The organism is Spongiactinospora sp. TRM90649 (assembly GCF_029382225.1).
Classification (GTDB): domain Bacteria; phylum Actinomycetota; class Actinomycetes; order Streptosporangiales; family Streptosporangiaceae; genus Spongiactinospora.
In genome coordinates, this window is record NZ_JARLTC010000052.1 from 1 (window position 1) to 45,595 (window position 45,595).

A 45,595-nucleotide genomic window follows, 5' to 3' on the forward strand; every position below is an offset into this window, starting at 1 on the left:
GAGGTCTCGCCTTCGGCCAGCGCCCGCAACCCGGCCTCGAAGTCCTCGGCGGTACGGCCGAAGACGACGGCGCGCGATTCCAGCGCGGCCCTGGTGGTGGCCAGCGAGAACGCGACGTCGGCGAGATCGGACTCGACGAGCGGCGCGAGCCGTGCGGCCTGAGCCCGGACGGCCTCCGCGGTCTTCCCTGAGATCACCCACGGGAGGGGAATGGATGCGGCCGGGAGGGGGGCCTCGGGCAGCGCCGTGGGGGTGGCGGTCGGGGTGGGTGGGGCTTCGAGGATGGTGTGGGCGTTGGTGCCGCTGATACCGAAGGAGGAGATGGCCGCGCGGCGGGGGTGGGTGGTCTCGGGCCAGGGGCGAGGGGTCGTGAGGAGGGCCACGGCGCCGGAGGACCAGTCCACGTGGGGGGTGGGGTTGTCGGCGTGGAGGGTCTTCGGGAGGGTGCCGTGGCGCATCGCCATGACCATCTTGATGATTCCGCCGACGCCCGCCGCCGCCTGGGTGTGGCCGATGTTGGACTTCAGGGACCCGAGCCACAGGGGCGAGTCCTCGTCGCGTTCCTGGCCGTAGGTGGCGAGGAGGGCCTGGGCCTCGATCGGGTCGCCGAGGGTCGTGCCGGTGCCGTGCGCCTCGAGCGCGTCCACGTCGCCGGGCTCAAGGCCCGCGTCGGCCAGTGCCTGGCGGATGACGCGCTGCTGGGAGCGGCCGTTGGGGGCGGTGAGGCCGTTGGACGCGCCGTCGGAGTTGACGGCCGAGCCGCGCACGACCGCGAGGACGCGGTGGCCCTGGCGGTGGGCGTCGGAGAGGCGTTCGACGGCCAGCATGCCGACGCCCTCGGACCAGCCGGTGCCGTCCGCCGCCGCGCCGAACGCCTTGCAGCGGCCGTCGGGGGAAAGGCCGCCCTGGCGGGTGAATTCGGCGAAGATCCCGGGGGTGGACATCACGGTCACGCCTCCGACGAGCGCCAGCGTGCACTCCCCGGCGCGCAGCGCCTGCGCGGCCAGGTGCAGGGCGACCAGTGACGACGAGCACGCCGTGTCCACGGTGACCGCCGGCCCTTCGAGCCCGAAGGTGTAGGAGATGCGGCCGGAGGCCATCCCGGCCGTGTTGCCGGTGAGGAGGTAGCCCTCGACCTCGTCGGTGGCCTCGTGCATGCGCGGGCCGTAGTCCTGGGACATCGCGCCGACGAACACCCCGGTACGGCTGCCGCGCAGCGTGGCCGGGTCGGCGCCGAGCCGTTCGACGACCTCCCAGGAGGTCTCCAGCAGCAGCCGCTGCTGCGGGTCCATGGCCAGCGCCTCGCGCGGCGAGATGCCGAACAGGCCCGCGTCGAAGTCGGCCGCGTCGTGCAGGAAGGCGCCCTTGCCGGTGAGTTCCCAGCCCCGGTCGGCGGGGAAGTCCAGGGGTGCCTCGCCGCCCTCGGCGACCAGGCGCCACAGGTCTTCCGGGGAGTTGACCCCGCCAGGGAACCGGCAGGCCATGGCGACGATGGCCAGCGGCTCGGCGGGGTCGGCCGTGGCGGGCGGCGCGCTGGAGAGGTCGTCGTCGTGCCCGAGGAGGAGGTCGCGCAGGTGGGCGGCGACGGCGGCCGGGGTGGGGTGGTCGAAGAGCACCGTGGTGGGCAGCTTCAGGCCGGTCGCCACGGCGAGCCGGTTGCGCAGCTCGACGGTGGTGAGCGAGTCGAAGCCGAGTTCCTTGAAGGTGCGGCGGGTGTCGATCGCGTCGGTCGAGCCGAACTCCAGGACCACGGCGATGTGCGCGAGCACCAGGTCGAGGGTGACGCGGCGCTGCTCGGTGTCGGACGCTCCGGCGAGGCGGGCGCGCAGCGGGGAGGCGTGTCCGGCGGGCTCCTCCGGCCGGTCCCGGCCGGCCTGCTCAAAAACGGCGGCGGGCGGCGGGGAACCGGGCTCGCGCCAGTGGCGGGTCCGCTGGAAGGCGTAGGTGGGGAGTTCCACGGTGGCGGCGGAGTCGCCGTAGACGGCGGCGACGTCGAGGGGAAGGCCGTTGGCGTGGAGCTCGGCGGCGTTGGTGAGGACTCGGGTGAGGCCGCCGTCGTCGCGGCGCAGGGAGCCGACGACGACCGCTCCCCCGGCTTCCAGCCCGGCGGCCTCGGCGACGGCGTCGCGGACGCCGACCGACAGCACGGGGTGCGGGCTGGACTCGACGAAGAACCGGAAGCCCTCGGCCACGAGCCTGCGGACGGCCGCCTCGAACTCGACCGTCTGGCGCAGGTTGCGGTACCAGTAGGCGGCGTCGAGGGTCGCGGTGTCGGTCCACTCGCCGGTGACGGTGGACAGGAAGGGGATGTCGCCGGTCCGGGGGGCGATGCCGGCGAGCAGGTCGAGCAGTTCGTCCTTGACGTGTTCGACGTGGGCGCAGTGCGACGCGTAGTCCACGGCGATGCGCTTGGCGCGGATCTCGCGTTCGGCGCAGAAGGTGAGGAACTCCTCCAGGGCGTCCACGTCTCCGGCGAGGGCCACGGAGGCGGGGCCGTTGACGGCGGCGACGGAGATCCGGCCGTCCCACGGGGCGAGCCATTCGCGGACGGCGGCGGCCGGGGCGGGCACGGAGACCATCCCGCCGCCGCGCCCGGCGATGGCGATGATGGCGCGGCTGCGCAGCGCGACCACGGCGGCGGCGTCGGAGAGGGACAGGCCGCCGGACACGCAGGCGGCGGCGATCTCGCCCTGGGAGTGGCCGACGACGGCGTCGGGGCGCACGCCGAGTGACCGCCACAGCGCGGCGAGGGAGACCATGACGGCGAACAGCGCGGGCTGCACGACGTCCACGCGGTCGAGGGAGGGGGCGCCGGGTTCGCCGCGCAGGACGTCGATGAGCGACCAGCCGGTGTGCGGGGCGAGGGCGTCGGCGCAGGCGTGCAGGCGTTCGGCGAAGACCTCGGAGGTGTCGAGGAGTTCGGCGGCCATGGCGGGCCACTGGGAGCCCTGGCCGGAGAAGATGAAGACGGTCCTGCCGTGTTCGTCGTCTCTGGCCAGGGCGACGCCTTCGACGACCCCGGCGGCGGGCAGGCCGTCGGCGACGGCGCGGAGCCCGGCGAGCAGGTCGTCGCGCTCCCCGGCCACGACCACGGCGCGGTGCTCATACGTGGTGCGGGTGGTGGCCAGTGAGCGGCCGACGTCGAGCGGGCGCAGCGCGGGCTCGCCCTCGATGGCCTCGCCGAGCCGTGCGGCCTGGGCGCGCAGCGCGGCGTCGGTCCGCCCGGACACGGTGACGGGAACGACGCGCCCGCCGTCGGTCGCGGGGCCGGTGGTGGCCGGAGCGACGGGCGGGCCGGAGATGACGACGTGGCAGTTGGTGCCGCCCATGCCGAAGGCGTTGACCCCGGCGATCCGGGCCCCGGGGGTGTCGGCGGGGAAGGGTGCCAGCGCGGTCTGGACCCGCAGGCGCAGTTCACCGAGGGGGATGTCAGGGTTGGGGGTCTCGTGGTTGAGCGTGGGGGGCAGTTCGCCGTGCTCGACGGCGAGCAGGGCCTTCAGCAGGCCGGCGGCCCCGGCCGCGCCCTCCAGGTGGCCGATGTTGGTCTTGACCGAGCCGACGGGGAGCGGGGCCTCCGGGGCGCGGGCGGCGCCGAGGACCGCGCCGAGCGCGGCGGCCTCGATTGGGTCGCCGACGCGGGTGCCGGTGCCGTGCAGCTCGACGTAGCCGACGGCGGCCGGGTCGAGGCCGGCGCGGCGGTAGGCGGCGTCGATCACGGCCCGCTGGGCCCGCTCGCTGGGGGCGGTGAGGCCCTCGCCGCCGCCGTCGTTGTTGACGGCGCTGCCCCGGATCACGCCGTGGACGCGGTCGCCGTCGGCGAGCGCGGCGGCGAGCGGCTTGAGCACGAGCATGACGCCGCCCTCGCCGCGGACGAATCCGTTGGCGCGGGCGTCGAAGGTGTAGCAGCGGCCGTCCGGGGACAGGCCGCCGAACCGGGCCAGGCCGAGGGTGCTCTCTGGGGTGAGGTTGAGGTTGACGCCGCCGACCAGGGCGAGCGTGGCCTCTTCTCGGCGCAGGCTCTCGCAGGCCAGGTGGACGGCGACCAGTGAGGAGGACTGGCCGGTGTCCACGGTCATGCTGGGCCCGCCGAGGCCGAGCGTGTAGGAGACGCGGTTGGCGATGATGCTGCGGTGCAGGCCGGTGACGGTGTGCGGGCCGACCCCGGCGACGCCGTCGCGGTGCTGGAGGGTGGCGTAGTCGTCCCACATCACGCCGACGAACACGCCGGTGCGGCTGCCGGACAGCGTGGCGGGCACGATGCCGCCCCGTTCCAGCGCCTCCCAGCTCAGTTCGAGGACCAGCCGCTGCTGCGGGTCCATCGCGGCGGCCTCTCTGGGGGAGATGCCGAAGAACGCCGGGTCGAACTCGTCCACCCGGGGCAGGAAGCCGCCCCGGGTGAGTCCCCCGGTCTCCTCGGCCCGCCAGCGGCCGGCCGGGACCTCGCCGACGGCGTCCACGCCGCCGCGCAGCAGTTCCCAGAACGCGGCCGGATCGGGCGCGCCGGGCAACCGGCAGGCGATCCCGACGACCGCGATGGCTTCGACATCAATGGCTTCGACATCAGTGGCGCAAGCAACGGACATGAATGCCTCAAACTCACTCGATATCGCGAGTCCATCCGTACCCGACCCGCCGCGAACGTACTGTTGACCCGCCTAGGGCTGCTGTGACCAGACCTTTTACGAGATTCCGAACCCGCCTCGAATCCCGAGGCTATGAGCCGGTGGGATCACCGGAGAACCCCAGCCAGATCCGTCTGGGGGCGCTTAGGGGTTCGCCGGGTGCGCCGTACGTGGTCCCCTTCTGGGGCTCGGCAGGGGTTGAGAGCCCTTTCCCGTACTGGCATTTTCGGCTTTGCGCGTGCGCTCTGTGACCGGCGCCGCCGAACCCGCTGACGAGGAGTCGACCATGGCTGTGATATCCCGCCCGCCGCCTCGGGTGAGAATAGCGGAATCCGCTCTTTCCAATGGTTGCCAATTCACCCGTCTTGCCGATTTCCACCATTGGCTCGCCGATGTGGCCGAGCGCACCAGAATGGATGTCGAACAGGTTCCGTTGGAGGCCATGGCGGGCTGGGCGCGCGATCCGGCGACCGGGAACATCGGTCACCACAGCGGCCGGTTCTTCACCGTGGAGGGAATCGACATCAGATACCCCGCCCATCCGGTGACGCAGTGGACCCAGCCGATCATCAACCAGGGCGAGGTGGGGATCCTCGGCATTCTGGTGAAGGAATTCGACGGGGTGCCGCACTGCCTGATGCAGGCGAAGAACGAGCCGGGGAATGTGAACGGGCTGCAGCTCTCGCCGACCGTGCAGGCGACGCGGAGCAACTACACGCGGGTTCACCAGGGGCGGCCGGTGCCGTATCTGGACTACTTCCGCGACGCCTTCGAGGACCCCTCGACGCGGGTGCTCGCCGACGTGCGCCAGTCGGAGCAGGGGGCGTGGTTCTACCGCAAGCGCAACCGGAACATGGTCGTCGAGGTGTTCGGCGACGTGGAGCTGATCGACGGGTACTGCTGGCTGACGCTCGGGCAGTTGCACGAGCTGCTGACCGTGCCGGACCTGGTGAACATGGACGCGCGCACGGTGCTCTCCTGCCTGCCGTTCTCGGGGCCGGAGGTGACGGGCACGCTGAACGCCGGCATGGGCGGGGCGTTCCGTGAGGCGCTGGTCAGGTCGTGCGATCCGGACGAGCAGGGCGTGCACGACTCGATGGAGATCCTGAGCTGGATCACCGAGATCCGCACCAGGACCGACGTCTTCACCGAGCAGATCCCGCTGGGCGCGCTGCGCCGCTGGCACTGGGCGGACGGCAGGATCTCGCACGACACCGGCGGGTTCTTCGACGTGGTCGGGGTGTCGGTGGAGGCGGCGGGCCGCGAGGTGGGCTCGTGGGCCCAGCCGATGATCCGGCCGGTCGGGATGGGCGTCATCGCGTTCCTGGTGAAGCGGATCGGCGGGGTGCTGCACGTGCTGACGCACACGCGCGCCGAGCCGGGGTACGCGGACGTGGTGGAGCTGGCCCCGACGGTGCAGTGCACCCCGGAGACCTACGACCTGCTGCCGCCCGAGGCCCGGCCGCGCTACCTGGACGAGGTGCTGAACGCCGATCCTTCGCGGATCAGGTTCGAGTCGGTGCTGTCGGAGGAGGGCGGCCGGTTCTTCCACGCGCGCAACCGGTACATGGTGGTGGAGACCGACCTCGAGGCCGAGGACCCGGAGTTCCGCTGGCTGACCGTGCACCAGCTCGAAGACCTGCTCCGGCACAGCTACTACGTGAACGTGCAGGCACGCAGCCTCAGTGCGTGCCTGCTCAGCCTGGTCGGTACGGCCGGCGTCACCGCTACAGCCGGGACAGAACTTCTCGCAACGCGTTGATCACCTGCTCCTGCCGCTCGGTGGACAGTGCCGGGTACATCGGCAGGGAGAAGATCTCGTCGGCCAGTTCCTCGGTGACGGGGAACTGGCCCCGGGTGTAGCCCAGATGGGCGAACCCCGTCATCGTGTGGACCGGCCACGGGTAGCTGATGTTCAGGTGGATGTCGTACGCCTTGAGGGCTTCGATGATCTCGTCCCTGCGGGGGTGACGGACGACGTAGACGTAGTAGACGTGCTCGTTGCCCTCGGTGACGGCAGGCAGCACCAGTTCGGTGTCGCCGAGCGCCTCGGCGTAGCGGTCGGCGACGGCGCGGCGGCCGGCGATGTAGGCGTCGAGGCGGGTGAGCTTGCGGCACAGGATCTCGGCGTGGACCTCGTCGAGCCGGCTGTTGTGGCCGGGCGTCTGGACCACGTAGTAGGTCTTCTCCATGCCGTAGTAGCGCAGCCGGCGCAGGTTGGCGGCGGTCTCGTCGTCGTCGGTGACGGTGGCGCCGCCGTCGCCGTACGCGCCGAGGACCTTGGTCGGGTAGAAGGAGAAGGCGGCGGCCTTGCCCATGGTGCCGGCGATGGTGCCGTGGTGGCGGGCGCCGTGCGCCTGGGCGCAGTCCTCGAAGATCGCCAGTCCGTGGCGGTCGGCGAGGGCGCGCAGCGGGGCCATCTCCACGCACTGGCCGTAGAGGTGGACGGGCAGCAGGCAGGCGGTCTTGTCGGTGATGGCGGCGGCGACATGGTCGGTGTCCATCAGGTAGTCGTCCTTGCGGACGTCCACGAAGACCGGGGTGGCGCCGACGGAGTCGATCGCCACGATGGTCGGCGCGGCGGTGTTCGACACGGTGATCACTTCGTCGCCGGGGCCGACGCCGAGCGCCTGCAGGCCGAGCACGATCGCGTTGGTGCCGTTGTCCACGCCGACGCAGTGCCGCAGCCCGTGGTAGGCGGCGAAGTCCTCCTCGAAGCCCTTGACGCTCCCACCGAGGACGAGCTGGCCGGAGGAGAAGACCTTCTCTACGGCGTCGAGAATGTCCTGTCGTTCATTCTGATATTCCGGCAGGTAATCCCAGACATAAGTGGTCATGGCCATCCTTTCCATGGATTCCCAGCACAACCGTATTAATCTCGATCACCTGGACACAACCCCTAACATCTGCACCGAGACCCCCGATTTAGCTGCGAATCCCTTGCCCCGAGACATGGCCGATACCTACCGTGTGCGATATATCCAGATTGGGGGTATGTGTCATTGAAAGGGATCATACTTGCGGGAGGAACGGGAACCAGGCTCCATCCGGCCACGCTCGCCGTTTCCAAACAGCTTCTTCCGGTGAACGACAAGCCGATGATCTATTATCCACTTTCGGTGTTGATGCTGGCTGGAGTACGCGATGTCCTGATCATTTCAACGGCTTTCGACCTACCGCACTTTCGGCGGCTCCTCGGTGACGGCGGGCATATCGGGTTACGGATCGACTACGCCGAGCAGAACGCCCCCAACGGCATCGCCGAGGCCTTCACCATCGGTGCGGACCACATCGGCGACGACTCCGTCGCGCTGATTCTGGGCGACAACATCTACCACGGCCACTCCTTCTCGGACGTGCTCGACGAGAACGCCAGAGACGTGCGCGGCTGCGTGCTGTTCGGGTACTCCGTGCGCGACCCCGAGCGGTACGGCATCGCCGAGGTGGACCCCTTCGGCCGGATCCTGTCCATCGAGGAGAAGCCCGCCCACCCGAAGTCCGACAAGGCCGTCACCGGCCTGTACTTCTACGACAACGACGTCATCGAGATCGCCAGGAACCTGCGGCCCTCCGCCCGGGGCGAACTGGAGATCACCGACGTGAACCGGATCTACCTGGAGCGCGGACAGGCGCGCCTGGTGGACCTCGGCCGGGGCTTCGCCTGGCTGGACACCGGCACCCCACAGTCGCTGCTCGCCGCCGGCCACTACGTGCACACCCTTGAGGAGCGCCAGGGCGTGCGGATCGCGTGCCTAGAGGAGATCGCACTGCGGATGGGGTTCATCGACGCCGACGCCTGCTACCGGCTCGGCGAGCTGATCTCCAACTCCGAGTACGGGCGCTACGTGATGAGCGTCGCCGCGTCCGAGCAGACCTTCGCAACGGCCCTCGAACGGGACTTCGAACGAGACGAGGTTGCACTTACATGACCGTCACGATTCCCACGCTCGATCATGCGGTCACCGGATACCGCACGGTGTCCGAGGCGATTCGCCGTGGTGCCGTGGAGCGGCCCCACCAGATCGCCTATGGATACCTGCGCGACGGTGAGGAACTGTCGGAGACGATCACGTACGCGGAGCTGGACGCCGCCGCGGAGGCCAGGGCCGCCGCGTTCGCCGCGATGGGGCTGTCCGGCGGCAGCGCCGTCCTGCTGTACCCGACCGGGCTGGAGTTCGTCCGCGCGCTGTACGGGTGCATGCGGGCGAGGGTCAGCGGCGCGCCCGCGCAGGTGCCGAGCCGCCGCAAGGGGCTGGAGCGGCTGCGGATCATCGCCGACGACGCCGGCGCCACCACCGTGCTCACCACGGAGGCGGTCCGGCAGGACCTGATCGACCGGTTCGGCGACCTGCGCGAACTGGACGGCCTGACCATCCTCACCACCGAGTCGCTGCCGTCCGGCGGCGAGTACGCCGGGCCGGACCCGACGCCGGACGACGTGGCCCTGCTCCAGTACACCTCAGGCTCGACCGGCAACCCCAAGGGCGTCATGGTCACCCACGCCAACTTCCTGGCGAACGTGGCCGAGACCGAGGACGCCTTCCCCACCGCCCCGGAGTCGCGCGTGGTCTCCTGGCTGCCGCTGTTCCACGACATGGGCCTGCTGCTCAGCATCGTCTTCCCGGTCGTCCAGCGCGTCCCGGCGTACCTGATGGCACCCGAGGCGTTCATCCGCCGCCCGGCCCGCTGGCTGGAGGCGGTGTCCAAGTACCGGGGCACCCACGCCGCCGCGCCCAGCTTCGCCTACGAGCTGTGCGTGCGGGCCGCCGCCGAGGGCAAGGTGGATCCGTCGCTGGACCTGTCGTCGTGGCGGATGGCGGCCAACGGCGCCGAGCCGGTGCGCTGGCACACCGTGCGCGGCTTCGTCGAGGCGTTCGCCCCGCTCGGCCTGCGGGCGACCACCATGTGCCCCGGCTACGGCCTGGCCGAGAACACCCTGAAGGCCACCGCGAGCACCGCAGGCGAGGTGCCGCACGCGCTGTGGGTGTCGGCCGACGCGCTGCTCGCCGGGCGCGTGGAGATCCTCGCCGAGGACGACCCCGCCGCCAAGCCGGTGGTGAGCTGCGGCGCCCCTTCGGCCGCGACGCGGGTCCGCATCGTGGACCCCGGCACGCTCACCCCCTGCGAGGAGGGGTTCGTCGGCGAGGTCTGGATCGACGGGCCGTGCGTCGCCGCGGGCTACCTGGGCCGCGCCGCCGAGACGGCGGAGACGTTCATGGCGCACATCACCGGCGAGCCGGCCGATGTCACCTACCTGCGCACCGGCGACCTGGGTTTCATGGTGAACGGCGAGCTGTTCGTGGCCGGCCGGCTGAAGGACATGATCATCCGCAAGGGCCGGAACTACTACCCGCAGGACATCGAGCTGTCCGCCGAGGGCTCTGCCGAGGGCCTGCGTCCCAACTGCGCGGCGGCCTTCTCCGTGGACAACGGCGAACGCGAGGAGCTCGTCGTGGTCGTCGAGGCCGACGGCCGCGCGCTGCGCGCCGGTGGCGCGCAGGCGCTCCGCGACCGCGTCCGGCACGCGATCTTCAACGACCACCGGCTGAAGACCGACGAGGTCGTGCTCGTCCGCCGGGGCGTGCTGCCCAAGACGACCAGCGGCAAGGTGCAGCGACGCGCCTGCCGCAAGAACTACCTGGACGGCGAGCTGAAAGCCGTCCAGGTATGAGCACCGCCATGAGCACGGCGATGAGAACCCCCGTGCGAACCGGATACCCGGAAGGGAGTCAGACGATGCTAGTGACCGACCTCGACGTGATCATCGCGCTCACCCGGATCATCAGTGAGGTCACCGGAATCCCGATAGACGAGATAGACCCCGACAAGACCTTCGCCGAGGACCTCGACATCGACTCGCTGTCGATGGTCGAGATCGCCGTCGCCGCGCAGGACGAGTTCAACCTCGACATCCCCGACGACCGGCTCAAGCACCTGAAGACCGTCAGGGATGTCGCCGGCTTCATCCTCGGTTGAGCCCGCCGGTCCCCGCGCCCATCACAGCCGGTCCGCCGAGACGTCGCTTGAGGGGTTCCCACCAGGAACGGTTGTCCCGGTACCAGGCGACGGTCTCGGCGAGACCGGCCGTGAAGTCCTTGCGGGGGCGGTAGCCCAGCTCGGTCCTGATCTTGGTGCAGTCCACCGAGTAGCGGCGGTCGTGGCCCTTGCGGTCCTCGACCGGCCGGACCATGTCCCAGCCCGCGCCGAGCGCGTCCAGCAGCATCGCGGTCAGCTCGCGGTTGCTCAGCTCGGTGCCACCGCCGATGTTGTAGACCTCGCCGGGGCGTCCGCCCGCGCGGACCAGCTCGATCCCCTGGACGTGGTCGTCGATGTGCAGCCAGTCTCGGACGTTGAGCCCGTCGCCGTAGAGCGGCACCTGCTCGCCGTCCAGCAGGTTGGTGATGAACAGCGGGATCATCTTCTCGGGGAAGTGGTGGTGCCCGTAATTGTTGGAGCACCGGGTCACCCGCACGTCCAGCCCGTGGGTGCGGTGGAAGGCCAGGGCGAGCAGGTCGGAGGCGGCCTTGGAGGCCGAGTACGGCGAGTTCGGCGCCAGCGGCTCGCGCTCGGTCCACGAGCCCTCGTCGATCGAGCCGTAGACCTCGTCGGTGGACACGTGGACGAACCCGCGCAGCCCGGCGGCCAGCGCCGCGTCCAGCAGCACCTGCGTGCCCAGCACGTTGGTCCGCACGAAGTCGCCCGAGCTGACGATGGACCTGTCCACGTGGGACTCGGCGGCGAAGTGGACGACCTGGTCGTGCTCGGCGACCAGCGGTCCGACGAGCGTGGCGTCGCAGATGTCGCCCCTGACGAACTCGAAGCCGCCGCGCACGGAGTCGAGGTTGGCCGGGTTGCCGGCGTAGGTGAGCTTGTCCAGGACGGTGACCGCGCAGTCGCCCCGCCGTACGAGGGTCCGCACGTAGTGGGAGCCGATGAAGCCCGCTCCCCCGGTGACGAGAATTCTCATTTCTTCTCTCCGGTCGGAAGAATTGTCCTGCAAATGACCGGAGCCGTCGCGTGATGGGTCACCCGACGGCTCCACGGTTCTCACTCATGCATGAAGGAATCAACATGGTTGCACTTCAAGTGGCCATCAAAGGCGTCACCTCGCACCCGGCCTCAAGGCTTTCAACCTGTCTATCCACAGCTATCAATATAGAAATCGACTCGCTTCGTTCACACCCTTACCGACCCTTAACCTGACGCTATGATGACGTGATGAGCACGCCAGACGAGCCGTTCGCGCCGACCGGCGATCCCGAGATCGACCAGGGGCTGGCGGGGCTCGTGGCGCGGATGGGCCGCTACGAACAGGTCGCCCACCAGATCAACGAGACCCGCGGCCGGGGCGAGGCCGCGGGCGGTCTGGTGACCGTCGAGGTGCTGCCCAGCGGGGCGCTCGCCGCGCTGCGCATCGCCCCCCGTGCCATGCGGCTGAGCTCGCAGGCCCTGGCCGAGGCCATCCTGGCCGCCGCGGCCAAGGCCGAGGAGGACGCTGTGGAGCAGACCTCGGCCCTGGCCGAGTCCCTGCTCGCCGAACCTGACGGCCCGAGCCGCTAGCCCGAGCCACCAGCCTGGGCCACCAGCCTGGGCCACCAGCCTGGGCCACCAGCCTGGGCCGGTCAGGGGCTCTGGGACCGCCCGGGCCGCGCGCAGGGGTTCGAGGACGAACGCGCGGGGGGTGGGGAAGCCCTTGATCCTGCGGGTGAGGATCCACTGGACGGTCTTCTGGAACCAGGTCTTCTGCAGCCGTGCCCGCGGCCCAGGTCGTCGATCCGCTCGGCCATCCGGTCGAACTCCAGCATCAGGGCGCGCGGCGACGGCCAGTCGATCTTCAGGTCACCGGAGGGTTTCGTCATCCGTCAACTCCCAGTCTTCCGACAGCGTTGAACCACCGAGCCTGGTCATCTCCACCGACACCCGTCCCAGTTCGGCGCCCAGCTCGGTGACCAGGGCGACCAGCGCGCCCGGAGCGGCGTCGTCTTCACCCTGAGCCCGGCGGGCCGTTTCCTCGACGCGTTCGCACAGCGCGGCGGCCTCGCCGGCGCCCACGATGGAGCAGCTTCCCCTGAGCCGGTGCGCCAGCTCGGCGGCCGTCGTCAGGTCTCCCGTCTCCGCCGCCGCGAGCAGGTCGCGCTGGACGTCCGGGACGGTCACCAGGAACGCCCGCGCGATGTCGGCGACGTCGTCGGGCGACAGGCCGGCCAGTTCGTCGGGCAGGGCGTGGGCACCGGAGGTCCAGGCGGGGATGTGGGCGAGCACGTGCTGCCAGTCCACCGGCTTTGACAGGTGGTCGTCCATGCCCGCCGCGAGGCAGCGGTCGCGGTCGCCGGGCATCGCCGCCGCCGTCATCGCGATGATCGGGGTGCGGCGGTGCGGCTCCTCCTCGCGCCGCAGCTCGGCCGTCGCCGCCAGGCCGTCGAGCACGGGCAGGTGGCAGTCCATGAACACCAGGTCGTAGTCGCCCTCCCTGGCCATCCGCACGGCGGTGGCGCCGTCCTCGGCCACGTCCACCCGGTGCCCGCCCTTGGTCAGCACGAGCAGCGCCACCTGGCGGCTGACCTCGTCGTCCTCGGCGACCAGGATCCGGGCGGGCTGCGCGGCGGGCGGGGCGGGGCCGTCGGCGGCGGGCGTCTCGCGCACCGCGCGCAGCGCGTTTTCCAGCGCGGCCAGCAGGCGGCGGCGGCTGATCGGGCGGGTGATGGACTGGACGGCGGGATGCGGCAGGTCCGGCGGCTCGCTCCCGCTCGGCGCGGACGGCCAGGCGTGCCGGGTGCGGCCCGGCGCGATCAGCACGACCAGGCCGGTGGCGGCGAGCAGCGGGTCGGCCAGGACGGCGGCGGCCAGCGAGCCGTCCGCGCCGTCCGGCCCGGCCGCGTCCATGTCGAGGTCCACCACGGCCAGGTCGAAGGGCCGTCCCTTCCCCGCCGCGGCGCGCAGCGCGGCGAGGGCGGAGGCGGCGTCCGGGGCCTCCTCGGTGACCAGCCCCGCGCCCGTCAGGATGCCCCGGACCAGCGTGCGGTCGTCGGCGCCGCCGTCGGCCACCAGCGCCCGGCGGTCGCACAGCGTCTCGAACGCCGGGGGCGACCAGGTCAGGACGCCCACCGGGACGCTTACCGGCACGGTCACCCAGAACCTGCTGCCGACGCCCTCCACGCTGTCCAGCCCGATCCCGCCGCCCATCAGCTCGGTGAGCTGGCGGCTGATCGCGAGCCCCAGACCGCTGCCGCCGGTGCGGCGGGTGATCGGCGAGTCCGCCCGCCGGAAGATCTCGAACACCCGTTTCCGGTCGTCGGCGCCGACCCCGACGCCGGTGTCGGTGACCGTGAAGCGCAGCACCACCCGGTCGCCGGTGGCCGGGCCGTCCAGGCCCACCTCCAGGCGCACGCCGCCCTGGACGGTGAACTTCAGCGCGTTGCCCAGCACGTTGCTGAGCACCTGGCGCAGCCGCACCGGATCGCCGACGACCTGCTGCGGCAGGTCGTCCGACAGGCTGAGGGTGAGCCACAGGCCCTGGCGGTAGGCGAGCGGGGCGAGCGGTGCGATCACCTCGTCGCAGAACCGGGGCAGGTCGAAGGGGACGGCGGAGAACTCCAGCCGCCCGGACTCGATCTTGGAGAGGTCCAGGAAGTCGTCCAGCAGGCGCAGCAGGTTCTGCGCCGACCCCTGCACGGTGCTCGCGTAGTGCCGCTGCTCGTCGTCCAGGCGGGTGCGCAGCAGCAGGGCGTTCATGCCGAGCACGCCGTTGATCGGGGTGCGGATCTCGTGGCTGACCTTGCCCAGGAACTCCGACTTGGCCTGCGAGGCGTCCAGCGCCTCGTCCCTGGCGGCGGCCAGGGCCGTGGCGTATCCGGCCAGGGTGCGCTGGGTGCGGCGGCGGCCGTTGGTGGTGTGGAGCTGGAGGCCGAGCCCGGCGAGCAGCAGCATGGTCAGCAGCGCGGCGACGGTGAGCAGGCTGGTGCGCAGGCGGTCGGCCGAGGCGAGCGCCTTGGTGGCGGGCACCTCGGCGGTGACGGTCCAGCCGATGCCGGGGATCGGCTCAGAGGCCGACATCACCGGCCCGTCGTAGCCGATGTAGTTGCCGGACCACCGGCGTCCGGCGAGGGCGGTGTCCACCCGGAAGTCCTCGCGCAGTGAGGTGAGCGCGACCAGTTTGCGCCGGTAGTCGGCGACCAGGACCCCCGCCTGGTCGGTGATCAGCAGCCGCATCTCCTGGGCCCTGGCCGCCTCGGAGGCGAAGTCCTGGATGGCGTCCAGGCTGTAGACGACGGCGAGCACGCCGGCCAGGCCGGCGCCGTCGGCGGCCGGGACCGGGGCGGCCACCGCGACCGCCCGCGAGCGCAGCGGGGGCGTGTACGCCTGGGACACGTAAGCCTGGTTGCGTCCGAGGACCGCCTGGTACCAGTCGGTGCCGGTGATGTCCTGCGGCAGTTCGCTGGGCGGCTGGGTGCCGATCATGTGGCCGTCCGGCTCGATCAGCATCACGCCGGTCACGCCCGCGCGCATCCGTCGCAGCTCGTCCAGGTGGTCGGCCAGGGTCCGCCGCACGGCCTTGCCGTCGGACCGTTTCGCGGAGGATTCGGCGAGGTCGCGGAGCTGCGGGCGCTGGGCCATCGCGCCGACGAGCTGTTTGAGCGACTGCATCTGCTGGTCCACCACGACCCGGCTCACCGTCGCCGTGGTCTGGACCCGATCTTCGACCTCACCGCGAATCGCCTCGTCGGACAGCCTGATGCTGGAGGATGTCAGCAGCGCCAGCGGAAGGAGACCGAGCAGGATCCACATGGCGGTGACCGCGAGCAGCCAGCCGCGCCCGCTGTTGCCATCCATGCCGTCCGATATTAGGCGGATCCGCCTAGTTTGGGCGGGGCACCTGAGCAGAACGAACTAAAGCCATATCCAATAACATCAATTTTCATAAGATGACATGACCGATTTGGAAAGGCCCCACACCCTCCACCTGGATGCGGCGATGACCATCGGAACAACCTCCGGCTCCTCCGAAATCACGGTGCTCATCGTGGACGACGATCCGGTCGTCACGACGGCACTGCGCGCGCAGGTCAACCGGGTGCCGGGCTTCAAGGTGATCGGGATCGCCCACACCGGGCGCGCCGCGCTCGCCGCCGCCGTGCGGTTCGCCCCCCGGCTGATCCTCCTCGACCTGCACCTGCCCGACCTTCCGGGCCTTGAGGTCGCCCACCAGCTCAGGCGGCCCAACCAGCCGCCCGCCGACGTCATCGTGATCTCCGGCAAGAAAGAAGCGGGAGCGGTCCGGGCGGCGATGCAGCGCGGGGCCATCTACTACCTGATCAAGCCGACCCGGATGGGCACGCTGGAGCAGGCCCTCTCGCGGTACGCGGCGGCCGTCGACCAGTTCGCCGCCACCGAGACCATGGACGAGCAGCAGGAGATCGACCGCATCTTCCGCTCCCTGCACCTGGATCAGGCGGCGCGGCCCAAGAGCATCTCACCGGAGACCGAGCAGACCGTGCTCGACGCCCTGGAGACGGCCGGAGCCGACCTCTCGGCCAACGAGGTGGCCGAGGCCGTCGGCATCAGCCGGGCCACCGCCCGTCGTTACCTGGAGTACCTCTCCGACCGCGGGCACGTCGAGGTGGGCTTGCGCTACGGCCCCAAGGGCCGGCCACAGCACCGGTACTGGATCAGCACTACGTGAAGGCGGGCCGGACACCGCTCGTCGTACTGGCCCTGCTGGCGGCGCTGACCTCGCTCGTCGTCATCGCCTCATGCGGGGGCGCCGTCCGCCGTGCCACCGCCGCCGACTTCCCGCCCGGCTCCACCATGGCGCGCATCAGGGAGCGCGGCGTGCTGACGGTCGGCATCAAGTTCGACCATCCGCTGTTCGGCTTCAAAGACCCCGCCGGCGGGCGGATCACCGGCTTCGACGCCGAGATGGCCCGGCTGGTGGCCAAGGACATCACCGGCAGCGAGCGCGACGTCCGGTTCATCGAGACCATGCCGCGCAACCGCGAGCAGTTCATCGAGCAGGGCACGGTGGACCTCGTCCTGGCCACCTACTCGATCACCCCGGAGCGCGCCGCGCGGGTCGGCTTCAGCGACCCCTACTACTACGCCGGACAGGACATCCTGGTCCGCGCGGGCGACCGCGCGATCCGGAACGTCACAGACCTGGCGGACCGGAAGGTCTGCACGGCCACCGGTTCCACGTCCGCCGAACGGCTGCGCGCCCGCGCGCCGGGCGCCGAGGCGGTCATCGTGAACACCTACAGCGAGTGCGTGCACGCGCTGGTCTCCGGCCGGATAGACGCGATCAGCACCGACGACACCATCCTGCTCGGCCTGATGAGCCTGCGGCCCGGGAGCGTGCGGCTGGTCGGCAAGCCGTTCGGCCGGGAGCCGTACGGCATCGGCGTGCGGCGGGGCGACACCGTGTTCCGCGACTATCTGAACGGGCTGATCAACCGTTACCTGCACGACGGGCAGTGGGACCGCGCCTTCCGCGACACCATCGGCGCGGCGGGGGCCGACCCCGAGCAGGCCAAGCCGTCCCGCTGACAGCGGCCGAAAGGGCGATAAAGAGAACCTATATCGGGCCTCTCTACACTCCGAAGGGGATGTCGCAGCCACCCGGGAGCCCCTGGTTCCCGGGTGGTGCCCGTTGCCGGGATTTCTGAGGGGAGCATGGGGTCGTGGGGGAAACCACGGTTTAAGTCTGAAACCGGGGGTGTTGTGAAGACTGGTATGGAAGTCCGGATCCTTGGGCCCCTGGACGCCGTCTTCGACGAGCGGCCGGTGCGTCTCGGCGGGCTGAAGCAGCGCGCGCTCCTGGCCGCCCTGGCTCTCGCGGCGGGGCGCGAGGTGCCGATCGAACGGCTGGCCGAGGCGGTGTGGGGACACCGTCCGCCGGGGTCGGTGCGCGCGCAGGTGGCGATCCACGTGCACGGGCTGCGCAAGACCTTCAAGGCCGCCGGGTGCGACACCGAGGTGATCGTCACCGGCGACGGCGGCTACCGGCTGCGGACCGACGGCGTGCGCCTGGACGTCCGCGAGGCCGAACGGCAGGCCGGGGAGGCACGGGCCGCGGTGGAGGCGGGCCGGACCGAGTGCGCCGCGGTCGCGCTCGGGCACGTGCTGGCGATGTGGCGGGGGCCGGTGCTCACCGAGTTCGACACCGACGCGATCTCGGCGGCGGCGCACCGCCTGGAGGACATGAAGCTGTGCGTGGCCGAGGAGTGGGCCGACCTGGAGCTGGCCCGGGGCCGCCACCGGGAGGTGATCGGCCGCCTGGCCGGGCTGGTGGGCGACCAGCCGCTGCGCGAGGGGCTGCGCGAACGGCTGATGACGGCGCTCTTCCGCGCCGGACGCCAGGCCGACGCGCTGGAGGTCTACCAGCGTGGCAGGCAGGTCCTGCTGGACGAGCTGGGCATGGAGCCGGGGGCCGCGCTGCGGGCCGTACACCAGGCGATCCTGCGCGGCTCGCCGCCGCCCGGCCGGGAACGGCCGCGGACGCCCCGCCCCGCGCAGTTGCCGCCTGCGGTCTCGGCGTTCGTCGGGCGCGGCCCTGAGCTGCGCGCGCTGGACGCGCTGGCCGGGCTCGACGGCTCCGGCCCGCGAACCGGCCTGATCAGTGGCGTGGCCGGGGTCGGCAAGACCTCGCTGGCGCTGCACTGGGCCCACCGGGTGGCCGGCCGGTTCCCCGACGGGCAGCTCTACGCCGACCTGCACGGCTACGACGCGTCCGGTGAGGCCGCCGCCCCGGCCGCCGTGCTCGAACGGTTCCTGCGGGCGCTCGGGATACCCGGCCCCGAACTGCCGTCCTCAGAGCCGGACCGCGCCGCGCTGCTGCGCGCCACCCTGGCCGGGCGGCGTGTCCTGGTCGTGCTGGACAACGCGGCGTCGGCCGCGCAGGTGCTGCCGCTGCTGCCGGACTCCCCCGGCTGCTGCGTGATCGTCACCTCCCGGCGGCGGCTGACCGGCCTCCAGGTCAAGGCGACGCTGCCGCTCACGGTGCTGACCGAACGGGAGTCCGCCGACCTGCTAGGCCGGGTGGCGGGCGACCGGCGGATCTCCGGCGAGCAGGCCGCAGCCGTACGGCTGGCCGTCCTGTGCGACGGCCTGCCGCTGGCGCTGCGGATCACCGCCGCCCGGCTGGCCATGCACCCGCGCTGGTCGCTGGCCGAGCTGGCCGACCGCCTGGCCGACGAGCGCAGCCGCCTCGACCAGCTCAGCCGCAACGGCGTCGAGGTGCGCGGCAGCATCGAGCTGTCGTACCGGGAGCTGTCGCCCAGGAGCGCGCTGGCCTTCCGGCGGCTGGGCCTGCTGGACGCCCCCGGCGGGTTCGCCCCCTGGCTCGTCGCCGCGCTGCTCGACACCACCCTGGGCGAGGCCCAGGAACTACTGGAACAGCTCGTGGCCGCGCAGCTCCTGCAGCCGCTCGGCCCCGACGGCACCGGCCGCCCGCGCTACCGGTTCCACGACCTGATCCGGCTGTTCGCCCGGGAACGGGCCGCGGCGGCCGAGCCGGAGGACACCCGCCTGGCCGTGCTGACCAGGGCCTTCGGCTGCCTGCTCGGCCTGGCAGAACGGGCCAGGAACGCCCGGTTCAGCGACCACTATCCGCCCGTCCCGCACAGTGACGCGCCGCGCTGGCTGCCCGCCGACCGGGCGGACGCCCTGCCCGCCGACCCGCTGGCCTGGCTGGAGAGCGAGCGGCAGAACCTGATCGCCGCCGTGGGGCAGTGCGCCGACCTCGGGCTGGTGAGCATGTCCTGGAGCCTGGTGGCGACGTTCGTCCATCTCTTCGAGACCCGCGCCTGCTACGACGACTGGAACACGGTGGCCACCCGCGCGCTGGCCGCCTGCCGGGCGGCCGGCGACCTGACCGGCACGGCCACCATGCTGTACTCGCTCGGCGCGATGAACCTGACCAGGCGCAGGCTCGGCCAGGCCGCCGAGCCGATGTCCGCCGCGCTCTGCCTCTTCGAGCGCCTGGGTGACGAGGGCGCGCAGGCCCTGGTGCTGCGGCACCTGGGCACCATCCACGTGATGACGGGCCGCCAGGAGCGCGGCAAGCGGGAGCTGGAACGTGCGCTCACGCTGTTCGGCAAGGTGGGCAACCACACCGCCCTGGGGCACGGGCTCGGCTTCCTGTCCCACGTGCACATGCTGGAGGGGCGGCTGGAGACGGCGGAGCTGCTGCTGGAGCGCGGGCTTGCGGTCTCCCACGGGGTCCGGCCCACCCAGGCCCAGTTGCTCAAGCGGCTGGCCGAGGTCTACCACCGCCAGGGCCGCACCACGGAGGCGATCGCCGTCGCCGAGCGGGCGCTGGAGATCACCGTGGAGCTGGACGACCTGGTGGGGCAGGCGTACGTGCTGCACGCGCTGGGCGAGGCGCGGCACGCGCAGGGCGACCGCGCCGAGGCCGACGTCGTGCTGCGCCGCGCCCTGCACCTGGCCAGGAGCATCGGCGACCGGCTGGTGGAGGGCCGCGTCCTGCTCGCGCTGGGCATCGTGCGGGCCGAGCAGGGCACCGCGTTCGTCGAGCAGGCCGCGGAGATCTTCGCGTCGATCGGCGCCGTCGGCTGGAAGGAAGAGGCGCTCAAGGCGCTGTGCCCGGTGGCGGTGCTCACCGGCTGAGGCCGGATGTCATTGCTTTTTGGCAGAAGTCCACCCACGAGCACTCCGCTAGGATGCTGGACCCTGGGAGAGGGTGATGGCGAGCGGAGTCGAATTCCATATCCTCGGCACGTTGCGGGCATGCGTCGAGGGGCAGCCGGTAGACCTCGGCGGCAGGCGAGCGCGAGCCGTGCTGACCGCGTTGCTGCTGGACGCGGGCCACACCGTCACCACCGACCGGCTCGTCGGCGAGCTGTGGCACGGGGCCGACCCGCCGCCGTCCGCGCGCGGGCAGGTGCACATCCTGGTCTCCCGGCTACGCACCGCGATCGGCGGGGTCATCGCCACCGCGCCCAGCGGGTACCGGATCGACCCGCGTGACGTCCGGCTGGACGCGCACACCGCGCAGCGCCTGATCGCCGAGGGCCGGGAGAACGGCGACCCCGCCCCCTACCTGGCGGCCCTCGCGCTGTGGCGGGGGCCGGTGCTCGACGGGTTCGACAACCCCGAGGTGCGGCGGCTGGAGGAGCTGCGCTGGACGGCCACCGAGGAGTGGGCCGAGCTGGCGCTCGCGGCGGGCGACCCGGCGCCGGTCGTGGCCACGCTGGAGCCCCTGGTCTCGGGCAACCCGTACCACGAGCGGCTGCGCGCCCAGCTCGTGATGGCCCTGGACCGGCTGGGGCGGCGCGCCGAGGCGCTGGCCGTCCTGGACGAGGGCAGGCGGCTGCTGGACGACGAGCTGGGCCTCGCGCCCGGCGTGGAGCTGCTGCGCGCCGAGCGCATGATCGAGCAGTCGGCGGCGGAGCCGCCGGCGCCCTCCCAGCTCCCCCGGCCGGTGGCCACCTTCACCGGCAGGGAGCAGGAGGTTCGCCGGTTGTGCGCGCTGCTGGCCGGCGGCCCCGAGCGGGCGGTGGCGATCTCGGGACCGGCCGGGGTCGGCAAGTCCGCGCTGGCCATCCGGGTGGCCCACGAGGTGGCCGACCGGTTCCCCGACGGCCACCTCTACATCAACCTGCAGGGCTCCACCCCCGACGCCGAGCCGGTACCGCCGGTCGAGGCGCTCGGCCGCTTCCTGCGGGCGCTCGGCGCCGCCGAGGTGCCCAGGCGGGCCGACGTGGAGGAGGTCGCCGCCACCTTCCGTTCGCTCACCCACGGCAGGCGGCTGCTGATCGTGCTGGACAACGCGGCGAACGCGGCGCAGGTCCGCTACCTGCTGCCCGGCAGCGCCAGTTGCGGCGTGCTCATCACCAGCAGGCGGATGCTCGACGCGGTGGACACCGCGAGCCACCACCGGCTCGGCGTGCTGGCCGAGGCCGAGGCGGCGGCGCTGCTGTCCAGGTACGCCGGGGCCGAGCGCATGGCGCACGATCCGGAGGCCACCGGCGAGGTCGTGCGCCTGTGCGGCGGCCTGCCGCTGGCGCTGGCCATCGTCGGGGCACGCCTGGTGAGCCGTCCCGGCCTGCCGGTCCGCGAACTGGCCGACCGGCTGGCGGTCGAGCAGCGGCGGCTGGCCGAGCTGTCCGCCGAGGACCAGGCCGTGCGCGCCGGGTTCATGGTCAGCTACCGCGACCTCGGCGACGGCGACGCGGCCCGGATGTTCCGGCTGCTCGGCCTGCTGGACGGCGGCGACATCGGCGTTCCCGTCGCGGCGGCGCTGGCCGGGTTACCGGAGCGGCGCACCGCCGTGCTGCTCGACCAACTGGTGGAGAGCCAGCTCGCCGAGTCCGACGTGCCCGGCCGGTTCCGGATGCACGACCTGCTGCGGCTGTTCGCCAGGGAACGGGCCATGGAGGAGATCGGCCGGGAGGAGCGGCGGCTCGCCTTACGCCGGGCCACGCACTGCTATCTCGCCACCGCCCGCCGGGCCGCGCTGATGATCGAGCCGCTGATCGCCTGGCGGATCGACATCGTGCCGTCGGAGCTGGACCATCCGGGGATCCCGCTGAACGCCCTCGAAGAGGTCTACGCCTGGATCGACCTGGAGATCGACAACCTGCTGACGGCGGCCCGGCAGGCGGTGGCCGAGGGAGACCCGGCCTTCGCCGTCCAGTTGGCCGCGTGCCTGAGCTCGCCGCTGGAGCAGCGGGCGCGGCGGCGCGAGCAACTGGCCTTCGCGCGCACCACGCTGGCCGCCGCCGACCGCACCGGCGACCCCCGGCACACCGGGCTCGGCAACAACGACGTCGGCTGGGCGATGCACGCGCTGGCCCGTCCCGCCGAGGCGCTGGAGTGCTTCGACCGCGCGCTCGCCGCCTGGACCCCGATCGGCTACCAGACCGGGATGGCGCTGGCCCTGAACGGCCGGGGCGCGGCACTGCGCACACTCGGGCGGCACGAGGAGTCGCTGACCGCGCTGGAGCGGGGCGCGGCCATCTGGCGGCGGCTCGGGCACGGCCGCCACGAGGCGTCGTGCCTGACCGGCCTCGGCCTGACCTACCAGCGGATGACCCGGTACGACGAGGCCGTCACCACCCACGAACGGGCGGTCGCGCTGGCCCGGCGCGCCGGGGCCAAGGTCACCGAGGTGATGGCGCTGGGCAACCTGGGCGAGGCGCTGCGCCTGGCGGGCGAGCCGGGACTCGCCGCCGGGCGCTTCCACGAGGCCCTCGAACTGGACCGGCTGCGCGGCCTGTCCGGCACCTACTGGGAGGCCGAGCACCTGTGGGGTCTCGGCCTCGCCACCGGCGACCGATCGTGCCTGGCCCGGTCGGCGGCGATCCTCTTCGAACTGGGCCTGATCACCTACGAACAGGCCCGCGCCATCGAGACCGACCCCGCCCCGGCCACCCCCGAACCGATCGCGCACCAACTGTGAGTGCGTAATAAATACGATCTAAAATCGAGGATCGAGACACTCTCTTGATAGGGATAGATACATCCCGATAAAGGAGAAGAAGTGTCCTATCCTTTACGGCGTCGGGCCGGGTCCCGGAATCTCTTCCGGGCCCTTGTCGGCCTGCTCGCTATTTTATGTTTATCAATTCCCCAGGTCACGGCACACGCCGCGCCGTACCGTGAACCAGGTAATGACAAGATCTCGAAGGCGGTCCAGGCCGACCTGAAGGACGGCAAGGCCACCTTCCTGGTCCGCCTGAAAGGCGAGGCCGATCTCAGCTCCGCCCGCAGGGCGAACAGCAAGAACGCGAAGGCGAAGGCGGTTTACCAGGCCAAGACGGCGCACGCGAAGAAGTCACAGGCGGGGCTGCGCGAGCTGCTGGCAGAGCGGAAGGCCAAGTACACCCCGTTCTGGATCGTCAACGTGATCAAGGTGACCGCCGACGCGAAACTGGCCGCCGAGATCGCGGCGCGGCCCGAGGTGGCCGGCGTCGACCCCATCGGCAAGGCCGAGCTGCCGAAGCCGCTGCCGGGCACGGCGAAGGCGAAGCTGCACGCGGTCGAGTGGAACATCGACCGGATCAACGCCCCCCGAGTGTGGAACGAGCTGGGCAACCGTGGCGAGGGCGTCGTCGTCGGCCTCATCGACACCGGCGTGGACTTCGAGCATCCGGAACTCGCCGCGCAGTACCGGGGCGCGCTGCCCGACGGACGCGTCGTGCACGATTACAACTGGTTCGATCCCACCTCGGTCTGCGGAGGCGTCACCCCGTGTGACAACGCCGGGCACGGCACCCACGTGACCGGCACCATGGTCGGCAAGAGCGGCATCGGTGTGGCGCCCGCCGCCCGGTGGATCGCCGCCAAGGCATGCCCGGACGACAGCGGGTGCGACACCGACGCCCTGCTGCGGTCCGGTCAGTGGATGCTCGCGCCCACGGACGCGAACGGCGAGAACCCCCGCCCCGACCTCGCCCCCGACATCATCAACAACTCCTGGGGCGGCGAGGGGTTCGATCCCTACTACAAGCCCGTCACCACCGCGTGGGTCGAGGCGGGCATCTTCCCGATGTTCGCCATCGGGAACGAGGGGCCGGGGTGCGGCACCGCCGCCAGTCCCGGGATGTACGAAGAGACCTACGCCGCGAGCGGCTTCGACGTGAACGGCGTGACCCATCCCAGGTTCAGCACCGGCACGGGCGAGAACGGCGAGATCAAGCCCAACATCTCCGCCCCGGGCGTCGACGTGCGCTCCTCGATCCCCGGCGGGGGGTACAACACGATATCGGGCACGTCCATGGCGTCGCCGCACGTGGCCGCCACCGTGGCGCTGATCTGGTCGGCCGCCCCGGCGCTGCGCCGCGACATCGCCGCCACCCGGCAGGTCCTGGACGGCTCGGCCATCGACGTGGCGGACACGAGCTGCGGCGGCACCGCCGCGGACAACAACGTCTACGGCGAAGGCCGGCTGGACGCCTACGCCGCCGTCCAGGCCGCACCCGACCAGGCGCTCGGCACGCTCGCCGGCACGATCACCTCGGGCGGCGAGCCGCTACCCCGGGCCGAGGTGAAGGTCACCGGCCCGCTCACCCGCGAGGCGGCCACCGGCACGGACGGCACCTACTCGATCGTGCGCCTCCCGGTGGGCCAGTACGAGGTCACCGTGTCCAGGTTCGGCTACGACAGCGAGGTCAGGACCGTGACCGTGAACGACGGGCAGACCACGACCGTCGACGCCGCTCTGACCAGGCGCCCGCACAGCGTCATCTCCGGAACGATCACGGCCGGAGGCGGAACCGAGGCAGGTGCGACGGTCGAGCTGGCCGGTACACCGGCCAGGGCCGTCACCGACGCGGCCGGGCACTACCAGATGACGATTCCGCACGGCTCCCACCAACTGAAGGTCACCGCGGCCACCCGCTGCACCGACCCCGTCACCGAGCAGATCACCGTGACCGGGGACCTCAGCAGGGACGCCGACCTGCCGCAGCGCCATGACCGGTTCGGCTACACCTGTAAGGGCGGCACAGAGCCGTTCGTGGCGGGGACCGAACCGCTGGACCTGGCCGACAACGGCTACGCCAAGGAGGTGACGATGCCGTTCGCGGTGCCGCTCTACGGCTCGGCCTCATCCCGGATCTGGATCGGCGCCAAGGGCTACGCGGCGTTCGAGGAGCCCGATTCCATCTTTTCCAACGATCCCCTGCCCAGCGTCTACCCGCCCGATCTGGCCATCTATCCCTTCTGGGATGAGATGTACTTCGATGAGCAGTCCAGTGTCCACACCGCCACGGTCGGCACGGCTCCCCATCGGGCCTTCGTGATCGAGTGGCGGAACATCGCCAAGTCGGACGCCGTACACCTCACCTTCTCCGCGTTGCTCGGTGAGGACGGCACGATCAGCTTCCGTTACAAGGACGCCGGAGAGATCCGGCTGGACCTGGGGCGTTCCGCGACCATCGGCATCGAGAACGCGGACAGCACCGACGCGTTGCAGTACTCGTACAACACCGCGGCGATCCGCGGCGGGCAGAGCCTGACGTTCACCGCCGCCCAGCACGGGCTGGTCACCGGGACCGTCACCGACGCCAACGACGGCGAACCGGTGGTGGGTTCGACGGTCAAGGTCGGCCAGGCCGCGACCGTGACCACCGGGGCGGACGGGACCTTCGTCGGCCAGGTCCCGGCCGGGAACCACACGGTGGAGATCTCCAAGGAGCACTACACCACGGCCACCGAGCCGGTCACCGTCGCCGCGCGGGCCACGGCCGGGATCGGCACCGTCGCCCTGGCCACCGGTCACGTGACCACGTCGCTCAACGGGCTGACCGTGTTCGCCCCGGCGGGCGCCACCAGGCAGGGCACCGTCCCGCTCACCAACGCCGGCTCGCCCGCCGACTACACGGTGACCCCCGAGGCGGACCAGCCCGGCTGGCTGAGCGTCTCGCCCACCACCGGGCGGCTGGCCAAGAACCAGTCGGTGACGCTGACCGTCACCGTCTCCGCCGCGGGCCTGCAGCCGGGCGAGGAGCGCTCGGGCAAGCTGGTCATCCGCTCGGCCAGCGGCCGGAAGCCGGTGACCGAGGTCGACGTCTCGGTGGTGGTGCCGAGATAACGTCCCTCCACGGCCCCCGGACCGGTCGTGCACCGGTCCGGGGGCCCGGGGAGGCGGGTCAGCCGAGCAGGCCCTCCCAGAAGGCGAGGTTGTGCTCGGCGCGCCGATCGAAGGAGCCGATGCCCTGCGGGCCGAGGTCCAGCCTCTGCACGTAGGGCGAAGCGCCGGCCGCGTCCACCCTTGGCCAGGCGGGCAGGCCGAATCGGTTCGGGTCGCCCGTGGCGGCGAACCGGGCCCAGTAGGCGATCATGGTGTCGCCCAGCTCCCGCTGCGCGGTGGTCAGCGGCGCGGTGGTCCACGTGACCCCGAACAGGAACGACAGCTCAGAGCCGTGCGAGGCCAGCGGCCGCACGTCGGGGGCGAACGGGAAGAGCTGCGGCGCGGTCCGGTCGGTGAACTCGTAGGCGTAGACCGGCGACTGCCGCCCGAACAGCCGATCGCTCTGGTTGGCGGTGAGCGCCCAGTCCAGGTCGCCGATCAGGGCCGCCGCGGCCTGGACGGGAGCGGGGTAGGCACTCGCCGGGTACTCCGCCTCGATGGCCGCCGCGTGCTCGCCGAAGATCCCGGCGAGGCCGTCGCGGTACTGCTGCTCGGTCATCCCGCCGAAGAACAGGGAGGCGAACATGGTGCCCTCGTCCCTGACGATGCCGGTCATCATCGGCACCCGGTGGAAGCGTCCTTCGGCGAACACCTGGTCGGGGTTCTCCGGCAGCACCGGCGTGCCGTAGGCGGGGAGCGCCAGCGGTTCCATGGCCAGCAGGTCGGCGGTGGACTTGGCGCGCATGCACGTCACGGCGGTGGCCGCGTCGGTGCACCCGGCCGCGGCGGCCAGGGCCGAGCCGTGCGCGTCGTGCGCGGCGCGCGGCACCCAGACCGGCACCTCCAGGGCGCGGGTCAGGCCGCCCGCCGCCGGGCCGCCGACCCAGCAGTTGCCGCTCTGCGTGATGACCCGCTGGAAGAGCCCGGTCGCGGCGGGAGAGGCGAGCAGCGCGCACGCCGTCTGGGCGCCCGACGACTCGCCGAACAGGGTGACGTTGCGGGGATCGCCGCCGAAGGCGGCGGCGTTGCGCTTCACCCAGCGCAGCGCGGCGACCTGGTCCTCAAGGCCGAACGACCCGGCGTCCGGCAGGCCGGGCAGGCCGAAGAAGCCGAAGATCCCCAGCCGGTAGTTGACGGTGACCACGATGACGTCGCCGCGCGCGGCCAGGCGGCGCGGTTCGTAGTCGCTGCCCGCGCCCTTGAGCAGGGTGCCGCCGTGCAGCCAGACCATGACCGGCTTGGGCCGGTCGTATGGAGAGGGCCGGGGCGTCGTCACGCTGACGTAGAGGCAGTCCTCGCTGTCGCTGGCCGGCAGGCCCCAGACGTCGGTGGTCTGCGCGCAGCGGTCTCCGGGCACGGTGGCGTCTCTGACGCCGGTCCATGGTTGCACCGGCTGCGGTGAGCGCCACCTGTTGGCGCCCACCGGTGGGGCGGCGAACGGGATGCCGGAGAACACCCTGTGATCGGCCCCCGCCGTTCCCCTGACCCATCCGGACTCGATGCGTACCGTTCGTGTGTCGTACGCCTGTGCCGGACTAGTGGTCCCCACGATGGCGCCCGCGAGCAGCGCCACCACCATTATCGTTCGTAACAACATGGGGCGGACCGTAGAGCATGATCGTCCGTTTTACACTCTATTTCGCGAAACTGCGTAATCATCCGGTTGAAACCGCGACCCGACCCCGAGACACCCGCGATCGCCCTTGTCAGAGGGCCGTGCGGGGGTACGATCTCGGCACCTGACCTCCCCGGCCGCACCGCCCGTCGGGGTCCGCGCCGGGGAGGCGAGAACGGAGGGAGGGCGTCATCGTGGCCGCCATCACCGAAATCGACCTGACGCGGATCGGGGCCGTCGTCTTCGACGCCGACGGCGTCATCACGGACACCGCGCGGGTGCACGCCGCCGCCTGGAAGCGGGCGTTCGACCCGTTCCTGCGGGGGCGCTCCGAAGAGCCATTCGACATCAAGGCCGACTACCTGCGCCATGTCGACGGCAGGCCGCGCCTCGACGGCGTGCGGACCTTCCTGGCGTCCCGGGAGATCACGCTGCCCGAGGGAGGCCCGGACGACGAAGAGGGCGCGCCCACCGTCCACGGGCTGGGCAAGGCAAAGGACGCGCTGTTCGTGGCCCAGGTCGCCCGCTACGGCGTGGCCGCGTTCCCGTCCGCCGTGGCCCTGGTGCGCGAGCTGCGCCGCCGCGGGTGCCGCACCGCCGTCGTGTCGGCCAGCCGGCACTGCCGCACCACGATCACCTCCGCGGGCCTGTCCGACCTCTTCGACGCGGTGGTGGACGGCAACGACGCCGCCGCCCTGGGGCTGGCCGGCATGCCCGATCCCGCGCTGTTCACCGAGGCCGCCCGCCGTCTGGGCGCGCCCCCGGCGCGGACCGCGGTGGTGGACGACGCGCCGACCGGCATCGAGGCGGGCCGCCGGGGCGCCTTCGCCCTCGTCATCGGCGTCGGCCGCGCCGACGCCCTGAGCGGCAGCGCCCCCGACCTCACGGTCGGCGACCTGTCCGCCCTGACCCTCCGCGGCCGGGTGCCCGCCACCGCCCGCTGAACCCGCCGGCGTCAGCCTTCCGGGTCGACGGCTTCGCGGTCGACCCAGAAGGGGCTGAGGGCCTCGCGGATCTCCTCGGCGCCCAGTTTCTCCAGCAGTTCTATGGCGCCCATGTTGTCCAGGAGCTGTTCCATCTTGCTGGTGCCGAACAGCACACTGCTGATGTTCGGGTGGGTCATGCTGTAGGCGATGCACAGCCGGGCCGGGGTGGTCTTCAGGCGCCCGGCGACCACCGCGATGCCCTCGTACGCCTCCATGACGTCGGCGCGCACGTCGCCCGGGTCGTTGCCGATGGGGCGGGTCGGCGTCAGCCGTCCGGCCAGGATGCCGCCCTCCAGGGCGGAGGACGCCTGAAGGGTGATGCCGGAGGCGAAGAGCTCCCGGTACGGCTCGCCCTCCGCGACCGAGCGGCGGCACGGGCTGTACATGAACTGCGCGACCTGCGGCCCCTTGGATCCGGCGGCCTGCGAGAGTGCGCGGACCTCCCTGATCGAGGTGGCGGGCCACTCGTTGACGCCCCAGCAGCCGATCAGGCCCTCGGCCTCGAGCGCCGCCATCTCCTCCGCGATGTGGCTTATCCGCCCCCTGCTCAGCCGGACGTCGCCGAGCACGGCGATGTCGGCGCGGTCGGTGCCCGCGCGGAACAGGGCGTTCTCCAACTGGGCGCGCAGGGAGATCTCGGGGTAGTCCTCCAGCCAGAGCTTCACCGATAGCAGGTACTCGTGGCGGGCGATCCCGGCGGCGCGCACGATCGCCGAGAACAGGACGTCGGTGTAAGCCTTCGGGTAACCCTCGAAGCCGTAGACCGCGACGTCGAACAGGTTGACGCCCCTGTCGACCGCGTACCGGATCATGGCCACCGCGTCGGTGAAGTCCATCCGGTCGTAGATGTGCCAGGACCCCATCGACAGCACAGAGCACACTGGACCGTGCGTCCCGATGCGGCGGGTCGGAATCTTGGTGCTCATCTGGTTCCCGTTCGTCACATGATCAAGGAAGTCGTGGCTGGACCACGGCCTTGACCTGCTCCAGACGCGACATCCCGGCCAGCGCGTCTGACGCACCACCGAGACCTACGGGTTCGCTGAACAGCTCGTCCCAGGTGAAACAGGAACGGAAGCCGCGCAGGAACTCGATCGCCCGATGGTAGTCGGATATATCACCGTTGAGCGAGCCCAGCACCGAAAGTTGTTTGCCCATGATCGTACCGAGTGGAACCGGGTCCGGGCGAGGCCCCGTGGTCCCGACGATCACGAATTGGCCGCCCCAGGCCGCCATCTCGACGGCCTCCGCGCCGACGCCCGGCGCTCCGGCCATGTCCAGGACAAGGTCCGCGCCCCGGCCGTCGGTCGCGGCCAGCACCTCGGCGACGCGGTCGCCGGGCTCGCCGGCCAGGCCGATCGTGACGTCGGCGCCGAACCTGGCCGCCAGTTCCAGCCGCTCGGCGGGCGCACCGATGGTGACGACGACGCCCGCTCCGGCGGAGCAGGCGATCGCGGTGGCCACCAGGCCGAGCGCCCCGGCGCCCTGGACCACGACGTTCGCCCCCGGGCGTACGCCGCCCGCCCGGTCGAACGCGTGCACGACGGTCTTCACCGCGCACCCGGCCGCCGCGGCCCAGGTGTCGGGGACATCGTCGGGCAGCAGCAGCTTCTGCGCGGTCGCGGGCACGTAGGCGTGCTCCGCGAGACCGCCGGTCGCGTACGGCCAGGCGTCGGCCCGCTGCCGGAAACCGTACCCCCGGTTGGAGCAGGCCACCGGCTCGCGCAGCACGGTGCACCCGTGACAGTGGCCGCAGGTGGACTCCGACCAGCCGATCCGGTCGCCGACCTGGACCGGCCTGCCGAGGGCGTCCTTGGTGCCCTCGCCGACCGCGATCACCCGGCCCGCCATCTCGTGCCCGAGGACCATCGGGAGCATGCCGGGGAACGACATGGCCCCGCTCCACAGGTGCACGTCGGTGGCGCACAGGGTGGCGCAGGTCATCTCGACGACCACCGCCCCCGGCTCGCAACTCGCCGGGAGCGGCAGCTCCTCGATGACCAGCGGTTCTCCGTGGGTACGCAGCACCGCCGCCCGCGTCGAGGAGGGGATCGTCATACGCTGTGCTCCAATCGTCATCTCGCCGTGGCGGTGTCCCAGACCTCATGCCTGCTGCGCCACCACAACAGCGCGAGCATCACGAGGAAGGGCAGCACGCCGCGGTACTGCTGGACCGCCTCAAGCGAGGCGGTGACGCCTTCCAGGCAACCGAGCAGCAGGCCGCCCGCGAGGGTCAGCCACAGGCTGTGGAACGCCCCGACCATGGCGACCGCCAGGGCCGTGGTGACCAGGTTGCCCAGGGTGGAGAAGTCGCCGCCGAGGCGCGGGGCCACCATCACGATCACCAGCGTGGTGAGCGCGCCGATGCCGACCCACACGCCCAGGGCGAGCCTGGGCGCGGGGACGCCCACGACCTCGGCCGTGGACGGCCGCTCGGAGATGGCCTGCAGCTTCAGCCCGACCCTGGTACGGCCGAGCAGCAGCCCCACACCGACGGTGATCAGCACCGCCAGCGACAGCGAGACCAGCGCGGCCTGCGGCACCACCACGTCGCCCAGCGTGAACGCCGGCGCGTCGAACGGCTGGGGGAAGCGCCGCGCCCCCGTGGTGACGTTGCCGAACAAGCGCAGGCCGAGCGCCATCAGCGCCACGTAGACCGCGACGGTGACGGCGGCCTTGGTGCGCGGTGCGTGGCCGCCGAACCATCGGATCAGCCCCGCCCCGAGCAGGCCGGACAACAGTCCGCCCGCCAGGGCCCCGCCCACCAGGGCGACCCACACGTTCACGCCCGCGTCGGTCAGCGAGGCCATCGAGAAGGCCCCCATCGCCCCGACCGCCGCCATGGCGAAGTTCACCACGGCGGCCAGCCGGTAGGTCAGCACGATGGACAACCCGAGCAGCGCGTAGACGCCGCCGCTGCTCAGACCGGCCACCACGGAGTTGACCATGTGCGCCCCTCAGCTCCTAGTTCTTCTTGCCGGGCACGATGAACCCCTCGGGCAGCACCTTCCACGCCCCGGCCTCGGCCTTGACGAAACGGCTTCCCTCGATCGGGTTGTGCGCCTGCCCTGGACCGAAGACGTAAGGCGTGCCGACCATCGGGTACTCGATCGGCTTCATCGTCTTGAACGCCTGGGTCACGGACTCGCGGTTGATCTCGCCCTTGATGGTCTTGAGGACCTGGACGAACACGTCGGCGGCCATCACCCCGCCCTGGCTGAACGCGGTCTTCTGGATCTTGTTCTTGTCGATGATCTGCGACCAGCGGTCGTTGCCGGGCAGCGTCTCGTCGGTGTACGGCTGCCACTCGGTGCCGACGTAGGCGCTCATGTCATCCGGGATGACCTTGGCGTTGGCGTCGGTGTAGCTGTTCGCCATCATGATGAAGTCGACGCTCTGCATGCCCTGCGTCTTGGCCTGGGTGAACCATGGACCGACCTGGGCGTTGTAGATGACCGCCTGGCACCCGGCCGACTTCAGCTTGACCAGGTAGGGGGTCGGGTCGCCCTGGCCCACCGAGGTGTCCTTGACGGTGAGGGACTTGCCGGTGAGGTCCGACCACTCCTTGATGGCCGCGTCGATGCCGCCGCCGCTGCCCGGCAGCACGGTGAAGGCCATGCAGACCTTCTCGTGCTTGAGGGTCTCGGAGGCGTAGTAGAGCAGCGCGGTCAGCAGCTTGAACGGCCCGGGGTTCACCGGGGCGATGTTCGGGCTGGTGAAGCAGGCCGGGTCCACTCCCACCGCCGGGATGGACACGATGTTGTTCTTGCCGTAGGTGCCGCGGTTGAGGCCGCAGTCCACGGCGCTCGACGAGCCGACCAGCGCTACGACTCCCTCGGAGTCGATGAGGTCGCGGGCCACCTCGGTGGTCCGCTGCGGGTTCATGGCGTCGTCCTTGGAGATCAGTTCGAGCTTCCGCCCGTTGATCCCTCCGGCCGCGTTCACCTCCTCGAACACGGCCTTGACGGCGGGCCCCACCTCGGGGGTCTGGAAGAGACCGGTCACGCCGTTGATCGATCCGACCTTGATCGGCCCATCGGCCGAGGACGAACCGGAGCAGGCGGATACTCCTAATGCCAGAACTGCGACCAGACCGGCCACGTATGCGTGCTTCATGCTGCCACTTCCTACGCTGGAAAAACTTATGGCTGGACAGGGCCGGTCGGGAGGAGCGGGACGTCCGCCGTACCGAGGTAGGCGTCCCTGACGGCCGGATTCTCCAGCACGTCGTGCGTCGGCCCCGACGCGATGACGTGCCCGAAGTCGAGGACGGTCACCTGCGCGCAGGCGGCCCGAACGAGTTGCATGTCGTGCTCCACCAACAGGATCGACACGCCGAACCGGGAGGGCACCTCGGCGAGCCTGCGGCCGAACTCCATGGACTCGTCCATGGACTGTCCGGCGGCCGGCTCGTCCAGCAGGGCGACCTTGGGCCGGGCGGCGATGGCCGCGGCCACGTCGAGCAGCCTGCGGGTGCCCACGTCGACGATGGAGACCGGCACGTCACCGGGGGGGCAGCCGAAGAACCGCAGCAGTTCCTCGGCCTCCGCCCTGCCCAGCCGCCGTCCAGCGCTGATCGCCAGGTACTCGTACTGGGTCAGCTCGGGGGCGATGGCCGTGGTCTGGAAGGTGCGCCGCAGCCCGTGGCGGGCCCGGACGCTCGGGCTGAGCCGGTCGAGGGACCTGCCGTCCAGCTCGACGGTGCCCTGGTAGCCGGCCAGGAAGCCGGTGACCGCGGAGATGAGGGTGGACTTGCCCGCGCCGTTGGGGCCGATCAGCCCGACGACGCTCGCCGACGGCACGGTGATGTTCACGCCGTCCAGCGCCACCACCTCGCCGAACCGCACGCCCAGCCCGCGGATCGCCAGCAGGTCCTCACGCCGCTCCGCGGCAGGAGGGGGCGGGGCTTCGGACTCCGTCGCCTTGGTCTTCGCCGGAAGCGGCGGCGGTGACGCCAGCAGCTTCCGCGCCTCCCGCTCGCGCTTCCTGATCCGGGTGAAGTCCGTCTGGCTGACCCCGCTGCGCAATGCGAAGATCGCCATTACGCCGAACAGTATGCCCCCGAGGTCCTGCGGCAGCGCCAGCCGCTCCAGGATCGTGGCCATGATGGCGCCGAAGATGCCGCCGATCACGGCGCCCTCCGGGTGGTGCGGGCCGATGAGCACCGCGACCGCGAACAGCGCGAGCGACTGCATCATGGCGAAGTTGCTCGCCGTGACCTGGCCGAACTGCCCGGCCATCAGGCCGCCGCCGATGCCCGCGATGAACGCGCTGATCGCGAACGCGGCCAGCTTGCTGCGGGCGACCGAGATGCCGTGCGAGGCGGCGACCATCTCGGAGTGCCGCAGTTCCACCCAGGACATGCCGAGCCTGGTCCGGTTGAACAGGGCGAGCCCGATCGTGATGAGCACGAACACGATCATGACCAGCACGAAGTAGGCGGCGTCGGAGCTGAACAGGTCCGGCCGCTCCACGATCTTCAGCTCGTTGGTGCCGGGGAACTGGTTGGCGTTGAGCACGATGTCGGTGGACACCGCGAAGCCGAGCGTGACCACGGCGAGGTTGACGCCGCGGATGCGCAGCGCGGGCAGGCCGATCGCCACGCCCACCGGCACCGCGGCCAGCCCGCCGAGGAGCAGCCAGAGCAGCATGCCGCCGGGGGCGTCGGCGAGGTTGAGCCGGAGCACGACCCACGCGCCGATCGCGGCGAACGACATCTGACAGAGGGACATCACCCCGGCCCTGCCGACGATGACGCCGAAGCTCTGCATGAGCACGGCGCTCACCGCGGCGCTGACCGCCAGGTACATCCAGTAGGAGGGCAGCACCGCGGGCAGGACCACACACGCGGCAACGGCCGCGCCCAGCCCCAGCGCCCAGGGACGGGTCGCGCTCGTCGTCACCGTGCCTCGCCTTCCACCATGGCCTTGTCGCCGGCCGTGTCATCGTCGTCGGCGGGCGCCTCGACGCCGCCGAAGTAGTGCTCGTGCAGGAGGTCCTCGTCGCCGAGCAGGTCGGCACAGGGGCCCTCGAAGACCACCTGTCCCTTGCGCAGCACGTAGGCGCGGGCGCCGATCTCCAGTGCCAGGTTGGCGAACTGCTCGACCAGCAGGATCGCGATGCCCAGCGAGGTCAGCTCGCCGACCGCCGTCATCAGGCGGCGCACCACCACCGGCGCGAGCCCGAGGGACATCTCGTCGATGAGCAGCACCTTGGGGCCGGAGATCAGCGCGCGGGCCAGGACGAGCATCTGCTGCTCGCCGCCGGACAGGTGCCCGGCGCCCAGCGTGCGCCGCCGCTCCAGCTCGGGGAAGAGCCGGTACGCGGTGCCGAGGTCGCCGCTGCCGTTGTCGGCCACGAGCAGGTTCTGCTCGACCGTAAGAGTCTTGAAGACCGTGCGGGACTGCTCGGCGTAGCCGAGCCCGGCCTTGGTGCGGCGGTACGTCGGCAGACCCGACAGCGCGGTGCCCGCGAGGGTGATGGAACCCGCGGTGGTCTTCGCGAGCCCGGCGATGCCGTCGAGCAGCGTGGTCTTGCCCGCGCCGTTGGCGCCGAGCAGCACGGTGACGGCGTCGGGCTGTACCCCGATCGTGACGTCGTGGATGACCGGCACGTCACCACGGGTGACGCTGATCCCGCTTACCGCGAGGATGTCCTCGGTCATCAGTGGCCCTCGCTTCGGGCGGAGGCGAGAGGACTCCGATCGGTGATGCGCCACGCCTCGGGGTGCAGGGGCATCGTCACCTCCGACTGCCCGGTGCCTTTTGTTCAGGCACAAATCGTATCTGATTCCATGTACGTTATGCGTAGGGAAACGGGGGTGTCCAGAGCGGAGGCCAAGATGTCACGAATGGGTTCCTGGGCTGACCTCGACTCGGCGGATCTTGTCATGACCGGCGGCACGGTGCATACCGTCGACTCCGCCGATCAGATCGCCGAGGCCATAGCGGTCACCGCCGGACGGGTCGCGCGAGTGGGTACCGACGAGGAGGTGACCTGCCTCATCGGACCCCGCACACGCGTGGTGCGGCTGGGCGGGCGGTCGGTGCTCCCCGGCATCAACGACTCCCACCTGCACGGTACATGGCTAGGGCAGATGTGGCCCAGCCTGTTGATCGACCAATTGATCGCCCCTCCCTCCGCCGACGCGCCCGCCAGGCGGGTGCGCCTGGAGACCTCCGCCCAGCGACGGGCGGCGATCCTGCGAGCATGCCAGCTTCTGGCGCCGCTCGGGGTCACGAGTTATACCGAACCGGGACTCGGTCCGGGAGAGGACGAGGGCCAGAGCGGCTGCTTCGGCTCGGCCGTGCTGAGCGACTACGCCGACCTCGCCGCCGAGGGCAGGCTGAACGCCCGGGTCACGGCCCTGATGCTCTTCGGCGAACTGGACGGCCCGAGCTCACTTCCGGTGTTCCTGACCGGATTGGGCGGCTTCACCCCACCGGGGGACATCCCGGGATGGTTCCACGTGTCCGGCGTGAAGATCTTCGCCGACGGCATCCCGCCGCTGGGCACGGCCTGGACCGACGAGCCGTACACCGGCGGGGGCCACGGCGGCCTGCTGATCGAGGGCAAGACGGACGAGGACCGCGAGGCCGCTCTGGTCGCCATGATCGGGGCGGCGCGGGCCGCCGGGCACCAGGTCGGCGTGCACGCCACCGGCAGCCGCACCACGCGGGTGGTGGTGGGCGCCCTGGCCGCGCCCGGCGGGGGCCAGCGGCACTACGTCATCCACGGCGACCTGATCCATCCCGAGACGCTCGCCAGGATGGCCGCCGCCGGGATCGGGCTCAACACCCAGCCGGGACTCGTGAACGCGGCCGGGGGGATGCTGAAGGAGGCGCTGGGCGAGACCGTGATGGAGCACGCCTGGCCGGTGGGCGACGCGCTGGAGGCGCGCGTGCCGCTCTGTCTCAGCTCCGACGCGCCGGTGCTCACCCCCGACTGGCGGCAGGGCGTCGCCGCCGCGATGACCCGGCCCGAGCAGCGGCTCACGTTCGCCCAGGCGCTGCGCGGCTATACGATGACGCCGGCCTGGCAGGACGGGGCGGACTCGTGGAAGGGCTCGCTGGAAGACGGTAAGGTCGCCGATCTGTGCGTCCTGGAAACGAACCTGGCGGAGACCGAACCCGAGGCGCTGCCCCAGGTTCCGGTCTCGCTGACCATGGTGGACGGACGGATCGTGCACGAGCTGTGAGCCGGCCGATCCGCCCGGCTCGCCACCGGGTGGGCTCAGGCTCCCGTGCCGGGGGCATCGGTCCCCCAGGACGCCTCGGGGGCCACCACGTCACGGTCGATCCACAGCTCGTCCACCGCGTCGCGCAGTTCGCCGCCGTGCCGGGCGAGCAGGTCCAGCGCGCCCAGGTTGTCCTCGAACTGCTCGCGGCGGCTGACTCCGACCAGGACGCTCGCCGCGGCCGGGTGCGTCAGGCAGAACGCGACGGCGACCTGCGCCGGGGTCGCGCCGAAGCCGTCGGCGATCCGCTTCAGCTCAGGGTAGGACTCGCGGATACGGTCCCTGATGCCGCCGGGGTCGGCGCCGATCTTGCGCTCGGGGTGCAGGCGCCCGGCCAGGATGCCGCCCTCAAGCACGTCGGACGCCTGCAGGCCGAGGCCGTCGGCGAACATCCGGCCGTACGGCTCGCCGTCCGGCACCGAGCGCCGCGCGACGCTGTACTTGAGCTGCGCGAAGGCCGGTGCGACCAGGCCCTCCTCGCGCGCGAACCGGATCGCCAGCGAGAGGTCGGCGGCCGACCAGTTGTTCACGCCCCAGGTCTCGAACAGGCCCGCCTCGATCAGCTCGGCCACGTCGGAGACCACGCGGCGTACGTCGAGGTCGCCGACGAAGTCACCGGCCACGACCATGTCGGCCCGGTCGGTGCCGATCCGGTCGAGCGACACCTTCAACGCGTCGCCGAGCGAGGAGCCCGGGTAGTCCCACAGCCAGAGCTTGCCGCAGAGCTGGTAGTCCTCGCGGCGCACCCCTGCCTCGGTCACGACCTGGCCGAAGATCACGTCGGTCCGCGCGCCCTCGGCGTGCGGGCCGAAGTTGTAGTGGGCGACGTCGAAGAAGTTCACCCCGCGATCGACGGCGGCGCGCACGAGTTCGACGGCGTCCGCCCGGTCCATCCGGTCCCAGGTGTTCCACGAACCGAGTCCGAGGACCGGCACCGTGGGCCCGTCCGCGCCCAGCCCACGGCGGGGCACCTGCCCTGTGAGTTCCACAGCCACCTCCGGGATGACGATCGACCGCTGACGGAATACAGTAAATCGTATACCATCTCAAATATTTTCCACCCCGGGCGCACTCAGGAGTCGAGTAGATGCCTTCCCAATCAGAGTCCGAGACGTCGGCGGCGACCTCCGGGATCGACACGATCGCCACGGTGGCCACCGGCTACATGGCGGCCAAACAGCTCTTCACGGCGGCCGAGGCCGGTCTGTTCGCCGCGCTCGCCGAAGGACCCGCGACGGCCGCCCAGATCGCCGCGCGGACCGGCCTGCCCGAGCGGACCACGCGGATCCTCGCCGACACCATGACCTCACTCGACCTGCTCACCCGCGCCGACGGCCGCTACGAGAACGCCGCCGCCACCGCCCGTCACCTCGCGGGGGCCGGTGACGACGTGGACCTGAGGCCGTGGCTGGCGTTCCTCGACCGGATCAGCTACTCGCACTGGCTGCGCTTCGGCGAGACGGCCCGCACCGACGGCCCGATGCCGCTCGACCTGGGCGGCGACCGGATGGGCGCGTTCATGTCCGGCGTCATGACCTACAACGCGCTGCACGCCAAGGTGCTCGCCCAGACCTACGACTTCACCCGGCACTCCAAGGTGCTCGACTTCGGCGGCCTCTCCGCATCGTTCCTGATCGAGGCGCTGCGCTCCGCCCCCGGGCTGACCGGCGTCTTCTTCTCCGGCGGCGACCTCGCCGAGTTCGCCCGCAAGGCGCTGGCCGAGGCCGGCGGCCAGGCGGAGGTGGTGGCCGGCGACGTGCTCGACGGCCCGGTCCCCGACGGCTTCGACCTGGTGCTGCTGGAGCACGTCGCGCACCGGTACTCCCCCGAGGAGAACCGGCGCATCCTGGAGCGCGCCAGGACGGCGGCCACCCCGGACGCCACGCTGCTGCTGCTCGACTACTTCCTGGACGACGAGCCCAGGCAGCGGGCGCTGGACGCCCTGCACGCGGGCGAGTACCTGGTGATCGACGGCACGGTGGTCTATCCGCGTGAGGAGGTCACCGGCTGGCTGCGCGACGCCGGCTGGGAGCCGGTCGAGACGCTGACGCTCGCTGGTTCGCCGCGAGTGATTGTGGCGAGGGCACGATGAACGAGGTTGTGAGGGGTTCCATGGACGGCAGGATCACGCTGGTCACCGGCGCGGCGAGCGGTATCGGCAGAGCGGTCGCGGAGGCGTTCGCCGCGGCGGGCGAGCGGGTCGTGGTGGCCGACATCGCGGCCGAGGCGGCGGAGAAGGCCGCGGCCTCAATGGGAGCGGCGCTGGCCGTCCGGATGGACGTCAGCGACCCCGACTCCGTCGCCGCGGCCCTGGACGAGGTCGCCGAACGGCTCGGCCAGGTCGAGGTGCTGGTCAACAACGCGGGCTTGGTCGGCGGCGGCGGGCCGCTGGTGACGCTGCCGGTGGAGGTCTTCGACCTGGCCGTGTCGGTCAACCTGCGCGGCACCTTCAACGTGACCCGCGCGGTGGCGCAGCGGATGATCGAGCACACCGTGCGCGGCTGCGTCGTCAACATCAGCTCCATCGGCGCGCGTCAGCCCACCATCGGGCTGGGGCACTACGAGGCCACCAAGGCCGGTGTGGACGCGCTCACCCGCACCGCCGCGCTGGAGCTTGCCCCGCACGGCATCCGGGTCAATGGCGTCGCGCCGGGACCGGTCCACACGCCGATGACGGCCGGACTGATGGACGACCCGGCGGCGCGGCAGATGTGGGAGTCCCGCATCCCGCTGGGCAAGATCGCCGTCACCGGCGACATCACCCCGCTGGTGCAGTTCCTCGCCTCCCCCGCCGCCTCGCACATCACCGGTGCCGTCGTCCAGGTGGACGGCGGGCAGCTCCTCACCTGAGCCCGAACACCTCGAAGGGGCGGGGCCGGTCGGCCCCGCCCCTTCGGCGTGGATCGTGCGGTGTCCCCGGGAACGGTCCCGCGGCTCACCTCATGCGGCGGCCCGGCTCAGTGCGGGCTGCCGACGTGGGCGCTGTGCAGCGCGCTGGCCGTCGCGATCTTGTGGTTGCGGGCCGCCTCCTCGATGTCGGCGGCGGCGGCACGTCCCTCGATGAGGTCGAGCAGCCGCTCGTGCTCCTCGACCGAACGGCGGGCGCGCCCCGGCACGTACGTGAAGGTGGACCTGCGCATGTGGTCGAGCCGCGCCCACTCCGACTCCAGCAGCGCGTTGAGGTGGGCGTCGGGGCAGTGCCGGTACAGCGAGAAGTGGAACTCCCGGTTCAGCGCCGTGAACGAGGAGGGGTCGAACTCCTCAAGCGCCTCGAACATCCTCGCGTTGATCTCCCTGGACTCCCGGACCTGGGTGAGGCCCATCCGGGGCGCGGAGATCGCCGTGGCGTAGCCCTCCAGGCGGGCGAGCACGTTCAGGGTGTGCTCGACCTGGACGGAGTCGAACGCGGCGACCCGCGCGCCGATGTTGCGGATCACCTCGACCAGGCCGTCGGACTGGAGCCGCCGCACCGCCTCGCGCAGCGGGATCGTGCTCACGCCGGTCTCTCTGGCGAGTTGGTCGATGACCAGGCGGTAGCCGGGGCCGTAGGTGCCGTCGAGAATGCGCGAGCGCAGCAGGCTGTAGCTGATCTCGGCTTTCGACCCCTTCGGCCTGGTCTGCTTCCTGGCCGGGGCCGACCTCTTGGTGGTGCTCACCGGCTCCCCCTCGCTCATCTCTGGAGCACCTTCACGACGTTGTCGCGAAAGTCCGGACCCGTCAGGGCCTCGATGTGCCCCCCGGGAACGACGAGGTGTTCGGTGCTCGCCGTAAGTTCGACGATACGCTCGATTCCCTGGCTCATCATGTCGTCGCGCCCGGCGATCAGCACAGGTGGCGTGCGCCCGCCCCAGGTGGCCGGGTCGAAGGGGGTCTCGCGCAGCCCCTCGACGACCACCGCCAGGCCCGGCGCCCGCTCACCCTGGGAGGCGATCATGCCCGCCATCATCGCGGTGAAGGGGTCGGCGGGCTCGCCGCCGCCCGACACCGCCCGGTGCAGCGCCTCGACGTCGACGGCCGTGAACGGCTCGGCCGGGCTCAGCCCGCCGAGCACCACCCGCCCCACCCGTCCGGGGGCCTGCCGGACGACCTCCCAGGCGATCCTCGCGCCCAGCGAGTAGCCGACGATGTCGAACTCCTCGGCCCCCGCGGCGTCGAGCACCGCGAGCACGTCGGCCGCCTGGGCGTCCGCGTGGGCCTCCGCGGCCGACGCGGGCGCCGGGCTGGACCCGTGCCCGCGCAGGTCGGGCACGAGGACCAGGTGCCCGGCCTCGGTCAGGGCGCGGGCGGTGCCCGGCGTGACCCAGTCGTTGTCGCCGTTCGAACAGAAACCATGCAGCAGGATCGCCGTGCGCCCGCCGCCGGGCGGTGCGGGCTCGAACCGCCTGTACGACAACCCCGAACGCTCAGCCATCCAAACTCCCGTGCAATTTCACATATGATTTCTTATCGAGTTGCCATCGTATCCTGCCCCGGCACGGGGAAGTCGACAACCACCTGTCCGGTCCCCGTGGAACCGAAGTAAGGACAGAGCTGCTCGCCGCTGCCCCTGTAGTCGCGCCACCCGAGCAGGCCGAAGAGCATCGCGGTGTCGGCCATCGCGCCCTCGCCCGAGCAGCGCCTGTTGTAGTCCGGCAGCATGTCGAGGAACTCGTCCGCGCGGCCGGTGGTCCACATGTCGAGGACCGCCATGTCCACCTTGCGGTTGATCTCGCTGCTCACGTCGTTCAGCAGCGACTCGGCGACCTCGTTGGCCGGGAACGAGTGCGACAGCGAACCGCTGGCCAGGAACGCCACCTTGCTGTCGCTGTGCCGGATCGCCCGCAGCAGGGCCTCGCCGATCCGGCGGTTCTCGTCGATCGTGGAGTAGATGTTGCAGCCGATCGGCACGACCCGCATGGTGGAGTCCGGGTTCAGGAAGTACATCGGGACCAGCGTGGCGTATTCCAGCCCGAGGTCGCGGTAGGTGTGGACGAGCGCCTTCTGCCCGCCCGCGACGATCTCCTGACGGCACAGCTCCGCCAGGTCGGGATCGCCCGGATAGTCGTACTGCAGGTCGTGGATGAAGTGCGGCAGCTCATGACTGGCGTAGGAGCCGCGATGCCGCTGCCTGCCGTTCAGGTGGAAGCCGATGCTGTTCATCCAGTGCGTGTCGGCGACCAGGAAGGTGTCGGCGCCGCGTTCCCTGGCCCTGCGGCCGATCTCGGTGAGTGCCAGTTCGGCGGGGCGCCGGATGCCGAAGTGCTTGCCGGGCTGGAGGGACAGCCAGATCGACGGGACATGAGTGATCTTCGCTGCCAGGACGAGCTCTCCCATCACACCCCTCCAAGGTGTGTCCAGACGCCCTTGATCTCGGTGTAGGCGTCAATGGCATAGGGTCCCATCTCCCGGCCCCAGCCGCTCGTCTTGTAGCCACCCCAGGTGGTCGCGGCGTCGGGCACGTGCGGCATGTTGATGAAGATCGCGCCCGCGCGGATCTCGGCCGCCAGCCGGTGCGCGGTGGCCAGGTCGCCGGTCCAAATCGACGCGGCGAGGCCGTACTCGGTGGCGTTGGCACGCGCCACCAGCTCGTCGGGGTCGTCGTAGGCGATGACCGGGATGACCGGCCCGAACACCTCCTCCCTGGCGATCGTCATCTCGTCGCCCACGCCCGCGAGGACGGTCGGCTCGTAGAAGTAGCCCTCGGCCAGCTCGCCCTCGGCGCGGCGACCGCCGGTGACCAGCTCGGCGCCCTGCGCACGCGCGCCGCGCACGTGGGTGTCGACGCTGTTCAGGTGCTCCTCGCTGATCAGCGGCCCGAGCCGGGACTCCGGGTCGAGCCCGGAGCCGAGCTTGAGCCCGGACGCGGCGTCGGCCATCTTGGCGGTGAACTCGTCGGCGCGCTTGCGATCGACGTAGAAGCGCGAGTAGGCGGCGCACACCTGGCCGCTGTTGAACAGGGCGCCCTGCACGTTGCCGGCCACCGCGGCGTCGATGTCGGCGTCGGCGGCGATCACGCTGGGGGCCTTGCCGCCCAGCTCAAGGGTGAGCCGCTTGAGGTTGCCCGCGCTCGCGTAGACGAGCGAGCGCCCGACGCGGGTGGAGCCGGTGAAGGAGACCTTGTCCACGTCGTCGTGCACGGCGAGCCCGGCGCCGACGGCGGGGCCGCCGGTCAGCAGGTTGACCACTCCGGGCGGGAAACCGGCGCGTTCCATGAGCTGCACGAGCCGCACCGTGCTCAGCGGGGTCTGCTCGGCGGGCTTGATGATGACGGTGTTACCGCAGGCCAGGGCCGGGGCGAGCTTCCAGGCGGCGATCATCAGCGGGAAGTTCCACGGCGTGATGAGCGCGCACACCCCCACGGGCTCGCGGCGGGTGTAGTGCAGGGTGTCGGGGTACGAGACGGGCAGTACCGATCCTTCGATCTTCGTGCACCATCCGGCGAAGTAGCGGAAGTGCTCTGCCGTCCCGGCGACGGTCACCTCTCGGGCGACCGAGATCGGCTGGCCGTTGTCCCTCGTCTCCAGCAGCGCCAGCTCCGACGCGTGCTCCTCGACGAGGTCGGCGACTCTCCAGAGCAGACGGGCCCTGGCCGCCGGCGACATGCCCGCCCAGGCGGGGTCGCGCAGCGCGGCCCTCGCCGCCGCGACGGCACGGTCCACATCGGCCGTGGACGCCTCCGCGCACTCCGTGATCACCGATCCGTTGGCGGGGTTAACGGTCTTGAACCGTCCTCCGCCCGTAGCCGGAGCCCATAAGCCTCCGACCAGCAAATCCGTCATCGCCAGCCTCCCTTTCCGACGTTCCCCCGACCGGTCGGCCCGCGCGCGACCGCGGACCATGCCCCCTCCCACGTCGACCAGGAGCGCCTCCCGCTAACGGGAGGCGCTCCCCCCCACAGCCGAATCGGCGCAGGGCCGGAGGGCAACCCTTCCCCTCCGGGGCCGTGCCGACCCATACCTGAAATCATGTATGAAGTCAGATATTTTTGTCTATAGCCTGGTTATGCTGCACGAAGTATCATCAACGATGTCCTATATGATCCGAAAGGCATGGGATGGAACATCCGCTGGGCCTCTCACCAGCCAAAATCATCGCGGTCCACCTGAACTACCGCAGCCGCGCGGCCGAACGGGGACGCCTTCCGGCGGGTCCTTCCAACCCGTCATATTTTCTCAAGCCCCCGTCGTCCCTGTCGTGGTCCGGCCGTCCCGTGGTCCGGCCCGCCGGGTGTGAGCTGCTGTCCTTCGAGGGCGAGATCGCCGTCATCATCGGCACGCGCGCGCACCGAGTGCCCCGGGAGCGGGCATTGGGTCACGTGCTGGGCTACGCCGCGGCCAACGACTTCGGCGTCTACGACTTCAAGCACACCGACTCAGGCTCCAACCTCCGGGCCAAGGGCCAGGACGGCTTCACGCCGATCGGGCCGTCCATCGTATGGGCCGCCGACGCCGACCCCGAACGCCTGACCCTGCGCACCTACGTCAACGGCGAGGTGGTCCAGGAGGCGCGCACCGACGAGCTGCTCTTCCCGTTCGACCTGCTGATCGCCGACCTCTCCCGGATGATGACCCTGGAGCCGGGCGACATCATCCTGGCGGGCACCCCGGCGGGCGCGAGCGTGGTGCAGCCCGGCGACGTGGTCGAGGTCGAGCTGGAGAACGCCGGACAGCTGTGCAACAAGATCGTCGAGGACGGCTCGCCGCTGCCGGGATACGGCGCGCAGCCCCAGACCGACGAGAAGACCCGCGCCGCCGCCTACGGCAGCACCCCTCCCCCGCCGGTCCTGCCCGGCGACGTCGCCGCCGCGCTGCGCGAGGTCTCCACGGCCACGCTGTCGTCCCGGCTGCGCGCGCACGGCATCGACAACCACTTCATCGAGGGGGTCCGCCCCGCCCGGCCCGACCTGCGCATGGTGGGCGTGGCGCGGACGCTGCGCTACGTGCCGCTGCGCGAGGACGTGTTCGCCAGGATCGGCGGCGGGATGAACGCCCAGAAGCGGACCATCGAGGAGATCCGGCCGGGCGAGGTCCTGGTGATCGAGGCGCGCGGCGACCACGGCGCGGGCACCCTGGGCGACATCCTCGCCCTGCGTGCGCTTCGCCGGGGCGCGGTCGGCGTGGTCACCGACGGCGGCCTGCGGGACAGCCCGTCGTTCTCGAACCTGGACATGCCTTCCTATTACGGGGTGTCGCACGCATCGGTGCTCGGACGGCGTCACGTCCCCCTGGAGTCCCAGGTACCGGTCGCCTGTGGCGGCGTCCTGGTGATGCCGGGCGACATCCTGGTGGGCGACGCCGAAGGCGTCGTCGTCATCCCGCCGGGGCTGGTGGCCCAGATCGCCGAGGAGGCCACCGCGCAGGAGCGCGAAGAGCGCTTCATCTACCAGCAGGTGGACGGCGGAGCCCCGATCGACGGTCTCTACCCGCTCGGCCCACGCTGGCGGCGGGAGTACGAGCAGTGGAAAGAAGACGAGGAGTGATGCGGGGATGAGGTTCCGTTCGGATCCGGGCACCATACGCGGGTCCATCGCCCCCGTGGTGACCCCGTTCACCGCCGAGGGAGAACTCG

At 71.3% G+C, this 45,595-nt stretch carries 31 protein-coding genes; 15 read left to right on the forward strand and 16 right to left on the reverse strand.

The annotated features are described in order from the left end of the window. Nucleotides 1-4,583: type I polyketide synthase (locus P3X83_RS40670; protein ID WP_277310767.1), on the reverse strand; the 4,583-nt coding region annotated here is incomplete at its 3' end. A 355-nt stretch (nucleotides 4,584-4,938) separates the two neighbouring features. Here P3X83_RS40670 and P3X83_RS40675 point away from each other — a divergent pair. Continuing rightward, the gene (locus tag P3X83_RS40675; protein ID WP_277310799.1) at nucleotides 4,939-6,384 is read left to right on the forward strand and encodes an NDP-hexose 2,3-dehydratase family protein; all 1,446 of its coding nucleotides are present in this window, start codon (nucleotides 4,939-4,941) and stop codon (nucleotides 6,382-6,384) included. Here P3X83_RS40675 and P3X83_RS40680 read toward each other — a convergent pair. Further along, nucleotides 6,350-7,459, reverse strand: coding sequence for a DegT/DnrJ/EryC1/StrS family aminotransferase (locus tag P3X83_RS40680; protein ID WP_277310768.1), 1,110 nt, complete (start codon nucleotides 7,457-7,459; stop codon nucleotides 6,350-6,352). The genes P3X83_RS40675 and P3X83_RS40680 overlap by 35 nt on opposite strands. Before the next feature lie 165 nt (nucleotides 7,460-7,624). On the opposite strand from P3X83_RS40680, the gene rfbA reads away from it, so the two are divergent. From rfbA to P3X83_RS40695, 3 genes are all read left to right on the forward strand, one after another. Then, nucleotides 7,625-8,551 (forward strand): glucose-1-phosphate thymidylyltransferase RfbA, encoded by a 927-nt coding sequence (gene rfbA / locus P3X83_RS40685; protein WP_277310769.1) that lies wholly within the window; start codon nucleotides 7,625-7,627, stop codon nucleotides 8,549-8,551. After that, entirely contained in the window at nucleotides 8,548-10,293 is a 1,746-nt protein-coding gene (locus P3X83_RS40690) for a fatty acyl-AMP ligase (RefSeq protein ID WP_277310770.1), read from the forward strand. Before rfbA ends, P3X83_RS40690 begins: the two co-directional genes overlap by 4 nt. Before the next feature lie 65 nt (nucleotides 10,294-10,358). Next, nucleotides 10,359-10,598, forward strand: a complete 240-nt coding sequence (locus P3X83_RS40695) for an acyl carrier protein (RefSeq protein ID WP_277310771.1) — start codon at nucleotides 10,359-10,361, stop codon at nucleotides 10,596-10,598. On the opposite strand, the gene rfbB is transcribed toward P3X83_RS40695, so the two are convergent. Next, the gene (gene rfbB, locus P3X83_RS40700) at nucleotides 10,585-11,589 is read right to left on the reverse strand and encodes a dTDP-glucose 4,6-dehydratase (RefSeq protein ID WP_277310772.1); all 1,005 of its coding nucleotides are present in this window, start codon (nucleotides 11,587-11,589) and stop codon (nucleotides 10,585-10,587) included. The genes P3X83_RS40695 and rfbB overlap by 14 nt on opposite strands. A gap of 251 nt (nucleotides 11,590-11,840) precedes the next feature. On the opposite strand from rfbB, the gene P3X83_RS40705 reads away from it, so the two are divergent. Beyond that, nucleotides 11,841-12,182, forward strand: a complete 342-nt coding sequence (locus tag P3X83_RS40705; RefSeq protein ID WP_277310773.1) for a YbaB/EbfC family nucleoid-associated protein — start codon at nucleotides 11,841-11,843, stop codon at nucleotides 12,180-12,182. 279 nt (nucleotides 12,183-12,461) lie between these two features. Here P3X83_RS40705 and P3X83_RS40710 read toward each other — a convergent pair whose 3' ends face one another. Continuing rightward, complete coding sequence (locus P3X83_RS40710) at nucleotides 12,462-15,452, reverse strand: hybrid sensor histidine kinase/response regulator (RefSeq protein ID WP_277310775.1); 2,991 nt, start codon at nucleotides 15,450-15,452, stop codon at nucleotides 12,462-12,464. Nucleotides 15,453-15,594: 142 nt separating this feature from the next. Here P3X83_RS40710 and P3X83_RS40715 point away from each other — a divergent pair, with 142 nt between their 5' ends. From P3X83_RS40715 to P3X83_RS40735, 5 genes are all read left to right on the forward strand, one after another. After that, nucleotides 15,595-16,302, forward strand: coding sequence for a response regulator (locus tag P3X83_RS40715; protein WP_277310776.1), 708 nt, complete (start codon nucleotides 15,595-15,597; stop codon nucleotides 16,300-16,302). After that, entirely contained in the window at nucleotides 16,299-17,162 is an 864-nt protein-coding gene (locus tag P3X83_RS40720; protein WP_277310777.1) for a glutamate ABC transporter substrate-binding protein, read from the forward strand. The genes P3X83_RS40715 and P3X83_RS40720 overlap by 4 nt, the downstream gene beginning before the upstream one ends. A gap of 186 nt (nucleotides 17,163-17,348) precedes the next feature. Continuing rightward, nucleotides 17,349-20,243: a BTAD domain-containing putative transcriptional regulator gene (locus P3X83_RS40725; protein ID WP_277310778.1), complete on the forward strand. Its 2,895-nt coding sequence runs from the start codon at nucleotides 17,349-17,351 to the stop codon at nucleotides 20,241-20,243. Between the two features lie 76 nt (nucleotides 20,244-20,319). Then, on the forward strand, nucleotides 20,320-23,037 hold the full coding sequence (locus tag P3X83_RS40730) for a BTAD domain-containing putative transcriptional regulator (protein WP_277310779.1): 2,718 nt from the start codon (nucleotides 20,320-20,322) through the stop codon (nucleotides 23,035-23,037). A gap of 81 nt (nucleotides 23,038-23,118) precedes the next feature. Continuing rightward, nucleotides 23,119-26,172, forward strand: coding sequence for a S8 family serine peptidase (locus tag P3X83_RS40735; protein ID WP_277310780.1), 3,054 nt, complete (start codon nucleotides 23,119-23,121; stop codon nucleotides 26,170-26,172). 58 nt (nucleotides 26,173-26,230) lie between these two features. On the opposite strand, the gene P3X83_RS40740 is transcribed toward P3X83_RS40735, so the two are convergent. After that, complete coding sequence (locus P3X83_RS40740) at nucleotides 26,231-27,808, reverse strand: carboxylesterase family protein (RefSeq protein ID WP_277310781.1); 1,578 nt, start codon at nucleotides 27,806-27,808, stop codon at nucleotides 26,231-26,233. 212 nt (nucleotides 27,809-28,020) lie between these two features. Here P3X83_RS40740 and P3X83_RS40745 point away from each other — a divergent pair, with 212 nt between their 5' ends. Continuing rightward, nucleotides 28,021-28,770: an HAD-IA family hydrolase gene (locus P3X83_RS40745; protein WP_346742792.1), complete on the forward strand. Its 750-nt coding sequence runs from the start codon at nucleotides 28,021-28,023 to the stop codon at nucleotides 28,768-28,770. An 11-nt stretch (nucleotides 28,771-28,781) separates the two neighbouring features. Here the strand turns inward: P3X83_RS40745 and P3X83_RS40750 are convergent, their stop codons facing one another. From P3X83_RS40750 to P3X83_RS40775, 6 genes are read right to left on the reverse strand one after another with little or no spacing between them, the layout of a single operon-like run. After that, on the reverse strand, nucleotides 28,782-29,738 hold the full coding sequence (locus P3X83_RS40750) for an aldo/keto reductase (protein WP_277310783.1): 957 nt from the start codon (nucleotides 29,736-29,738) through the stop codon (nucleotides 28,782-28,784). Nucleotides 29,739-29,760: 22 nt separating this feature from the next. Further along, nucleotides 29,761-30,870, reverse strand: a complete 1,110-nt coding sequence (locus tag P3X83_RS40755; protein WP_277310784.1) for a zinc-binding dehydrogenase — start codon at nucleotides 30,868-30,870, stop codon at nucleotides 29,761-29,763. Between the two features lie 17 nt (nucleotides 30,871-30,887). Continuing rightward, nucleotides 30,888-31,760 carry a branched-chain amino acid ABC transporter permease gene (locus P3X83_RS40760; RefSeq protein ID WP_277310785.1) on the reverse strand — a complete coding sequence of 291 codons (873 nt, stop codon included), beginning with the start codon at nucleotides 31,758-31,760 and terminating at the stop codon, nucleotides 30,888-30,890. Nucleotides 31,761-31,776: 16 nt separating this feature from the next. Further along, a complete protein-coding gene (locus P3X83_RS40765; protein ID WP_277310786.1) occupies nucleotides 31,777-32,928 on the reverse strand; it encodes an ABC transporter substrate-binding protein in 1,152 nt (383 codons plus the stop codon). 26 nt (nucleotides 32,929-32,954) lie between these two features. Further along, the gene (locus P3X83_RS40770) at nucleotides 32,955-34,715 is read right to left on the reverse strand and encodes an ATP-binding cassette domain-containing protein (protein ID WP_277310787.1); all 1,761 of its coding nucleotides are present in this window, start codon (nucleotides 34,713-34,715) and stop codon (nucleotides 32,955-32,957) included. Beyond that, nucleotides 34,712-35,476 (reverse strand): ABC transporter ATP-binding protein, encoded by a 765-nt coding sequence (locus P3X83_RS40775; protein WP_277310788.1) that lies wholly within the window; start codon nucleotides 35,474-35,476, stop codon nucleotides 34,712-34,714. The genes P3X83_RS40770 and P3X83_RS40775 overlap by 4 nt, the downstream gene beginning before the upstream one ends. 186 nt (nucleotides 35,477-35,662) lie before the next feature. On the opposite strand from P3X83_RS40775, the gene P3X83_RS40780 reads away from it, so the two are divergent. Continuing rightward, nucleotides 35,663-37,009, forward strand: coding sequence for an amidohydrolase family protein (locus tag P3X83_RS40780; protein WP_277310789.1), 1,347 nt, complete (start codon nucleotides 35,663-35,665; stop codon nucleotides 37,007-37,009). A 35-nt stretch (nucleotides 37,010-37,044) separates the two neighbouring features. On the opposite strand, the gene P3X83_RS40785 is transcribed toward P3X83_RS40780, so the two are convergent. After that, nucleotides 37,045-38,037 carry an aldo/keto reductase gene (locus P3X83_RS40785; RefSeq protein ID WP_277310790.1) on the reverse strand — a complete coding sequence of 331 codons (993 nt, stop codon included), beginning with the start codon at nucleotides 38,035-38,037 and terminating at the stop codon, nucleotides 37,045-37,047. A 98-nt stretch (nucleotides 38,038-38,135) separates the two neighbouring features. Between P3X83_RS40785 and P3X83_RS40790 the strand changes: the two genes are divergently transcribed. Further along, entirely contained in the window at nucleotides 38,136-39,140 is a 1,005-nt protein-coding gene (locus P3X83_RS40790) for a methyltransferase dimerization domain-containing protein (protein ID WP_277310792.1), read from the forward strand. Next, nucleotides 39,137-39,898, forward strand: coding sequence for an SDR family NAD(P)-dependent oxidoreductase (locus tag P3X83_RS40795; protein ID WP_277310793.1), 762 nt, complete (start codon nucleotides 39,137-39,139; stop codon nucleotides 39,896-39,898). The genes P3X83_RS40790 and P3X83_RS40795 overlap by 4 nt, the downstream gene beginning before the upstream one ends. Nucleotides 39,899-40,005: 107 nt before the next feature. On the opposite strand, the gene P3X83_RS40800 is transcribed toward P3X83_RS40795, so the two are convergent. From P3X83_RS40800 to P3X83_RS40815, 4 genes are read right to left on the reverse strand one after another with little or no spacing between them, the layout of a single operon-like run. Next, a complete protein-coding gene (locus tag P3X83_RS40800; RefSeq protein WP_277310794.1) occupies nucleotides 40,006-40,722 on the reverse strand; it encodes a GntR family transcriptional regulator in 717 nt (238 codons plus the stop codon). Beyond that, the gene (locus P3X83_RS40805; protein ID WP_277310795.1) at nucleotides 40,719-41,459 is read right to left on the reverse strand and encodes an alpha/beta fold hydrolase; all 741 of its coding nucleotides are present in this window, start codon (nucleotides 41,457-41,459) and stop codon (nucleotides 40,719-40,721) included. Before P3X83_RS40805 ends, P3X83_RS40800 begins: the two co-directional genes overlap by 4 nt. Nucleotides 41,460-41,491: 32 nt before the next feature. After that, the gene (hpaD, locus tag P3X83_RS40810; protein ID WP_277310796.1) at nucleotides 41,492-42,361 is read right to left on the reverse strand and encodes a 3,4-dihydroxyphenylacetate 2,3-dioxygenase; all 870 of its coding nucleotides are present in this window, start codon (nucleotides 42,359-42,361) and stop codon (nucleotides 41,492-41,494) included. After that, entirely contained in the window at nucleotides 42,361-43,866 is a 1,506-nt protein-coding gene (locus tag P3X83_RS40815) for an aldehyde dehydrogenase family protein (protein WP_346742793.1), read from the reverse strand. Before P3X83_RS40815 ends, hpaD begins: the two co-directional genes overlap by 1 nt. Nucleotides 43,867-44,081: 215 nt before the next feature. Between P3X83_RS40815 and P3X83_RS40820 the strand changes: the two genes are divergently transcribed. After that, a complete protein-coding gene (locus P3X83_RS40820; RefSeq protein WP_277310798.1) occupies nucleotides 44,082-45,506 on the forward strand; it encodes a fumarylacetoacetate hydrolase family protein in 1,425 nt (474 codons plus the stop codon). Nucleotides 45,507-45,595: the final 89 nt, after the last annotated feature.

Coding starts and splice junctions, on each gene's coding strand:
- P3X83_RS40690 (WP_277310770.1), top strand. CDS start 8,548: ATGACCGTCACGATTCCCACGCTCGATCATGCGGTCACCGGATACCGC.
- P3X83_RS40740 (WP_277310781.1), bottom strand. CDS start 27,808: ATGTTGTTACGAACGATAATGGTGGTGGCGCTGCTCGCGGGCGCCATC.
- P3X83_RS40695 (WP_277310771.1), top strand. CDS start 10,359: ATGCTAGTGACCGACCTCGACGTGATCATCGCGCTCACCCGGATCATC.
- P3X83_RS40800 (WP_277310794.1), bottom strand. CDS start 40,722: ATGAGCGAGGGGGAGCCGGTGAGCACCACCAAGAGGTCGGCCCCGGCC.
- P3X83_RS40775 (WP_277310788.1), bottom strand. CDS start 35,476: ATGACCGAGGACATCCTCGCGGTAAGCGGGATCAGCGTCACCCGTGGT.
- P3X83_RS40705 (WP_277310773.1), top strand. CDS start 11,841: ATGAGCACGCCAGACGAGCCGTTCGCGCCGACCGGCGATCCCGAGATC.
- P3X83_RS40730 (WP_277310779.1), top strand. CDS start 20,320: ATGGCGAGCGGAGTCGAATTCCATATCCTCGGCACGTTGCGGGCATGC.
- P3X83_RS40780 (WP_277310789.1), top strand. CDS start 35,663: ATGGGTTCCTGGGCTGACCTCGACTCGGCGGATCTTGTCATGACCGGC.
- P3X83_RS40715 (WP_277310776.1), top strand. CDS start 15,595: ATGACCATCGGAACAACCTCCGGCTCCTCCGAAATCACGGTGCTCATC.
- P3X83_RS40805 (WP_277310795.1), bottom strand. CDS start 41,459: ATGGCTGAGCGTTCGGGGTTGTCGTACAGGCGGTTCGAGCCCGCACCG.
- P3X83_RS40680 (WP_277310768.1), bottom strand. CDS start 7,459: ATGACCACTTATGTCTGGGATTACCTGCCGGAATATCAGAATGAACGA.
- P3X83_RS40760 (WP_277310785.1), bottom strand. CDS start 31,760: ATGGTCAACTCCGTGGTGGCCGGTCTGAGCAGCGGCGGCGTCTACGCG.
- P3X83_RS40820 (WP_277310798.1), top strand. CDS start 44,082: ATGGAACATCCGCTGGGCCTCTCACCAGCCAAAATCATCGCGGTCCAC.
- rfbB (WP_277310772.1), bottom strand. CDS start 11,589: ATGAGAATTCTCGTCACCGGGGGAGCGGGCTTCATCGGCTCCCACTAC.
- P3X83_RS40815 (WP_346742793.1), bottom strand. CDS start 43,866: ATGGTCCGCGGTCGCGCGCGGGCCGACCGGTCGGGGGAACGTCGGAAA.
- P3X83_RS40755 (WP_277310784.1), bottom strand. CDS start 30,870: ATGACGATCCCCTCCTCGACGCGGGCGGCGGTGCTGCGTACCCACGGA.
- P3X83_RS40790 (WP_277310792.1), top strand. CDS start 38,136: ATGCCTTCCCAATCAGAGTCCGAGACGTCGGCGGCGACCTCCGGGATC.
- P3X83_RS40710 (WP_277310775.1), bottom strand. CDS start 15,452: ATGGATGGCAACAGCGGGCGCGGCTGGCTGCTCGCGGTCACCGCCATG.
- P3X83_RS40750 (WP_277310783.1), bottom strand. CDS start 29,738: ATGAGCACCAAGATTCCGACCCGCCGCATCGGGACGCACGGTCCAGTG.
- P3X83_RS40795 (WP_277310793.1), top strand. CDS start 39,137: ATGAACGAGGTTGTGAGGGGTTCCATGGACGGCAGGATCACGCTGGTC.
- P3X83_RS40725 (WP_277310778.1), top strand. CDS start 17,349: ATGGAAGTCCGGATCCTTGGGCCCCTGGACGCCGTCTTCGACGAGCGG.
- hpaD (WP_277310796.1), bottom strand. CDS start 42,361: ATGGGAGAGCTCGTCCTGGCAGCGAAGATCACTCATGTCCCGTCGATC.
- P3X83_RS40765 (WP_277310786.1), bottom strand. CDS start 32,928: ATGAAGCACGCATACGTGGCCGGTCTGGTCGCAGTTCTGGCATTAGGA.